Raw genomic sequence first — 57,119 nt, forward strand, 5'->3', positions numbered from 1 at the left:
CGTTCGCGCCAGGCATCGCTCTGCTCCGGGAAGCACAGCTTCAGGTTCACCTCGGCGGCGTGGCGACGGGTGCCGGCCAGGCGCAGCGCCAGCCAGCCGATGCCGCGGCCCAGGGCGCGCTGCAACAGCCAGGGCAGGCGCGCGGCGATCACCGCCAGGCCGAGCAGCAGCCAGGTGGGCCAGTGGCGGGGCGAGCGTGGTGGCGGTGCGGCCTGGGTGGCGGACGCGGGCGGAGTGGGGGCGGCAGACATGCGCCAAGTTTAGCCGGGCGCGCGCACGACCGCGTCGACGTGCGCTGCGGCGCGCGTGGCGATCGTCTGCCGCCGCCCGCGCGCAACCGGCTATGCTGTCCGGATGCGCAACGATTTCATCGAGCGGCTGCTGCGCGGCCTGTACTCGGCCGTCCTCTATCTGCTGCTGCCGGTCACCGTCTATCACCTGGTCTGGCGCGGTTTCCGCGTGCGCCAGTACTTCCAGCGCTGGGACGAGCGCTACGCCTCGTATTCGCAGGCGCGCGGGCGGCCGCGGGTGTGGCTGCATGCGGTCTCGGTGGGCGAGGTCAACGTCGCCGCGCCGGTGGTCAATGCGCTGCGCGCGCAGCGCCCGGACATCCGCTGGGTGATCACCACCATCACCCCGACCGGTTCGGAGCGGGTGCGCGCGCTGTGGGGCGACGCGCTCGATCATGTGTATCTGCCCTACGACGTGCCCGGCAGCGTCGGCCGTTTCCTGCAGCACTTCCGCCCCAGCCTGGCGTTGATCCTGGAAACCGAGCTGTGGCCGAACATGCTGTTCGGCTGCCGCGACCGCGGCATTCCCGTGTACGTGCTCAATGCGCGGCTGTCGGCGCGTTCGTTGCGCGGCTACCGGCTGCTGCGGCCGTTGATCGGGCGCGCGCTGCGCACCGTCACCTGCGTGGCGGCGCAGTCGCAGGAGGATGCCGAGCGCTTCGTGGCGCTGGGCGCGCGTGCCGAGCAGGTGCGCGCGTTGGGCAACCTGAAGTTCGACATCGCCGCGCCTGCGCACTTGCCGGAGGTCGTCGCCGCGTTCCGCGAACGCGTGCCGGCGACGCGTCCGGTGTGGATCGCCGCCAGTACTCATGACGGCGAGGAGGCGGCGGTGATCGAGATGCACCGGCAGCTGCGCCGGCAGTGGCCGGACCTGCTGCTGCTGTGGGCGCCGCGGCATCCGGAGCGCTTCGCCAAGGTCGAGGCGCTGGCGCGCGACCAGGGCTGGCGCGTGGCCACGCGCCGCCAGCAGCAGTGGCCCGGCACCGAGGATGCGGTGTTCGTGATCGATACGCTGGGCGAGCTGATGGGGTTCTATGCCTGCGCCCAGGTGGCCTTCGTCGGAGGCAGCCTGCAGCCGATCGGCGGCCACAACCTGTTGGAGCCGGCGGCGGTCGGCACGCCATCGGTCACCGGCCCGCACCTGCATAATTTTTCCGAGATTTCGCGGCGCATGCGCGAAGCCGGTGCGGTGGCCATCTGCGAGGATGCCGGCGCCGTGTGCGCGGCGCTGCAGAGCCTGCTGGCCGATGCCGAGGCGCGCACGCGCATGGCCGAGGCCGGCTGCGCGCTGGTCGCGAACGGCCGTGGCGCGCTGCAGCGGACTCTGCAGCTGATCGCGCCGCACCTGCCGCCGCTGGCGGGCGATGCGGGTGTGGAGGACTGACGCGTCGTAGAGGCGCGCGGGCATATCCGTCGCAGCGGGGATCGCCATGACGGGCTTTTCATGGGAAGGCCTGTCGCGGCTGAAGCCGCTCCTACGGCTCCTGCGACGGCAGCCTTTTCCGCGGTCCGGAAAGACCCGTTGTGGGCGCAATTTCAGGAAGCCTCGAACAGCGCGCTTTGCCGTGGCTCAGTGCGACACATGGTTGCCCTCGTAGGAGCGGCTTCAGCCGCGACGGGTATTCCCGGTAACGCCCGTCGCGGCTGAAGCCGCTCCTACAAATGGCCTTCGTCGTTACTCGAGGTGCCCTCCAAGTCGCGACGCATGGCACGCGCCGTCCCTCTCCTCCCATCGCGCAGCGCGTCGGGACTGAAGTCCCTCCCACAGGTGGCTGCCGCAATTTGCCCCACGCCTCCATAACAAAAACGGCGGACCCGAAGGCCCGCCGTTTCGGCGACAAGCGCGTGTGCGTGCGCTTACTGCGTGCTGTTGGCGGAGTTGAGCTTGGACTCTGCGCTCTGGGTCAGCAGCGCGTTGATCGACTGCACCTCGGCCACGTCCAGCGAGCCGAGCGCCTGGCTCAGCAGCAGGCGGTTCTGCAGGAAGTTGTAGCGCGCCTGCGCGTAGGCCAGCTGCGCCTGGTACAGGGTGCGCTGGTTCTGCACCACGTCCAGCACGGTGCGGGTACCCACTTCCAGGCCGACCTGCGAGGCGTCGAACGCGGCCTGCGCCGAGACCACCGCCAGGCGCCGCGCCTCGATCTCGCTGATCCCGGCCACCACCGTCTGGTAGGCGTTGCGGGTGTTGCGGTCGAGCGCGCGCTTCTGCAGTTCGTAGGTGTCCTGGGCGATGTCGCGCTGCGCCAGCGCCTGGCGCACCGCCGACTGGGTGGCGCCGCCGGCGAAGATCGGGATGTTCAAGGTCAGGCCGATGGTGTTGCTGTCGGCGCGCGGGGTGCTGCCGCTGCCGGAGACGCTGTCGCCCCAGTTCGCATCGCGGCCGGCGCTGGCCGACAGGTTCAGCGTCGGCAGGTGCCCGGCGCGCGCGGCCGAGACGCTGGCCTCGGCGGCCTGCACCTGGTACTGGTAGGACCGCAGCGACGGATTCTTGTCCAGCGCCGAGGCGATCAGGCTGTCGATGTCGCCGCCGGTGGCCGGCAGCTGCGGACGGAAATCCTCCGGCAGGCCGCGCAGGTCGCGCACCGGCTGGCCGGTGATCTGGGTCAGCGCCTGGTACAGATCCTGCAGCGAGTTGCGCGCGGTGATCGTGTCGGCGCGGGCCTGGTCGTACTCTGCGCGGGCTTCGTGCACGTCGGTGATCGGCGCCAGGCCCACTTCCAGGCGCTTGTCGGCATAGTCGAACTGCTTCTTGGCGGCGGCTTCGTTGGTCTCGGCGGCGACCAGCGATTCGATCGCCACCAGCACGTTGAAGTAGGCCGCCGAGGTGCGCACGATCAGGTCGTCGTTGGCCGAATCCAGGGTGTAGTCGGCGGCCAGGCTGCGCGCCTTCTGCGCGCGCAGGTTGGAGAACTGCGCGAAGTTGACCAGGGTCTGCTGGCCCTGCACGGCGTAGCTGCGGCTCTTGCCGGTGCCGGCCAGTTCGCCGCCGCCGCGCTCGACTTCGCTATGGTTGCGCTGCAGCGACGCGCTGCCGTTGATCTGCGGCAGCAGGGCGGCGCGCGCCTGCACTTCGCCTTCCTTGTCGTACAGCCGGGTCGATTCCGCGGAGGCCAACTGCGGGTCGCTGTTGCGGGCCATTTCGTAGACTTGCAGCAGGTCCGTGGCGTTGGCGGCCAACGGAAACAGCGCGGCGGCCAGCGCCAGGACGAGGGATCGGCGGATCATTGCGGCTTCCTTGATGGATCAGAATGTGAACTGGGGGACTGGCGCTGCGCCTCGCAGGTAGTACGCCAGGTCGGTTTCGAACAGCGATTCCGTGCGCGGCGCGCCGGCTTCGGCATGCACCAGCACCGCTTCCATGACCGGCGCGCGGCCGCGGATCGCGAACAGGCGGCCGCCGGGGCGCAGCCAGGCCAGGAACTGGGCCGGGATCTCGGTGACCGCGGCGGTGACGCAGACCACGTCGAAGCGGCGCTCGCTGTTCCAGGCGAAGGCGTCGGCGGTCTCGATGCGGACGTTGCTGCCCAGGCCGGCGGCGTCCAGGTTGGCGCGCGCGGCGGCGGCCAGGGCCGGCTCGATCTCCAGGCTGACCACTTCGCGGCCGAGCTCGCCCAGGCAGGCGCTGACGAAGCCGCTGCCGGTGCCGATCTCCAGCACGTCCTCGCCCGGCTGCAGGTCCAGGGCCTGCAGCATGCGGCCTTCGATGACCGGCTTCATCATGAACTGGCCGTGGCCCAGCGGAATCTCCAGGTCGGCGTACGCCACGGCGCGGTGGGCCGGCGGCACGAAGGTCTCGCGCGGCAGCCGCGACAGCACGTCGAGCACGCGCAGGTCCAGCACGTCCCAGGGACGGACCTGCTGTTCCACCATCTTTTCGCGGGCTTGGGAGTAGTCGATCGTCATTTCGGGCATCCAACGCGGAGGGCCGGGCATTTTAGCCGGCACGGAGGCCGGGCGTATGCCGCAGCATCGCCGCCGGACGGTCCGGCGCGCAGTGCCGGAAGTCATCGGCCGTCGCGGACAGCCCCACGGCCGGGCTAGCGCGCCGCATAGGCACGCAGGAAGAAGTCGATGCTGGCCTCGACATGGGCGCGGATCCGCTCCTGGCTGGCGTCGCGGCACAGCCCGCACATCATCAGCGAGTACAGCTCGCCCTTGACCAGGCAGAAGAACTGCGAGGCGGCCAGGTCGAGGTCGGCGATGTCCAGCGCGCCGGCGGCGACGTGGGCCTGCAGCAGCTGCGCCAGGTGCTGCTGGGTGCGCTTGGGACCGGCATTCCAGAACATCTCGCGGACGTGGTCGTCGCCGGTGCCCGGGGTCAGCATCATGCGGTGGGTGGCCATCGCCGCCTCGCTGCTGATCATGGCGAAGAAGGCCTGGCCGATGTCCAGCAACTGGGTGCGCAGCGGCCCTTTCAGGGCGTGCCCGAACAGGTCGTCGGGCAGCAGCGCCTGGCATTGCGCGCGCACCGCCTCGGCGAACAGGGTCTCCTTGTCGCCATAGTGGCTGTAGACGGTGAGCTTGGAGACGCCGGCGCGGGCGGCGATGCCGTCCATGCTGACCCCGCCGAAGCCCAGTTCGGTGAACATCTCCCGTGCCGCTTCCAGGATCGCGGCGCGTTTGCCCATGTCCTTGGGACGACCGGGCCCGGCGGGACGCGAGGAGGATTTGGCGGAGGCGGCGGACGATTTGCTGACCATGGGTGGCAATACTAGACCAGTCGGTTCGATATTTATACTAGACCCGTTGGTTCATTATTGTGACGCTGCGTTCGGCGGGCGTGGCGGCCGGGCCGGGCAGCGCGCCGGCGGGTACGGGCGGGCAGGGGCCGCGGCATCCAATGCTTTGCTTATGCGCGGCTTACATTTGCCTAACATCGGGCTCATGGTCGCCTAATCGACTGCCCCGACGATGCCGCCATGGCCATCGTCCCCCTCTCCGCTGCTTCCGGTTTCCGCTTCGCCGATCCTGTGCTGGTCGATGCCCTGCATCCCGATCGCGCGCAGGTGGAAGCCTTCATCGCCCGGGTCTACCGCGAGCGCTACGGCGCGGTCCTGCGCGGCTTTCTCCCGCATCTGCTCGCCTACCACGGCGCCGACGGTCGCCTGCAGGCCGCGCTGGGGCTGCGCTGCGCCAGCGAGGGTCCGCTGTTCGTCGAGCAATACCTGGCGCAGCCGGCCGAACTGGCGATCGCCGAGCGGATGCCGCGGCGGGTGGTGCGCACGGAGTTGGTGGAGGTGGGCAATTTCGCCGCCGAGCACGCCGGCGATGCGCGGGCGATGATCCGCGCGCTGACCGGCACCCTGCATGCCGCCGGCCTGCGCTGGGTGTTGTTCGTGGCGACCCGGCAACTGCGCAACGCCTTCGACCGCCTGCACCTGGCCACCGTGGAGCTGGGCGAGGCGCGCGGCCAGGACCTGCGCGACGATCCCAGCGACTGGGGCGACTACTACGCGGCGCAGCCGCGGCTGATGTTCGGCGACATTGCCGCCGGGCACGCTTTCCTGCAGCGCGAGACGGGGACACGCCAAGGCGTGCTGCCGGCATTCCGCGCCTGTCTGGCGGGGGCGCCGTGAGCGCGCCTGGCTTCGCCGAGCTGCTGGCCGGCCTGCGCGGCGACGACGCGCGCGTGCTTTATGCCAATGGGGCGCTGCGCGAGCGCGATCTGGTCGAGCGCGCACAGCGCCTGGCCGATGCGCTGCAGCGGCATGGGCTGCACTGCGTGGCCAGTCGCCTGGACAACGGCCCCGAGTGGCTGCTGCTGGATCTGGCGATCCGCCTGAACGGCGGCGTGCACGTGCCGCTGCCGACCTTCTTCAGCCCGGCGCAGGCGCAGTACGCGCTGGCCAGCAGCGGTGCACAGGGGCTGATCGCGGCGCCGGGCCCGGCCCTGGCCGACCTCGACGGCGAGGCGCTGCGCCTGCCGGAGCCGGGACTGGCGGGCCTGCGTCTGGCGCAGGCGCCGGTGGCGCTGCCCGCGGACACCGGCTGCATCACCTACACCTCCGGCACCACCGGCCAGCCCAAGGGCGTGTGCCTGAGCGCCGACGCGTTGCTGCAGGTCGCCGGCTCGCTGGCCGACGCCGCCTCGGCGCTGGCGCCGCGCCGGCACCTGTGCCTGATGCCGCTGTCGACGCTGCTGGAGAACGTCGCCGGTCTCTATGCGCCGCTGCTGTCCGGCGCGCAGATCGCGCTGCCGTCGCTGGCCGAGATCGGCTACAGCGGTGCCGCCGGCCTGGACATCCCAACCCTGATCGCCTGCCTGCACCGCTACCAGCCGCACAGCGTGATCCTGGTGCCGCAGCTGCTGCTGGCGCTGGTCATGGCCGCCGAGCGCGGCGTGCCGCTGCCCGCCTCGCTGCGCTACCTGGCGGTCGGCGGCGGTCGCGTCGGTCCGGGCCTGCTGCGCCGCGCGGCGGCGCTGCAACTGCCGGTGTTCGAAGGCTATGGCCTGACCGAGTGCGCCTCGGTGGTGGCCTTGAACCGGCCCGAGGCGCAGCGCCTGGGCAGCGTCGGACGGCCGCTGCCGCATGCGCGGGTGCAGGTGGTCGACGGCGAACTGCAGGTCGAGGGCGTGCGCTGCCTGGGCTACCTGGGCGCGCCCGGCCCGGCACCGGGGCCGATCGCCACCGGCGACCTGGGCCATGTCGACGCCGACGGCTTCGTGCACATCACCGGCCGCCGCAAGCATGTGTTCATCACCGCGTTCGGCCGCAATGTCTCGCCGGAGTGGGTGGAAAGCGAACTGCTGCAGCATCCGCTGATCGCCCAGGCCGTCGTGTGCGGCGAGGCGCGTGCGCACAACCTGGCGGTGCTGTGGCCGCGCCGCGCCGGCGAAGACGACGCCGCGCTGCACGGCGCGCTGGCCGAGGTCAACGCCGGCCTGCCCGATTACGCCCGCGTCGCCGGCTTCGTACGCGCCGCCGCGCCATTCAGCGCCGCCGACGGCCTGCTCACCGGCAACGGCCGCCCGCGCCGCGACGCCATCCTGCAGCGCTACGCCGACGCCGTGGCGCAGCGCTATGCCGAACTCGAACCCGATCCCGCCCCAGGAGCCTTCCAATGAGTTTCCATGCCCGGCTGCTCGCCGAGACCCAGGCCGAACGCGCCGACCTGATCGCCATCCCGATCATCCAGACCGCCCTGGCCGGGCAGATCGCCGGTGCCGACTACGTCGCCTTCCTCGGCCAGGCGTATCACCACGTGCGCCATACCGTGCCCCTGCTGATGGCCTGCGGCGCGCGCCTGCCGGCACGGCTGGAGTGGCTGCGCAGCGCGGTGGCCGAGTACATCGAGGAAGAACTGGGCCACCAGGAGTGGATCCTCGACGACCTGGCCGCCTGCGGCGCCGACCGCGCCGCCGCCGCCGCATCGATGCCATCGGCGGCGACCGAACTGATGGTGGCCTACGCCTACGACACCATCGCCCGCGGCAATCCGGTCGGTTTCTTCGGCATGGTGCTGGTGCTGGAAGGCACCAGCGTGGCGCTGGCCACGCGCGCGGCCGAGAGCATCGAGACCTCGCTGGGCCTGCCGCGCAACGCCTTCAGCTACCTGCGCTCGCACGGCGACCTGGACATCGAGCATGCCGGGTTCTTCGAAGGTCTGATGGACCGGCTCGACGACGCCGACGACCAGCGCGCCGTGGTGCATGCGGCCAAGCGCTTCTACGGCCTGTACGGCGACATTTTCCGCAGCCTGCGCGCACAGCCGGCGCTGCCCATGGCGGAGGCCGCATGATGGATCTCAACGGACGCAGTGTGATTCTCACCGGCGCCAGCGGCGGCATCGGCGCTGCCCTGTGCGACGAACTGGTGGCCGCCGGCGCCTGCGTGCTGGCGGTCGGCCGCGACCCGGTGCGCCTGGCGCAGGTCGCCGGCCGGCATCCGCAGGGGCGAGTGCTGCCGCTGCCGCTGGACCTGTCCACGCCGGCCGGGCGCGCGCAGTTGCTCGACGCTGCCGGGGCCTTGCCGATCCGGCCCTCGCTGCTGCTGATCGCGCATGCGCAGAGCGGCTTCGGCCTGTTCGCCGAGCAGTCCGAGCAGGATCTGCGGCAATTGCTCGACACCAACCTGATGGCGCCCATGTTGCTGGTGCGCGCGCTGCTGCCGCTGTTGCAGGCGCAGCCGCAGGCCACGGTGGTGGCGGTGGGCTCGACCTTCGGCAGCCTGGGTTTCCCCGGCTTTGCCGGCTACAGCGCCAGCAAGTTCGGCCTGCGCGGGCTGTTCGAGGCACTGGCGCGTGAGTACGCCGACAGCCATGTGCGCTTCCAGTACCTGGCGCCGCGTGCCACCCGCACCGCGTTCAACACCGCGCAGGTGGATGCGATGAACCAGGAGCTGAAGGTCGGCGCCGACACCCCGGAGCGGGTGGCGCGCGCGCTGCGCCAGGCGATCGAACGCGGCGACCGCCGCCTGCAGATCGGTTGGCCGGAAAAACTCTTCGCCCGTCTCAACGGCGCTTTGCCGGGACTGGTGGACCGCAGCCTGAAAGCGCAGTTGCCGGTGGTACGCCGGCATGCCACACGCCTTCCTTCCCGACTTGGAGATGCCCGATGAAGCTGCGTCCGTGTGTGTTGTTGCTGTTGCTTGCGCTGTCGCCGCTGGGTGCGGCCGCCGCTGCCGCGCCGCTGACCCCGGCGGTGGTCGCGGTGCGCGACCAGTGGGCGCAGGTCGCCTACCAGACGCCGAAGCCGCAGCGCCTGCAGGCCTACGCCCGCCTCGCCACGCAGGCGGGCGTGGCCCGGCAGGCGGCGCCGCGGGATCCGGCGGCGCTGATCTGGGAGGGCATCGTGCTGTCCAGCGAGGCCAATGAACGCGGCGGGCTCGGCGCGCTCGCCCTGGTCAAGCGCGCCCGCAGCGATTTCGAGCAGGCGCTGGCGCTGGACCCGGCCGCCCTGAACGGCGCCGGCTGCACCAGCCTGGGCGCGCTGTACTACCAGGTGCCGGGCTGGCCGGTCGGCTTCGGCGACGACGCCAAGGCGCGCGCGCTGCTGCAGCAAGGCCTGCAGTACGACCCGGACGGCATCGACGCCAATTACTTCTACGGCGATTTCCTGCGCGCGCAGAAGGACTGGAGCGGCGCCGCGGCAGCGCTGCGCAAGGCCCTGGCGGCACCGCCGCGGCCCGGCCGCGAGGTGGCCGACCACGGCCGTCGCCAGCAGATCCAGGCGGCGCTGCACGAGGTCGAAACGCATCTTGCCAGCCGCTGAGCGGCCGCCCACACTGCGGCCATGCGCATCCTGCTGGTGGAAGACGATCTGTCGCTGGGAGAGGGCATCCGCACCGCCCTGCGCCGCGCCGCCTATTCGGTGGACTGGGTGCAGGACGGTGCCGCTGCGCTGGCCGCGATCGGCGATGGCGACATCGACCTGGTGCTGCTGGACCTGGGGCTGCCGCGGATGGACGGGCTGGAGGTGATCCGGCGCACCCGCCAGCTCGGTGCCGACGTGCCGATCCTGGTGCTCAGCGCGCGCGAGCGGCCGGCCGACCGTGCGCTGGGCCTGGACGTGGGCGCCGACGATTACCTGGGCAAGCCCTTCGATACGACCGAACTGCTGGCGCGCACGCGTGCGCTGCTGCGGCGCAGCGCCGGCCGCGCCACGCCGCAGTTGGAGATCGGCGCGCTGCACCTGGACCCGGAACGCCTGGCGGTGCGCTGGCGCGGCCGTGCCCTGGACCTGACCCGGCGCGAGTTCGCCCTGCTGTGGCTGCTGGCCGAGCGCCACGGCCGCGCCATCGCCCGCGATTCGATCCAGCAGCGGCTGTACGGCTGGGACGAGGACGTGGCCAGCAACGCAGTGGACGTGCACGTGCACCAGTTGCGGCGCAAGCTCGATCCGGCGCTGATCCGCACCGTGCGCGGGGTCGGCTACGCGCTCGACACCCAGGCCGCGACGGCGGCGCCATGAGTTCGATGCGGCGACGCTTGCTGGGCGGCCTGCTCGGCGTGGTGGTGCCGGTGTTCGCGCTGACCGCGCTGCTGAGCTACCGCGCCGGCCTGCAGGAGGCCGGCGAGATGTTCGATGCCAAGCTGGTGCAGTCCTCGCGCGTGTTGCTGAGCCTGGTCGACGAGCCGCTGGACGATCTGTCGCGGTTGGGCCCGGCCGGCGACGCCATCGTGATCCGCGGCTGGCATGGCCAGGCGCAGGGCGTGGGCGAGGCGCTGGCGTTCCGCACCGGGCACGCCTACGAAAGCAAGCTCGCGTTCCAGGTGCGCGACCGCAATGGCCATCTGCTGCTGCGCTCGGACAGCGGACCGACCCGGCAACTGGCGCCGCTGCGCGCCGGCTTCGCCGACGTCACCCTGGACGGCGACCGCTGGCGCACCTTCAGCCTGCGCTCGCCGGGCGGGCGCTGGTTCCAGACCGGCGAACAGGCCGATATCCGCGAGGAATTGGCCGAGGACATCGCGCTGGGCACGGCCTTGCCGTTGCTGCTGGCCCTGCCGGTGCTGGTGGTGCTAGTGTGGCTGGTGGTGAGTTGGGCCAGCGGCGCCCTGAGCCGGGTGTCGCAGGCGATCGGCGAGCGCGACCCGCAGCGGCTGGAACCGCTGCCGCTGCAGGGCGTGCCGCGCGAGATCCTTGGCCTGGTCACCGCGGTCAACGGGCTGATGCGGCGCCTGCAGACCGCGCTGGAGCGCGAACGCCGCTTCATCGCCGATGCCGCGCACGAACTGCGCACCCCCATCGCCGCGCTGAAGGTGCACGCCGACAACCTGCGCCAGGCCCGCGACGCCGACGAGCGCAGTGAATCGCAGCGACACCTGGACGCCAGCGTGCGCCGGGTGGAGCGGCTGGTCGCGCAGTTGCTGACCCTGAGCCGGGTCGAGCCGGGCGCCGCCGCCGCGGCGCTGTCGCCGCTGGCGCTGGACGCGCTGGTGGCATTGCAGGTGGAGGAGGCGCGCGACCAGGCGGCGCGCCGCGGCCAGCACCTGCACCTGCGCCGCAACGACCCGGCGCGGCTGCCGGCCAACGAGGCGGCGCTGTCGGCGCTGGTGCGCAACCTGATCGACAACGCGCTGCGCTATGCGCCGCCGCAGGGCCAGGTCGAGGTGGCGCTGTGCGCCGGCCGTGACGGCGTCTGCTTCAGCGTCGAGGATTCCGGCCCCGGCATCCCGGCCGAGGCGCGCGAGCGGGTGTTCGCGCGCTTCCACCGCGAACTGGGCAGTGGCGTGGAAGGCAGCGGCCTGGGCCTGGCGATCGTGCGCGAGGTGGTGACCGCGCACGGCGGCGAGGTCACCCTGGACGCCTCGCCGACCCTGGGTGGCCTGCGCGTCTGCGTGACCCTGCCGCTACCTGTGTGAGTCCGGCCTGGGCGTCAGGAACACCCTGACATCGGCGCCGAACAGGCAGTGATAGATTAGCCATCTGCCCACAGGGGGTACCCGCGCGCCGTTGCAGGTGTGATTCGGAAAGGGATGGAACAGGGGGATCGGCGTCACGATAGTCGCGACGGCGCGCACGCGCTGTGTCGCCGCCTGGGCGTGGTGATATGCCTGCTGCTGGCGCTGTGCTGCGCCAGTGCCGCCGCGCGCGCCGAACCGGCCGCGCCGCTGACCGAGCGCACGGTGCTCGACCGCCCGGTGATCGCGCGCTGGACCATGGAAGAGGGGCTGCCGCATAACCTGGTGCACGCCCTGGCCCAGGACCGCGACGGCATGATCTGGGTGGGAACCTGGGAAGGCGTGGCCCGCTTCGACGGCCGCGCCTTCACCGTCTTCGATCGGCAGAACACGCCGGGCATGGAACTGTCGGGGGTGTTCGCGCTGCTCGCCGAAACCGATGGCGGCATGCTGGTCGGCACCGCCTACGACGGTGTGTTCCGCTACGCCGCCGGGCGCTGGGAACATCTGGGCGATGCGCGCGCGCAGCGCCTGCGGGTCACCGCGATGCTGCGCGATGCCGACGGCGCGCTGTGGGTAGGCAGCGAGGACGGCCTGTTCCGGATCGAGGCCGACGGCCGCCTGGTCGATGTCGGCTCCGCCGCGGGGCTGCGCCGGACCCGCATCGCCGCGCTGCTGCGCTACCGCGATGCGGTGCTGGTGGGCACCTCGCAGGGGCTGTTCCGCCTGACCGCGCACGGCACGCAGGCGCAACGCTGGGGCACGGCGGCGATGCGTACCGCCTCGATCCGGCGGCTGAGCCCCGACCGTCACGGCGGCCTGCTGGTGGCCAGCGACGAGGGCGTGTTCTGGCTCGGCGGCAACGGCGCGCTGCAATGGCTGCGGCGCGGCCAGCGCGTCGATGCCGCGCTGCAGGACCAGGACGGCCAGCTGTGGATGAGCCTGTCCAGCGGGCAACTGTTGCGGCGCACCGCCAACGGTGCCAGCGACGAAGTCCTGTCGATCTCCGGCGTGGTCAGCCCTGCGTTGATCGAGGACCACGAGGGCCTGGTGTGGGCCGGCAGCACCGACGGGCTGTTCCGTGTCGCCAAGGGCGACGCCGGCGGCCTGACCCGCCAGGACGGGCTCGGCAGCGACTACGTGCGCGTGGTCGAGCAGAACGCCGATGGCACGATCTGGATCGGCCATGCCGCCGGCCTGGACCGCTGGGAGGGCGGCCGCATCCGCGCGATTCGGCTGAGCGAGCGGCCGGGCCGCGATCCGTCGGTGCTGGCGCTGGCCGCTGCCCGCGACGGCGGCATGTGGGTGGGCACCTACGACCAGGGCGTGCTGCTGCTGTCGGCCGACGGCGCGATCCGGCAGCGCCTGGGCGTGGCCGCGGGCGTGCCGCGAACCATGGTGCGCGCGCTGCTGGCCGATGCCGACGGCGGCCTGTGGATCGGCGGCAACGAGGGGCTGCTGTACCGCAAGGGCGATCGCACGCGGGCCTACGGCAGCGCCGACGGTCTGCCCGGGCGGCAGGTACAGGCGCTGTACCGCGACCACGCCGGCGTGCTGTGGATCGGCACCAATCAGGGCATCGCCACGCTCGCGGGCAACGGCACGCTGCAGGCGCGGCCAAGCGGACACGGCTTCCCGGCACAGAACGCCTTCGACTTCCTCGAAGATGCCGACGGCACCCTGTGGGTCGCCAGCGACCGCGGCCTGCTGCGGCTGCGCGGCGGGCAGTGGCGCATCTACGACCACGGCGTCGGTCTGCCGCGGGACAAGCTGTTCCGGCTGCTCGACGACGGCAACGGCAACCTGTGGGCGAACAGCAACCGCGGCGTGCTGCGCATCGCGCGTGCGCGGCTGGCGGAGCTGGACGCGGGCCAGCGCAGCACCCTGGCGGTGGACGTGGTCGACCGCAGCGACGGCATGCCCGGCGGGCAGGGCAACGGCAGCAGCGCGCCGGCCGGCTGGCGCAGCCGCGACGGTGTGCTGCTGATCCCGACCTCGGCCGGGCTGGCGCTGATCGATCCGGCCCTGCCGAGCCGGCGCAACGTGCGTGCGCCGCCGCTGGTGATCGCGCATGTGCAGGTGGATGGCGTGGCGCAGCCGCTGCGTGGCGATTACCGCCTGCACGGCGGTGTCGCCCGGCTCGCGGTCGGCTATGCCGGGCTGAGCTTCCGCTCGCCGGACAAGGTGCGCTACCGCTACCGCCTGCAGGGATTCGACCGGCAGTGGGTCGATGCCGGCAGCAACGAGGAAGCCGTCTACACCAACCTGCCGTCGGGCAGCTATCGCCTGGACGTGCAGGCGATGACCAGTCCGCTGGACTGGTCGCGCAGCGAACGCATCGGCAGCGCCTCGCTGCAACTGCAGCTGGTGCCGCCGTTCTGGGAGCGCTGGCCGTTCGTGGTGCTGGCGGCGCTGTGCGCGACCGGCCTGATCCTGTGGTGGTACCGCGGCCGCAGCCATCGCTACCGGCGCCGCCAGCGCCGGCTCAACACCATCATCGCCGAGCGCACCCACGAGCTGAAGGCCAAGAACCTGGCGTTGAAGCTGGCCAACCTCGAACGCGAGGACCTGGTGCGCAAGCTCGCCTACCAGGCCGGGCACGATGCGCTGACCGGCCTGCCCAACCGGCGCACCGGCGATCCCTATCTCAACACGGCGCTGGAGCGGGCGCTGGGCACGCGCACGCCGTTGTGCGTGGCGCTGCTGGACATCGACCACTTCAAGAAGATCAACGACGCCTACGGCCACGAGATCGGCGACGAGGTGCTGCGCCGGGTCGGCGAGGCGCTGCGCGACAGCCTCGGCGAGCAGGCGTTCGCCGCGCGCCATGGCGGCGAGGAATTCCTGCTGGTGCTGCCCGGCCTGGACCAGGAGCCGGCGCGCGCGCGCCTGGACGCGCTGCGCCTGCGCGTGGCCGACCTGGTGCTGTACGCCGACGACGGCCGCGCGGTGCGCTTCACCGCCAGCATCGGCTTCGCCTGCCTGTCGCCGGCCCTGCGCACCCGCCGCGACCTGCTGGTGAAGGCCGACAAGCACCTGTACCAGGCCAAGCGCGAAGGCCGCGATCGGGTGGTCGGCTAGGCCGCTGCCGCACCGCGGACGCAGCGCGTCGGTGGTGCGGCGACGCAGCTTGCGTGGGAAGCGCGCGCAGGCGCCAGGCTGGCGCCGCGAAAAACGTGGAGCGTTCCAGTGGGGCGGTCCGCACCGCCGCATCGCTGCGGCGGGCGGGAGACGGCCGCCGCGGATCAGGCCTGCAGGCGCTGCAGTACCGCCTGCGTGGCGGCGTCGGTGGAGATGCCCTGGCCGGGCGCGGCGAGATCGGCGGTGAACGCCTGCGCGTCGAGCGCGGCATCCACCGCCCGCTCGATCGCCGCCGCCTCGGCTTCCAGGCCCAGCGAGTGGCGCAGCAGCAGTGCCGCGCTGAGGATGGTCGCGTAGGGGTTGGCGATGCCCTTGCCGGCGATGTCCGGCGCCGACCCGTGGATCGGCTCGTACAGGCCGATGCGGCCATCGCCCAGCGAGGCCGACGGCAGCAGCCCCAGCGAGCCGGCCAGCATCGAGGCTTCGTCGGTGAGGATGTCGCCGAACATGTTCTCGGTGACGATCACGTCGTACTCGCGCGGCTTGGCCAGCAGGTGCATGGCCATCGAATCGACCAACTGGTGTTCCAGGCGCACGTCCGGGAATTCCTCGCGGCCGATGCGGGCGGCGACGTCGCGCCACAGCCGCGAGGTTTCCAGCACGTTGGCCTTGTCCACCGAGACCACGTGGTTGCGGCGCTGCCGGGCCAGACGGAACGCGCTGCGCAGCACCCGTTCGATTTCCGCGACGGTGTAGCGGCACAGGTCGCTGGCGTCGCTGGCGCTGCGGGTCTTGTCGCCGAAGTAGATGCCGCCGGTCAGTTCGCGCACCACCACGATGTCCACGCCCTGCAGCAGGTGCGGCTTGATCGGCGAGGCGTCCAGCGCCGCCGGGTGCGGCTTGACCGGGCGCAGGTTGGCGAACAGGCCCAGGCCGCGGCGGATCGCCAGCAGGCCCTGTTCGGGGCGCACCTTGGCGTTGGGGTCGGACCACTTCGGTCCGCCGACCGCGCCCAGCAGCACCGCGTCGGCGCCCTGGCAGGCGGTCAGCGTCGCCGCCGGCAGCGGCTCGCCGTGGCGGTCGATGGCGATGCCGCCGATGTCGTGTTCGTGGAACTGGAAGTCGTGGCCGTGGCGTGCGGCGACGGCGCGCAGCACCGCGACCGCGGCGGCGGCGACTTCCGGACCGATGCCGTCGCCGGGCAGGACGACGATGTCAGCGTGCATGGGTGGCCTCGTAGCGTTCGATGTCGGGTTGGCGCAGCAACAGGTAGCCCATCTCGTCCACGCCCTCGAGCAGGCAGGTCTGCGAGAACGCATCGAGCGGGAAGGCGTAGACGCGGCCGTCGGGCGTGCGCAGTTCGCGCGCGGCCACGTCCACGGTCAGTGCGTCGTCCGGGCGCTGCATCAGCGTCTGCACGTCGTCCTCGGCCAGCACGATCGGCAGCAGGCCGTTCTTGAGGCTGTTGTTGCGGAAGATGTCGGCGATCTCGCTGCTGACGATGGCGCGCAGGCCCAGGTCGGTCAGTGCCCACGGCGCATGCTCGCGCGAGGAGCCGCAGCCGAAGTTGCGCCCGGCCAGCAGGATCTGGCGGCCGGCGTTGTGCGCCTGGTTGAAGGCGAACTCCGGGTTCGGCGTGCCGTCGGCCTGCCAGCGCCAGTCGTTGAAGGCGTGGCGGCCGAGGCCGGCGCGTTCGGTGGTGGACAGGAACCGCGCCGGGATGATCTGGTCGGTGTCGATGTTGGTCTGGCGCAGCACCACGCTGCGCGAGGTGAGGGTGGCGAAGCCGGCCATCACGGGGTCTCCTGGGAAGCGACGGAGTCGGGGGCGGGCGCCGCGGCGTCGGCCACCGGCGGCAGCGCCGCGGGCGGCACGTGCGGCGGCAGCAGCGGCTGGTGGCGGTGCGCGAAGGCGCGGGTGGTGGTGGCGACGAAGGTCAGCGTGGCCGCGAACGCGGCGATGTGCGGCGCCATCACGCGACCTCCGCGAACAGCGCGCGCGGATCGCTGACCTGGCCGTTCACCGCGGCCCAGGCCGCGGTCAGCGGCGAGGCCAGCAGGGTGCGCGAGCCCGGGCCCTGGCGGCCTTCGAAATTGCGGTTGCTGGTGCTCACCGCCAGTTGCCCCGGCGCCACCAGGTCGCCGTTCATGGCGATGCACATCGAGCAGCCGGATTCGCGCCATTCCGCACCGGCCGCGCGCACCACCTCGTGGATGCCCTCGGCCTCGGCCTGGCGCTTGACGATCTCCGAGCCCGGCACCACCAGCATGCGCACGTGCGGCGCCACCTTGCGCCCGCGCAGCACCTGCGCCACCTCGCGCATGTCGCTGAGCCGGCCGTTGGTGCAGGAGCCAACGAACACCACGTCCACCGGCGTGCCGATCAGCGCGTGCCCGGCTTCCAGGTGCATGTAGTGCAGGCCCTTCTGCGCCGCCGGATCCTGCGCGGCCGGGATCGGCACGTCCACCGCGATCGCGGTGCCGGGGTGGGTGCCCCAGGTCAAGGTCGGGCGGATGTCGCGCGCGTCGATGCGCACCTCGGCGTCGAAGCGCGCGCCGGGATCGCTGCGCAGCTGCGACCAGCGCTGCACGGCGGCGTCGAAGTCGGCGCCCTTGGGGCTGCGCGGGGTGTTGGCGACCCAGTCGAAGGTGACCTGGTCCGGCGCGACCATGCCGGCGCGCGCGCCGGCCTCGATCGACATGTTGCACAGGGTCATGCGCTGCTCCATGTCCATCGCGGCGATGGTGGAGCCACGGTATTCCAGCACGTGGCCGGTGCCGCCGTTGACCCCGATCACGCCGATGATGTGCAGGATCACGTCCTTGGCGCCGACGCCCGGCGCCAGCGGCCCGTCGACGGTGATCGCCATGGTCCTGGCCTTGCGCTGCAGCAGGCACTGCGTGGCCAGCACGTGGCCGACCTCGCTGGTGCCGATGCCGAACGCCAGCGCGCCGAACGCGCCGTGCGTGGAGGTGTGGCTGTCGCCGCAGACGATGGTCATGCCGGGCTGGGTGAAGCCCTGCTCCGGTGCGATCACGTGGACGATGCCGCGGTTGTCCGAGCCCATGTCGAACAGTTCGATGCCGTAGTCGGCGCAGTTGCGCGCGAGCATGTCCACCTGCGCCTCGGACGCCGGGGTGTAGTACGGCAGCTTGCCGTCGGCGCCGCGCGGCAGGGTCGGCGTGGAGTGGTCCATCGTCGCCTTGGTGCGGTCGGGCCGGCGCGGCGCCAGGCCGCGCGTCTTGAGTTCGGTGAAGGCCTGCGGCGAGGTCACTTCGTGGATCAGGTGCAGGTCGATGTACAGCACCGCCGGGGCGGCGGCGCTTTCGGGGACGACGACGTGCGCGTCCCACAGCTTGTCGTACAGGGTGCGGGGAGTGGCGGACATTGCGGAACTACCTGGCAGGAAAGCTGGGCGGGGAAGGGGAGCGAAGGCGAGCGTGCACGAGGACGATGACCGCGCTGTGGCCGCTCAGGCCAGCGCGTCGGCCGCGGCCGGCGCGCCCTGGCGCTGGCGCAGCACGCGGTTGGCCACGTCCAGCCAGGCAAGCGCGCTGGCCTCGATGATGTCGCGGCTGGTGCCGGTGCCGTCGTACTCGACCTCGCCGTGGCGCACGCTGAGGTTGGCCTCGCCGCGCGCGTCGGCGCCGATGCCGACGCTATGCACCTGGTAGCTGTCCAGCACCAGCTGCACGCCGGTGGCGGCCGACAGTGCGGCGAACAGGGCGTCCACCGGGCCGTCGCCCTCGGCGCGCTCGCTGACCCGCTGGCCGTCCGGATCGGACAGCTCGACCTGCGCGCTGGCGCGCTGGCCGCGGTCGCTGACGGTCATCGACGACAGGCGGTAGCCCTGGCTCTCCGGCGCGTCCTGCATCATCGCCTGCAGGTCGGCGTCGTTGACCACGCGCTGTTGTTCGCACAGCGCCTTGAACGCGTCGAAGGCGATGTTCAGTTCGGCCTCGTCCAGCACGTAGCCCAGCGCACGCAGGCGCTGCTCGACCGCGGCGCGGCCGCTGTGGCGGCCCAGCACCATCTGCGAGGACTCCCAGCCCACGTCTTCCGGGCGCATGATCTCGTAGGTGCCGCGGTGGCGCAGCATGCCGTGCTGGTGGATGCCAGACTCGTGGGCGAAGGCGTTGCCGCCGACGATCGCCTTGTTGCGCTGCACCGGCATGCCGACCAGGCGCTGCAGCAACTGCGAGGTGGCGACGATGCGCGGGGTGTGGATCGCGGTGTCCAGTTCGTAGAACGCGTTGCGCACCTTCAGCGCCATCGCGATTTCTTCCAGCGCGCAGTTGCCGGCGCGCTCGCCGATGCCGTTGATGGCGCATTCCACCTGCCGCGCGCCGCCTTCCACCGCGGCCAGCGAGTTGGCCACGGCCAGGCCCAGGTCGTTGTGGCAGTGCGCGCTGAACACCACCCGGTCGGCGCCGGGGACGCTGGCGATGATCCGCGCGAACATGCCGCGGATCTCTTCCGGGGTGGTGAAGCCGACCGTGTCGGGCAGGTTGATGGTGGTGGCGCCGGCGGCGATCGCCACGCTGGCGACCTCGGCCAGGAAATCCTCCTCGGTGCGGGTGGCGTCCTCGGCCGAGAACTCCACGTCGTCCACGTACTGGCGCGCCAGCGCGACGTGCTTGCGCACCGACTCCAGTACCTGCTCGCGGGTCATGCGCAGCTTGTGCTCGCGGTGCAGCGGGCTGGTCGACAGGAACACGTGCAGGCGCGGATTGGCCGCCGCTTCCAGCGCCCGCGCCGAGGTCTCGATGTCGGCGGCCAGGCAGCGCGACAGCACCGCCAGGGTCGGGCCGCGCACTTCGCGGCCGATCAGCGCCATCGCCTCGCGGTCGGACTGCGAGCTGGCCGGGAAGCCGGTCTCGATGATGTCCACGCCCAGCTCGGCCAGGGCGCGCGCCATCACCAGCTTCTGCGGCGGGGTCATGCTGCAGCCTGGGGATTGCTCGCCGTCGCGCAGGGTGGTGTCGAAAATGCGGATGCGGGGGGTCTGGGAAGAAACGGAAGTGTTCACCAGATGGGTTCCTCTACGGCGGCGTTGGCTTGCGGATGGGGATGCGGGGACGCGGCGATGCGGGCAGGAGCGGGCGGGGCGGGACGTTGGCTGCGAAGTCGCTCGGCGCTGCGGCGGCGCGGCTTGCGCGGCGGGCGCGGGCGCACCTCCGACAGCAGCGTCGCCAGCACGCCGGCGTCGATGTTGCCGCCGGACACCACCGCGCATTTGCGCTTGCCGGCGACGCGGCGCCCGGCCGCCAGGGCCAGCGCGCCGGCGCCCTCGGCGATGACGTGCTCCTCCAGCGCCAGGCGGACCAGCGTTTCGCGCAGTTCCGCCTCGCGCACGATCACCACGTCGTCGAGCAGGCTGGCGCACAGCCGGCGGGTGATGAACCCGGGGATTTTAACCTTGACGCCGTCGGCCAGGGTGGGCACCGGATCCACGGCGCGGACGTCGCCGCGGATCGCCCGCGCCATCGAGTCCACGCCTTCTACCTGCGCGCCGACCACGCGCACGCCCTGCGAGCGCAGCGCCAGCGCCACGCCGGAGGCCAGGCCGCCGCCGCCGATCGGCACGATCACCACGTCCGGGGCGTGCGCGGCCAGCTCGATGCCGACCGTGCCCTGGCCGGCGATCACGTCCGGGTCGTCGAAGGCGGACAGGAAGCGGTAGCCGTTCTGCTCGGCCAGTTCGCGGGCGAAGGCGAAGGCCTCGTCGTAACTGTTGCCGTGCTGGCGCACGGTGGCGCCCCAGTGGGCGACGCCGGCGATCTTGGTCTGCGGCGCGCCATGCGGCATCACCGTGATCGCCTGCACGCCCAGGCGGTGCGCGGCCCAGGCCACGCCCTGCGCGTGGTTGCCGGCGGAGGCGCAGATCACCGCGCGCTCGTCGCCGCGTTCCAGCCCGGCCAGCAGCGCATTGAGCGCGCCGCGGACCTTGTAGGAACCGGTGCGCTGCAGGTTTTCCAGTTTCAGCCAGACGCCGAAGCGCTCGGCGTAATGCACCGGCGTCGGCGGCAGATAGCGGCGCAGCCGCGCCTGCGCGGCCAGGACGTCGGCCACGCTGACCGCGACGTGGCCTACGTCCGGCTCCTGCGGGGCGGGGATGTTAGACATGCGGTCGGGACCCGGGGCCCGGGACCTGGGACCCGGGAAAGGCGGGTTCCCGAAGAAGAGACCTCCATGGAAGAAGACACCTCCGCGCAGTCCTGGCTTTCGCGCATCTCGCGCTGCGCCTGACGCCCGCGGCGACCGCCACGGGTCCCGGGTCCCGGGCTCCGGGTCCCGACCGCCTCATACCACCCCATCCAGCGCGGTCACGCGCACCGATTCGCAGTCGTACACCTTCTCCATCTGCAGGCGCAGGGTCTCGCCGGGACGGTTGCCGTCCACCACCAGTTGCAGGTGCCAGCGGCCGGCGTCCTCGGCCACCGGCGCGCCGCTGATCGAGATCGGCGCGAAGCCGCGGCGTTCGGCCATGCCGATCGCGCGCAGCAGGGCGCCGTCGATCGGTTTCAGCACCAGGTCAAGCTGGTAACGCATGTGTCGTCTCCTGGCGCTGGGCAGCGGGATTGCTTTCCAGCATGGTGCTGTTGGCGGTGTTCGGCGGCACCAGCGGCCACACGTTGGCGCGGGCGTCGATGGCCACGTGCAGCAGCGCCGGGCCCGGCTGCGCCAGCAGCTCGGCCAGCGCGTCGTCGACCTGGCCGCGCGCGGTGATGCGCTTCGCCGGGATGCCGAAGACCTGCGCCAGCGCGGCGAAATCCGGGTTGTCGGACAGGTCGATCTCGCTGTAGCGCTCGGCGAAGAACAGTTCCTGCCATTGCCGCACCATGCCCAGCGAGCTGTTGTCCAGCAGCACGATCTTCACCGGCAGCTTGCAGCGGGCGATGGTGACCAGTTCCTGCACGTTCATCATGAAACTGCCGTCGCCGCTGACCAGCACCACGGTGCGGTCCGGGCAGGCGAACTGCGCGCCCATCGCCGCCGGCAGGCCGAAGCCCATGGTGCCCAGCGCGCCGCTGGTCAGGTGGTTGCGCGGGTGGTTGAAGCGACAGTGCTGGGCGACCCACATCTGGTGCTGGCCGACGTCGCAGGCGATCACGGTGTCGGCCGGGGCCAGTTCGCTCAGCCGCTTCAGCAGGCCGGGCGCATAGATGTCCTGGCCGGGCGCGTCGTAGCGCGCGCCGAACTTCTCGCGATGGCCGACGCAGCGCGCGTGCCAGGCCTCGCAGGTGCTGGTCGCCGCGGCCAGCGCACGCAGCGCCTGCGCCACGTCGCCGGGCACGGCGATGTCGGCCTGGCGCAGCTTGGAGATCTCGCAGGCGTCGGCGTCCAGGTGGATGACCCGCGCGAACGGCGCGAACTCGGCCAGCTTGCCGGTGGCGCGGTCGTCGAAGCGGGCGCCGACCACGATCAGCAGGTCCGACTCCTGCACCGCCATGTTGGCGGCGCGGGTGCCGTGCATGCCGAGCATGCCCAGGTAATGCGGATGCGCGTGCGGCAACGCGCCCAGGCCGCGCAGGGTCAGCACGGTGGGGATGCGGGTGGCGTCGACGAACGCGCGGAACGCGTCCACCGCATCGCCCAGGGCGATGCCGCCGCCGCCGTAGATCACCGGCTTCTCGGCGCCGGCGATCGCCGCCAGCGCCTCGGCCAGCACCGCGTCCTGCGGCGCCGGCGGGGTCGGCACCGCCGCCGGCACGTGCGCCGGCAGATGCGAGGCATCGGCCAGCTGCACGTCCTTGGGCAGGTCGATCAGCACCGGGCCCGGGCGGCCTTCGCGGGCGATGCGGAACGCGTCGCGCAGCACCTGCGGCAGGTCGTCCACGTGCCGCACCAGGAAGCTGTGCTTGACGATCGGCAGGGTCAGCCCGAACACGTCCAGTTCCTGGAACGCGTCGGTGCCCAGCAGCGGCGTGGCGACCTGCCCGGTCAGGCAGATCATCGGCACCGAGTCGAGCATCGCATCGGCGATGCCGGTGACCAAGTTGGACGCGCCCGGACCGGACGTGGCGACGCACACGCCGACCCGCCCGCTGGCGCGGGCGTAGCCGTTGGCGGCCAGCGCCGCGCCCTGCTCGTGGCGGACCAGGATGTGCTTGAGCTGGCTGTCTACCAGCGCGTCGTAGAACGGCATGATGGTGCCGCCCGGATAGCCGAACAGCGTGTCCACGCCTTCGGCTTCCAGGGCCTGCGTCAGCCAGCGCGCGCCGTTGCGGGGCGTGCCGTGAGCGGAGGTGTTCATACGGTGGCGACCTTTCGGTGGAAGCGGGTGGGGGAGCCGCGGATTACGCGGCCTTGGTGCCGCCGGCGGCCGGTGCGGCAGCGGCGTCGCCGTTGAGCCACACCATCTTGGCGCGCAGCTGCTTGCCGACCGTTTCGATGGGGTGGTCCAGGTCGGCCTGCTTGAACTTCTTGTAGTTCGGCAGGCCGGCGTCGTATTCGGCCACCCAGTTCTTGGTGAAGGTGCCGTTCTGGATGTCGGTCAGCACGTCGCGCATGCGCTCCTTGGTCGCCGCGTCGATCACCCGCGGGCCGCTGACGTAGTCGCCGTACTGCGCGGTCTCGGAGACGAACTCGAGCATGCGGGTGATGCCGCCTTCGTAGAACAGGTCGACGATCAGCTTCAGTTCGTGCAGCACTTCGTAGTAGGCGATTTCCGGCTGGTAGCCGGCTTCCACCAGCACTTCGAAGCCGGCCTGCACCAGCGACGAGGCGCCGCCGCACAGCACCGCCTGCTCGCCGAACAGGTCGGTCTCGGTCTCTTCCTTGAAGGTGGTCTTGATCAGGTTGGCGCGCGCACCGCCCAGGCCGGCGGCGTACTCCAGCGCGAACTGCTCGGCCTTGCCGCTCTTGTCCTGGTACACCGCCCAGATGCACGGCACGCCGCGGCCGATCTCGTACTCGCGACGCACCAGCGCGCCCGGGCCTTTCGGCGCGACCAGCACCACGTCCAGGTCGGCGCGCGGCTTGATCATGTCGAAGTGCACGTTCAGGCCGTGCGCGAACAGCAGGCACGCGCCCTGCTTCATGTTGGGCGCCAGCACTTCTTCGTACAGCTTCTTCTGCACCATGTCCGGGGTCAGCACCGCGACCAGGTCGGCGTCCTTCACCGCCTCGGCGGGGCTCTTCACCACGAAGCCGTCGGCCTGCGCCTTGGCTTCGGTCGGGCCGCCGGCACGCAGGCCGATGGTGACGTCGAAGCCGGACTCGCGCAGGTTCAGCGCGTGCGCGCGGCCCTGGCTGCCGTAACCGACGATGGCGATCTTGGTGGTGGGCTGGGCGGAACTGGTCATGGGGCGGATGTCCTTGAACGGTGTTGGAGTGGAGAGGGGTCTTGCATTCGTGGTCACTGAAACGAAAAACCCCGCGCCGTTGCCGGTGCGGGGTCTGATCGAATCCTGGCTGCTTGTCGCTTACACGCCGGTTCGTCCCGCACTTGTGGGCGAGGTAATAAGCACGAGTACGAGGAGCGACGCAGCAGCGTCCGCGCGCAACGCGGCGGGCTGGCGGGTCGACTTCGGGCGGGTGTGGCGCTGCAACATGCAGCGAGATAACCATGGGCTTTGCGCGACTGTCAACTGTGTTGCGGGCCTCCGCGGGCGAATGTGCCGAAAGCCGCGCCAGCGCTGCATGGTTACGCATGAAACGGAGGTGGCGCAGGCGACGAATGGCGCCAATTGCGCGGAAATCCGGCCTTTGCGATGGCGCGATGTGAGCGCCTGCGCGGCGGCACCGGCCGCACTCGGGTACGGTGGACGTCCCCTGTTCTCCGGAGAGCCGCGCATGTCCGTTTCGCTTCCTTCCCTGGCGCGCCTGGCGCTCGCGCTGGCACTGGCGACGTCGGTGCCGGCGCAGGCCGCCGACCGCATCACCGGCCAGCCGTTCGCGACCCGCTCGGAAGTGATCGCCCCGCACGCCATGGCCGCCACCTCGCAGCCGCTGGCCACGCAGATCGCACTGGAGACCATGCGCGAGGGCGGCTCGGCGGTGGATGCGGCGATCGCCGCCAACGCCGCGCTGGGGCTGATGGAGCCGACCGGCAACGGCGTCGGCGGCGACCTGTTCGCCATCGTCTGGGATCCGAAGACGCAGAAGCTCTACGGCTACAACGGCTCCGGCCGCTCGCCGAAGGCGCTGACCCTGGCCGAGTTCCAGCGCCGCGGGTTGAAGGAGATCCCGGCCACCGGTCCGCTGCCGGTCTCGGTGCCCGGTGCGGTCGACGGCTGGTTCGCGCTGCACGAACGTTTCGGGCGCAGGACCATGGCGCAGAACCTGGCGCCGGCGATCCGCTACGCCCGCGACGGCCATCCGGTGGCCGAGACCATCGCCTACTACTGGGATCGCTCGGTGCCGCGGCTGTCGCAATACCCCGGCTTCAAGGAGCAGTTCACCATCGACGGCCACGCCCCGCGCAAGGGCGAGCTGTGGAAGAACCCGAACCTGGCCAACACCCTGCAGCAGATCGCCGACGGCGGCCGCGACGCGTTCTACAAGGGCCCGATCGCGCGCACCATCGATGCCTACTTCAAGGCCAACGGCGGCTTCCTGCGTTACGAGGACCTGGCCAGCCACCACGGCGAATGGGTCGAGCCGGTGTCCACCAACTATCGCGGCTACGACGTGTGGGAACTGCCGCCCAACAGCCAGGGCATCGCCGCGCTGCAGATGCTCAACATCCTGGAGGGCTACGACTTCTCCAAGATCCCGTTCGGCTCGGCCGAGCACGTGCACCTGTTCACCGAAGCGAAGAAGCTGGCCTTCGCCGATCGTGCGCGTTTCTACGCCGACCCGGCATTCCAGCCGGCGCCGCTGGCGCGGCTGATCTCCAAGGATTACGCCGCGCAGCGGCGCGCGCTGATCTCGATGGACCGCGCGCTCAAGGAAGTGCAGCCGGGCACGCCGAAGCAGTTGGAAGAGGGCGACACGATTTACCTGACCGTCGCCGATGCCGACGGCATGATGGTGTCGCTGATCCAGTCCAACTATCGCGGCATGGGCAGCGGCATGGCCCCGCCGGGGCTGGGCTTCATCCTGCAGGACCGCGGCGAGATGTTCGTGCTGCAGAAGGACCACCCCAACGGCTATGCGCCGGGCAAGCGTCCGTTCCAGACCATCATCCCCGCGTTCGTGACCAAGGACGGCAAGCCGTGGTTGAGCTTCGGGGTGATGGGCGGGGCGATGCAGCCGCAGGGCCACGTGCAGATCCTGATGAACCTGATCGACTTCCACATGAACCTGCAGGAGGCCGGCGACGCGCCGCGTATCCAGCACGATGGTTCCACCGAGCCGACCGGGCAGTCCACGGCGATGCGCGACGGCGGCGAACTGAACCTGGAAACCGGCTTCGCCTACGACACCATCCGCGAACTGATGCGCAAGGGCCATCGGGTGATCTTCGCCGACGGGCCGTACGGCGGTTACCAGGCGATCGCGCGCGATCCGGACAGCGGCGTGTACTACGGCGCCTCGGAAAGCCGCAAGGACGGGCAGGCCGCCGGTTACTGAGGTACGCCGCGCGCGGGGGCGTTCATTCCTGTGCGCGGGGCGCCGCCGCGTCCGCGTCGTCCCGCGCCGCCTGTTCGCGCGCGATCCAGGCCTCGATCATGTGCCGGGCGCGTTGCGCCTGGCGGCGTTGGCGGTTGGACTCGGCATCGAGCACGCGGTACAGCGACACGATCACCAGCACCATCAGCAAGGCGAACGGCAGCGCCGCGATGGTGATCACGCCCTGCAGCGCATCCAGGCCGCCGGCCAGCAACAGCACCGCGGCGATCAGCGCCACCGCCACGCCCCACACCAGCTTGCGCGCCAGCGGCGGGTCGCCGGCCTCGTCGGTGGACATGCTGGCCAGCACCAGCACCGCCGAATCGGCGGAACTGACGAAGAAGATCAGCAGCAGCAACAACGCCACGCTCGACAGCAGCAGCGACCCCGGCAGGCTGTCGAACAGGGTGAACAGCACCGTCTCGTAGCCGTTGTGCAGCGCCTGCAGCATGTCGACATGGCCGAACAGCTGCGACCACAGCGCGGTGCCGCCGAACACCGAGAACCACAGGAAGCCGAGCAGGGTCGGCGCCAGCACCACGCCGACGACGAATTCGCGCACGCTGCGGCCGCGTGAGACGCGGGCGATGAACGCGCCGACGAACGGCGCCCAGGCGATCCACCAGGCCCAGTAGAAGATGGTCCAGTCGGCCACCCAGCGGTCGCCGGAGAACGGCGACATGCGCAGGCTCATCGTCACCAGCTGATTGAGGTAGGCGCCCAGCGTGGTGGTGAAGGTGTCGAAGATGAAGCCGGTGGGGCCGAGCACCAGCACCGTGGCCAGCAGCAGCGCGGCCAGCGCCAGGTTGATGTTGGACAGCCACTTGATGCCGCGTTCCACGCCGGTGCTGGTGGACAGCATGTACAGCACGAAGGCCACGGCGATCACCGTCAGCTGCAACGGCACCCCGGCGTGCACGCCGAACACCCGCTGCACGCCGGCGGCGATCTGGATGGTGCCGAAGCCCAGCGTGGTCGCCACGCCGACCGCGGTGGCGACCACCGCGGCGATGTTCACGCTCTGCCCGATCCAGCCGCGGTGATGGCGGCCGATGACCGGCTGCAGGATGTCGCTGATCAGTCCGCGGCCGTTGCGGTTGTACTGGAACCAGGCCATCGCCAGCCCGATCAGCGCATACACCGCCCAGGGATGCAGGCCCCAGTGGAAGAAGGCGTAGCGCATCGATGCGCGTGCCGCCTGCATGCTCTCCGGCGCCAGCCCTTCCGGCGGTTTGAGGAAATGCGAGATCGGCTCGGCCGCACCCCAGAACACCAGGCCGATGCCCATGCCGGCGGCGAACAACATCGACAGCCAGCTCCCGCGCGAGAAATCAGGCTCGGCGTCTTCGCCGCCGATGCGCAGGTTGCCGAAGCGGCCGAACGCCAGGTACAGCAGGAAGCTCAGGGTCAGGAACACGATCAGCAGGTACAGCCAGCCGGCACTGCGGATCACGTCGGTCAGCGCGGTCTGCACCACGCCATTGAAGGGGCCGGGGGCAACGCCGGCGATCAGGACCAGCAGCGCCACCAAGGCGATGGAAATGCGGAACACCATGGTGGAGCGTCTCCAGTCGTGGAACGGATGGGGGCGTCGCCGCTGGCGACACGTACGCAGGGCAAGCGGCGGCGAGACAGCGTGCCGCGCCGGCGCCGGGTGCCCGCACTGTCGCCTGGCGCATCGCGCTGTCACTGCGAGGCCAGGTCGCGCCACAGCGTGCGCTTGGCGTGCAAGGCAGGCATCTTCGCGAAGACGACGTCATCGCCGCGTCGTGGCGGTGTCGGTCGCTGTACGCCGCCGGGCATGATGGTGATCCCGGTTGCGGCGTTCGTCGCTGCGAGGGCGCGGCGGGAGCCGATACCATGGCCGCAGCACCGAGGGAGACGCCGATGGCCTTGTTCTCACGCAGTCCCGATGCCGACGCCGCGCCCGTTGCCGGTTTGCCGGATGCCCCGATCGCCCTGTTGCGGCTGGAGTCCGATGGTCGCGTGAGCGCCGCCAACCGCGCCGCCCTGGACCTGCTGGGGATGCCGGCCGAGACCTTGCTCGGCGCCACCAGCGAGGCGATCTGGGGCCTGCCGCTGACCGCCCTGGTGGACGCCGAAGGCAGTTGGCAGGCACCGGGAGCCGATCCCACGCGCCGCGTGCGCTACCAGCGCGACCGCGACCGTGGTGGCCAGGGCTGGCTGCTGTCGCTGCCGCATCCGGAAACCGCGGCCCTGTTGCGCGACGTCGCCCTGCTCGGTGCCGGCCAGGCACAGGGCGCGATCAGCCCGGCGCTGCAGGCATTGGCGCAGCGGATCCAGGAGGGCGTGGCGGCGCAGGCGCTGCTCGACCGGATCGGCGAGCGGCTGACCGGCTGCGATCTGGATCTGGGGCTGCACACGCCGCTGTCGGCGCAGGAGGCCGAGGCGATGCCGGGGCGGCGCCTGTCGGCCGGTTTCGGCAACCTGGCCGAGGCGATCCGCCAGGCGGTGGCGCTGTCGCTGCAGATCGCCGCCGACGTGCCGCACGTGGTCGCCGAGAACGACGAACTGGCGCGGCAATCGCAGACCCAACTGGATGCCCTGCAGACGGTGCTCGCCACCACCCGGCAATTGCTGCAGAGCCTGCACGAGATGGATCGCGACCTGCGCGCGGTGATCGCGGTGGCGGCCAGCGCAGACGACAGCGCCCGCCAGGGTGTGGAGGCGGCGCGCATCCTCGGCCAAGCGATGCAGGAGGTGGCGCGGCGTTCGGCACGCGCCAACCAGGTCATCGAGGTGATCGATGCGGTCGCGTTCCAGACCAACATCCTCTCGATCAACGCCAGCATCGAAGCGGTACATGCCGGCCCGGCCGGGCGTGGTTTTGCGGTGGTCGCCACCGAAATCCGGCAGCTGGCCGAACGCGCCGCCACCGCGGCACGCGACGTGCGCAGCATCATCGGCGAGACAGGCGCTGCCCTGCAGGACAGTGCGGCCTCGGCGCAGCGCACCGAGCAGGTGCTGGGCGGCATCGGCGAATTGCTCGGTCGCGCCAGTGCGGCGATGGAGGCGGTGGCCGGCCGCATCGCCACGCAGAGCGGGGAGATCGGCGGCATCGACCGTGCCATCGAGCACGTGGTCGGGCTCAGCCGCAGCAATCTGCAGCACGCCGCGCAGGTGGTGCAGCGCAGCGCCGACCTGGCCGCCGGCAGCGACACCCTGCACGACTGCGTGAACCTGTTCCGCCTGCCCGCCGATCCGATGCGCCAGCCACGGCATGCGCGCGTGCGCGATCTGGCCCAGGCCGCTGCGGTCAGCGTCGGCCAGGCCTTCGAGGCAGCGCTGCTACGCGGGCGCATCGGCGAGGAGGCGCTGTTCTCCACCGAGTACGTGCCGATCCCCGGCATCGACCCGCCCAAGTACCGCACCGCGTTCGATGCGCTGTGCGACGAACTGTTGCCGCCGCTGCAGGAGCCGCTGCTGGCCGCGCATCCGTGGATCGTGTTCGCGATCTGCGCGAACGTCGACGGTTACGTGCCGACCCACAATCTGCGCTTCAGCCAGCCGCTCAGTGGCGACCGCGCGCGCGACCTGGTCGGCAACCGCAGCAAGCGCATCTTCGCCGACCGGGTCGGCCGCAATGTCGGCCGCCACACCGAGCCCTATCTGCTGCAGGTGTATCGGCGCGATACCGGCCAGATCCTGTTCGACCTGTCGGTGCCGGTGCACGTCCGCGGGCGCCACTGGGGCGGCCTGCGCGTGGCCTACATGCTGGAATGAGCCGACGCACGCGCGGGCAAAAAAATGCCGCCGGCAGTGCCGGCGGCGATGAGAGAGAGCTCTGATTCTTGTGCGCGCAGGCTAGGCCGGCCACGTGGCCGCGGTTTGTCGCCGGCGCCGCCGCGTGTGGCGGTGCTGACACATGCGCGCGGCGGCTGTGCCGGCGTTCAGCCGCAGCGGTTGGCGGCGAGTGGCGGAAACGGGTCTAATAGCCGCAGAAGCGGGGGTACCGCCGGCGCAGGCCGCGGTTGAGACAGTCCCTTCGAACCTGATCCGGTTGATACCGGCGTAGGGAAGCTTCGCAAGTCCGCTGCGGGCGCGTGCGCGTCCGTGGCGGGCCCGCGCCGCCGCTTCGTCCGAGATGCGAGTCCGCTCGCACCCGTCCCGCTTCCCCTGCGGGTCACTTGAACCAGGACGAACGCCGATGAACGCCGTACCCAATCCGCTGCAGCAGCAGACCGACACCTTGTCCGCGGCGGTGACCCGCCCGATCCCCGGTTCGCGCAAGATCTTAGTGCAGGGCTCGCGCGCCGATCTGCAGGTGCCGATGCGCGAGATCGCGCTGACCCGCACGCCCACCGTGTTCGGCGGCGAGGAAAATGCCCCGATCACCGTCTACGACACGTCCGGGCCGTACACCGACCCGCAGGCGCGGATCGATCTCGGCGCCGGCCTGGTGCCGCTGCGCGCCGCCTGGATCGCCGAGCGCGGCGACAGCGTGGCGCTGGCCGGGCTCAGTTCGCAGTTCGGGCGTGCGCGCGAGGACGATGCGCGCCTGCAGGCGGTGCGCTTCCCGGCGCGGCGGCTGCCGCGACGCGCCCGCGACGGCGCCAACGTCACCCAGATGCATTACGCACGGCGCGGCATCGTCACCCCGGAAATGGAGTTCGTGGCGATCCGCGAGAACCAGCGCCTGCAGGACCTGCGCGATGCGCAACTGCGCGTGCAGCACCCCGGCGAAGCGTTCGGTGCCGCCATCCCGCAGCAGGTCACGCCCGAGTTCGTGCGCGACGAGATCGCCCGCGGCCGGGCCATCCTGCCGTGCAACATCAACCATCCGGAAAGCGAGCCGATGATCATCGGCCGCAACTTCCTGACCAAGATCAACGCCAACATCGGCAACAGCGCAGTCAGCTCCGGCATCGCCGAGGAAGTGGAGAAGCTGGTGTGGGCGATCCGCTGGGGCGGGGACACGGTGATGGACCTGTCCACCGGCAAGCACATCCACGAGACCCGCGAATGGATCGTGCGCAACTCGCCGGTGCCGATCGGCACCGTGCCGATCTACCAGGCGCTGGAGAAGGTGGATGGCCGCGCCGAGGAACTGACCTGGGAGATCTTCCGCGACACCCTCATCGAGCAGGCCGAACAGGGCGTGGACTACTTCACCATCCATGCCGGCGTATTGCTGCGCTACGTCCCGCTCACCGCCAAGCGCGTCACCGGCATCGTCTCGCGCGGCGGCTCGATCCTGGCCAAGTGGTGCCTGGCGCATCATCGCGAGAACTTCCTCTACACCCACTTCGAGGACATCTGCGAGATCATGAAGGCCTACGACGTGGCCTTTTCGCTGGGCGACGGCTTGCGCCCGGGTTGCATCGCCGACGCCAACGACGCCGCCCAGTTCGGCGAACTGGAGACGTTGGGCGAGTTGACCAAGGTCGCCTGGAAGCACGACGTGCAGACCATGATCGAGGGCCCCGGCCACGTGCCGATGCAATTGATCAAGGAGAACATGGACAAGCAACTGCGCGAGTGCGGCGAGGCGCCGTTCTACACGCTGGGGCCGCTGACCACCGACATCGCGCCCGGCTACGACCACATCACCTCGGCGATCGGCGCGGCGATGATCGGCTGGTTCGGCACCGCGATGCTGTGCTACGTCACGCCGAAGGAGCATCTGGGCCTGCCCAACCGCGCCGACGTGCGCGACGGCATCATGGCCTACAAGATCGCCGCGCACGTCGCGGACCTGGCCAAGGGCCACCCCGGCGCGCAGGTACGCGACAACGCCTTGTCCAAGGCGCGCTTCGAGTTCCGCTGGGACGACCAGTTCCATCTCGGCCTGGATCCGGAGAAGGCGCGCGAGTTCCACGACGAGACCCTGCCCAAGGACGCGCACAAGCTGGCGCATTTCTGTTCGATGTGCGGGCCGCACTTCTGTTCGATGAAGATCACCCAGGACGTGCGCGACTACGCCGCCGAACACGGGGTCGACGCGGAAGCGGCGCTGCAGGCCGGCATGGCCGAGAAGTCGGCGCAGTTCCTGGCGGCTGGCGCGCAGGTGTACCGCGCCGAGTGAGCGCACGGCGGTCGGCGCCGCAGGGCGCCGCCGCCGCTGTCGACATGGACCTGGCTGTGCGTGGGGGTGCGGTGTGCGCCGCGATCATGACGACGGCGTCCTCCACGCGCGCGTCTATGATGCGCGCTGGTCGCCACAGGGAATGTCTCATGCTGCGCTATGCGTTCGCGCTGCGTCGCCATCCGTCCGCGCTGTTGCTCGCGGTGCAACTGCTGGGCGTGCTGCTGTATCCCTGGATGGAGGACACCGCGGCCGGGCGCGCGCTGTTCGGCGCCTTCGGCATCGTGGTGCTGGCGCTGGCCTTGTGGGTGGTCAACCGCGGACCCTCGGCGCTGTGGATCGCCTGTTGCCTGGCGCTGCCGTCGGTGGCGCTGTCGATCGCCGCGGCGCTGCTCGGCAATCCGGCGATGACCGCCTGGGCGCAACTGCTGGAGAGCCTGCTGTACTTCTATACCGCCGGCAGCCTGATCGCCTACATGCTGCAGGACCACGTGGTCACCCGCGACGAACTCTATGCGGCCGGCGCCACCTTCACGCTGCTGGCCTGGGCTTTCGCGTTCGTCTTCGCGGTCTGCCAGCAATGGCTGCCGGGCAGCTTCACCGCGGCCGTGGACGCGGCCTCGCCGCGGACCTGGATGGAACTGCTGTATCTGAGCTTCAGCGTGCTTTCTGGCGTGGGCCTGAGCGACGTCGTGCCGGTGCAGCCGTTCGCCCGCGCGCTGGTGATGATCGAACAGTTCGCCGGCGTGATGTACATCGCCTTGGTGGTGTCGCGACTGATTGGGCTCAGCGTCACACGCCACATGAAGACGTGAACGTGGCGTAAAAAAAGCGCGCCCAGGGGCGCGCAGTCATGGAGCGATTATGTGAATTTCGTCGGCGGAGAGAGAGCCTGAATGCGTCGTCGCGGTTGGCGGCGGCGATGACTAGAGTAGAATTCAGTGACAAGCCGCGCTTGGCGGCATCCGCTGCCTCGTTTTGCCGAGTTTGCTCGTTGGCTCTCGCTGCGAGCCGTACGTGGCTGCGTCGCCGCCGCATCTGCGACACTTCCGTCACGGCGCTTTTTTTCGTTGTCCAACACCATGTCTTCTTCATCGTCCGCCACATCGACGCTTCCGCAACGGATGCAGGTCGGCGATTGCGTGGTGCTGCTGTCCTTGCGCGAGGTGCACGCCCCGCGCGCGCGCCGGCCGCAACGGCTCACGCCCAAGGCGATGGGCGTGCTGCGGGTGTTGCTGGGGCAGCCGGGTCAGGTGGTGGAGCGCGAGGCGCTGTTGGCGCAGGTCTGGCCGGACACGCAGCCGACCAACGACGTGGTGACCCAGGCCATCACCCAGTTGCGCAAGGCCTTCGCGGCCGGCATGCGCGGCGAGGCGTCGGTGTACATCGAGACCCTGGCCAAGACCGGCTACCGCCTGGTGGCGCCGGTGCAGGCCTTGCCGGATGTCGAGGCCGAGGCGGGCGCGGCGGCCGCTCCATTGCCGGACACGGACGACGCCGCGGAGACGGCTGCAGCGGGTGTTCCGGCCATCGCCCCCGCAGCGCGGCGGCGTGCGCCGTCATGGCTCGCTGCCGCCGCCGGTGCGGCGTCGATGCTGGTGCTGGCGCTGGCCTGCTGGTGGTGGTTCGCGCGCCCTGAGGCCGTGCCCGCCGACAGCGCCGAGCAGGAACGCGTGCTGGGCAGCCCCAAGCGGCCGTACCGGCTGATCACCGCCATGTCCGGGTTCAAGCTGGAGCCGGCGCTGTCTCCGGATGGCGCGCAGGTGGCCTATGCCGCACGCACCACCGGCAGCGATGGCACCCAGTTGCTCATCCAGCCGACCAGCGGCGCCGCCGGCAGTACGCCCCCGCGTTCGCTGGGCGTCCCGGCCCGCGGCGCCTCCGACCGCCTGCCCGCCTGGTCGCCCGACGGCACGCACATCGCCTTTGCCCGGCTCGGCGCCGATCGCCAGTGCCGGGTGATGCTGGTGCAGGCCGACGGGCGTACGCCCGCGCGCGAGGTCGCGCGCTGCGACGACAGCGAATTGCTCAGCTTCGACTGGACGCCGGATGGCCGCGGTCTGGTGTTCGGCAGCATGAACGGGCGCCAGCCGGCGCGCGGCATCCGCGTGCTGGATCTGGGCAGCGGGCGCTGGACGGCGCTGGATTATCCGGTCGCCGCCGGCGATTTCGATTACGCGCCGCGCTACTCGCCGGACGGCAAATGGATCGCCTTCGTGCGCAATCCGCAGATGGGCGGGCTGTGGCGGATGCCGGCTTCCGGCGGCACCGCCGAACCGTTGACCCACGAATTCGCCGAGATCCGTGGCTGGGACTGGGCGCGAGACGGGCAGGGCATCGTGTTCGGGCGCCGCGTCGATGGCGAGACCCGGCTGTACCGGCTGGACACGCAGACCCGGCGCCTGCGCGACCTGGGGTTGAGCGATGCGCAGGCGCCGCGGCTGGCGCGCGACGGCGGCAGCCTGGCGTTCGTGCACCGGCGTCCGCAGTTCGCCGTGTACCGCATCCGGGCGGGAGCGGCGGATGTGCCGCGCGAGCGTCAGCGGCTGTTCGCGTCCACCGGCCGCGACGGCCAGCCGAGCATCGCGCCCGACGGGCGCCAACTCGCCTTCACCTCCGATCGCGACGGCAGCTATGCACTGTGGTGGGGCGATGTGCGCCAGCCGACCTCGTTGCGGCTGATCGAGGGCGTGCGGCCGGAGACCCGGCAGCCCCTGGCGTGGTCGGCCGACAGCCAGGCGCTGCTGGTCAGCGGCCGCGATGCGCAGGGGCGTTCGGCGATCTATGAGGTCCGGCCCCAGTCCGGCAGTGTGGCGGCCTTGCCGGTGCCGGCCGGCGAGCCGCTGCAGGCGTTGTACACCGCCGAACCCGGGCAATTGCTGGTCCTGCTGGGCGAGAACGGCCGCACCCGCCTGCAGTTGTACGACCGGCGCGCGGTGCCCTGGCGGCCCTTGGCGAGCTTGCCGGATGTTTCCCAGGTCCGCGCCGATCCCGCCACTGGGGAAATCCTGTTCACCCGGCTCGCGCGCAGTGGCCTGTGGCGCGTCGATGCCAGCCTGGACCTGGCCAGCGTGCGTGTCGTGGACGACAGTCTGCCGTCGCTGTGGCGCTACCGCAGTTGGGCGCTGGGCCCCGAGGGTGCGGTGCATTACCTGTTCCAGACCGGCGAATGCGCCAGCCGCATGGCGCGGATCGACGGTGGCCTCGCCGCCAGCGTGTGCCTGGACCGCGACCACTTCAGTGCGGTCAACGGCTTCAGCATCGATCCGCGCAATGGCGACGCCTATGTGGCACTGGCGGTCGAGGACGGCAGCGAGATCGGCTTCATGCGCATGCACGAGCAGCCGGAATTGTTCTCGACCATCTCGCACAACTGGTTGATCCGGAAGAAAAAATAGGCTTCGTAAGTTGTTCGTAAGGGCATCGTGGCGATTTCGGACAACTATCGCCAAGACGTCCTGACCTGCCGCCACATTCGGCAAAGACTGCGCACCGGTTTACGTCAAGCAGGTGCTCGGATGCGGCAATCTTTCCTGGTCGATCATGGACAACAACTGGTGGTGGACGCGGACGACGCGCCGGCGGGTCCGGCCTGCCTGGGCGCGGCGCGCCTGGCCAGCGTGCAGGCGTCGGCGAATGCCTTCACGGTCTGGCTGCAGTTGCGTGGCAGCGCCTGGATCGAGGCCAAGGAGGGGCGTTTCGCCCTGCGCCGCGGCCAGTGGCTGGCCTTCGAACGCGACTCGCGGCCGATGCTGCAGACCGATCGCGACGGCCTATGCATCGGCCTGAGCCTGGACGGCGAGGCGCTGAAGGCCTTGGGGCGGATGGCCGACGAGACCTTGTATGCGGGGCGCGGCGAGTTGTCGCTGCGCGAGACGCGGACCGCCTTGCGCCTGTGGCGGCAGGCGGCGGCGCGGCCCGGCGATGCGTTGGCGATGCGGCCGGTGCTGCTGCATCTGGCCTCCATGCAGGGCGAATTGTCGCGCCGCGTGCAGCGCTGTCCCGGGCGCTCGCGGATGCGCAAGCGCCAGGTGTTCGGGCGCATGCAGCGTGCGCGGCTGTATCTGGACGGCCATCGCGACCGCGTGGTGCGGATCAGCGAACTGGCCGAGCTGACCAACTTCTCCGGCTGGTACCTATCCAAGACGTTCCAGAGTCTGTACGAGGAAAGCCCGCAGGCGTTGTCGGCGCGCCTGCGCCTGGAGCGCGCGGCGGACCTGTTGCGCGACACCACGATGATGATCGGCGAGGTGGCCGCCGCCAGCGGATTCGACAACTGCTGCAGCTTCGCGCGGGCGTTCCGCGCACGCTTCGGTGTCTCCGCCTCGCAATATCGCCATGGCAGCACCGTGCCGCCAGAATCGGCAAAGTCTGCAGGCGACAGCGGCAAAGCAGCCGCGCTCACCGGAACGTAACGTGCCGAGGGCGTCTTAACACGCCCCTAACGTTACCCTGGAGAGATTGATGAACCTTCGCACTCCCGCAGTGCGGCTGGGCTTGCTGCCCGCCAGCATCGCGATCGCGTTGACGCCGGCGATTGCCGGCGCGCAAGAAGCCGCCGCCTCGTCCACCACCACGCTGGACCGGATCGAAATCACCGGTTCGCGCATCCGTAGCGCCGACGTCGAAACCCAGCAGCCGATCCTGACCCTGGACCGCCAGGCGCTGGAGCGCCAGGGCTACACCTCGGTCGCCGACGTGCTGCAGAACCTGACCTCGGCCGGTTCCCCGGCGATCTCGCGCGCCGATGCGCTGGCGTCCGGCGAAAACGTCGGCGGCTACTACGTCGACCTGCGCAATCTCGGTGCCGAGCGTACCCTGGTGCTGTTGAACGGCAAGCGCCTGGGCGCGACCACCTCCGGCCTGCAGGACCTGAGCCAGGTCCCGATGGCGGCGATCGAGCGCATCGAAGTGCTGAAGGACGGCGCCTCGTCGATCTACGGTTCCGACGCCATTGCCGGCGTGGTCAACGTCATCACCCGCAAGCGTTTCGACGGCGCCGAAGTCTCGGCCGAATTCGGCCAGTTCGGCGAAGGCGACGGCAAGACCTCGCAGTACTCCTTCACCATCGGCACCCAGGGCGAGCGCGGTGGCGTGGCGCTGACCGCCGAGTACTCCAAGCAGGATCCGGTGTTCGCCAAGAACCGTTGGTTCAGCCGCGACGGCAGCCGTGGTCCGAACTCCACGCCGAGCGGCTGGAGCCCGATCAGCCAGAACGGCAGCTGGTGCAACCCGCTGACCGTGGATTGCTCGGATCCGGAAGTCGCCGTGTGGCAGACGCTGAACCAGGGCGGCAACCCGAACAACCCGGCCGACTACCATCCGCTGACCCCGGCCGAGTACGCCAACTCCAACCAGCAGATGATGGTGCAGACCGGCATCGAGCGGAAGTCGGTGTTCGCCAACGCCAACTACGACCTGACCGACTCCATCGTCTTCAACGCCGACGTGCTCTACAACGAGCGCACCACCGATCAGCAGATCGCCGGCTATCCGTACCAGTCCGCCGCGTTCGGCACCCCGCTGGCCGGCGACAGCGCGTTCAACCCGATCGGCCAGGACATCGACTTCCGCCGCCGCCTGTGGGAAGTGCCGCGCACCACCGAGAGCAAGCTGAAGACCACGCGCTTCGCGCCGACCATCAGCGGCTCCTTCGAGTTCGCCGACAAGAGCTGGGACTGGGACCTCGGTGCGCTATGGAACCGCAACGAGAGCACCAAGACCGGTCACGGCGACATGAGCCTGATCGCCGCGCGCCAGGCGCTGGGTTCGTCCTTCATCAACGCCAACGGCGTCGCCCAGTGCGGCACCGCCGCCGCGCCGGTGTCGCTGAGCGCCTGCCGCCCGTGGAACCCGCTGCTGCCGTTCGGCGTGGCCGGCCCGGGCTCGCTGGCCGATGCGGACACCCAGGCCTTCCTGTTCCCGTACTTCACCGATACCGGCCTGACCAAGACCACCAGCTACACCGCCAACCTGAGCGGCACGCTGGCGACGCTGCCGGCGGGCGACCTCGGCATCGCGGTCGGCTACGAGCACCGCAAGGAAGAAGGCCGCTTCTCGCCGGACGCCTTCGCGCAGTCGGGTGAGAGCACCGGCCTGGGCGCCAAGACCACCTCCGGCAACTACGATCTGGACGAGTTCTACCTCGAGTTGAACGTGCCGATCCTGGCCGACATGGCGTTCGCCAAGCAGCTGACCCTGAACCTGGCCAGCCGCTATTCGGACTACAGCAACTTCGGCGACACGGTGAACTCCAAGTTCGGCTTCACCTGGAAGCCGATCGACGAGCTGCTGGTCCGCGGCACCTACGCCGAGGGCTTCCGCGCCCCGACGATCAGCGATCTGTACGGCGGCCTGAACAGCAGCTTCGAGTCCTACATCGATCCGTGCGGCGTGGGCGCGCCCAACAGCGTCAACGGCAATGCGGCGTGCAGCGCGGCCGGCGTGCCGGTCGGCTACACCCAGCTGGGCCAGGGCTACGTGCCGTGTTCGACCCTTCCTTGCCAGACCCCGGACGAGTTCATCAGCGGCTCCAACCCGAACCTGAAGCCGGAAACCTCCACCAGCAAGACCGCCGGTCTGGTGTGGAGCCCGCGCTGGGTGCAGGGCCTGGACATCTCGCTGGATTGGTACCGCTACGAGATCAAGGACATGATCATCGCCGATAGCGTCGACCGCATCCTGCGCGACTGCTACGTGCTGGGCAATGCCGAGCGCTGCGCCGGCGTGACCCGTGCCGCCGACGGCCATATCTCGGCGATGACCTACGGCGTGGCCAACCTCGGCCAGATGGAGACCGAAGGCTACGATCTGGGCATCCGCTACCGTCTGCCGGAAATGGCGTTCGGCAAGATCATGATCGACTGGCAGACCAGCTACGTCAGCAAGTACGACGAAGCCGGCCAGAATCAGGCGGGCGACAACATCACGATCGGCAGCGTCGGCGAGCCGGGCATTTTCCGCGTGCGTTCCAACCTGGGCGTGAACTGGACGATGGGCGACTTCGGTGTGAACTACACCTTGCGCTACTACTCGGGCATGAAGGAAAAGTGCATTTCGCGTGCCGCCGATTACTGCGATGCGCCGGACCACTTCGCCAACGGCGAGGCCGACCCGCTGCGTCACACCGGCTCCAACACCTTCCACGATCTGCAGGTCAACTGGAAGGCGCCGTGGGACGCGACGATCGCCATCGGTGCGAACAATGTGTTCGATCACCGCGGTCCGCTGATGTACTCGGCCCCGGACAGCAGCTTCGCCTACTACGGCGGCTTCGACATCGGTCGCTATGTGTACATGAAGTACACCCAGCGGTTCTGATTTGATTGAACTAGCGCATGGCGGGCCATGGCCCGCCATGTTTTTTCTTGAAAAGGACTTTATCGTGATTAGAAATTTTCTGATTGGCGTGGTTGCTGTTGGTGCTGGAACTTTCTATGGCTCTTCAGCCGAAGCTGCTGCGATTCGATGTGAAAGCTGTCAGGATGACGGCGATTTTCGCGCGGAAGCCGTAAATCGCGGCACGGGTACGCATATCGTGTACAGCGTGAGCGGAAACAAGATCCAGCAGTGGTACGTGGGATCTGGTGGCGGCGGTGGTGGCGTTCCGCTGCGCACGACAACTGCGGCGAATCCGGTCGTTCGTAAACAGACGCCGCCGCCGGGTGCGTCCGAGGAAGTGAGGCGTGCTCACGAACTTTATGTTAGCGGTGGTGGAACGATACGCCCAACTTACAATGTTCCGGTCAGCATGCTTGGACTCAACCCCGATGCTGCTGGCAAGACCGCATACGAATTCGTTCGGGATGCCAATTTGAGGGCGATGATCGAATCGGCGACCGGCAACGTGAATGTCATATCCTCGGTTGTCGGCGCCAATGTGCTTACCGCAATGACTGACTTGTTGCAGTTGGCATCCAACTACACCGGTCTGCGTGATCAGGCGAGGATAATGTACAAGGTGGTTTTCAAGGATGGGTCTTATGTGACAATCATTGTCAATCTTGAAAATCAGAATGGAAATACGGAGCCCGGCAGTGCGCGCACCGGCGCTGGGCAGCTTATTCCCAGTGATATCCAGGAGGTTCAGGGGGATTGGACGGATTATGGTGGTGAAAATTTAAACCGCATGGCCGAGCACATGCAGAGTTTAGGCGCCACAATCAAAGTCGTCGGCTCCCAAGGTGGCTCGGTTCGCGCCATCAGTTGCAGTGGATCCGGGGTGCAGCAAGTTTGCCTCGTTCAGTATAGAACGCAGTAAGTCTTGTCCTCTGTTAAAAAAACGGGCCTTGTGGCCCGTTTTTTTGCGTTTATTTTCCGCGGAGATCAAATTTTTCGTGCATAGGATGGCGGTTCCTACGCCGAGGTCAGGCCCATCAGGTTCTCGGCGTGCTCGCGCCAGGTCGGCAGCTTGTTGAGCATGCCGGTCTTGGACAGGTACTCCTCGTCGACCTCCGAGCCGCTGGCCAGCGCCATCGCCACGTGCACCGCGCCGGTGACCCAGAAGCTGCGGGTGCTGGAACGCTGCGGCTGGCGATGGAAGGCCACCGCCTCGATGATCGGCATCGGCAGGCCCCACAGGCCCAGCAGGTAGGCGCCGGCTTCGGCGTGGCCCGGCCGGGTGTCGTTGGCATCGGTGGGCGGCTCGCGCTCATCGCGCACGCCCGGCAGCAGCAGGCCGATGTCGGCCAGCAGCGCCGCGGTCGAACCCAGTTCGACGCTGGAGGCCGGCAGCATCTTCGCGGCCAGCTTGGACGCCAGCAGCGAACGCTGCTGCAGCGCGTTGCGCTCGGCGTTGGACAGCGCCTGCACCGAGAACACTTCGCTGGCCAGGACCAGGTCGCGCAGGGTGGCGGTGCCCAGCCGGGTCACGGCGGTGCGCAGGTCGGAAATGGTGCGGCCGTTGGAGAAGAACGCCGAATTGCACAGCTGCAGCACCTTGGCCGCGATCGCCGGGTCGGCCGAGACCAGCTTGGCCAGGTCGGCGGCGTTGCTGCCTTCGTCCTGCTCCAGCGCGTGCATCAGGCTCAGGTACAGATGCGGCGGCGAGGGCAGCTTCTCGATGCGGCCGATGCTGGAACGCAGGCGCGGGTTGCCCAGCAGTTCCTGCAGTTCCTCCAGGCTGGTGACCGCCTCCAGCAGCATTTCCGGGGACAGCGGCAGCGGCAGGAACCGGTGGGCCACGCCGATGATCCGCGCCGGCGGCGCGCGATTGCTCTGTTCGGCCTCGATCAGCGCGATGCGGATGGTTTCCGGACTCAGCGTGCGGATCTGGCCGAGCAGGGTGGCGGTGGTCAGGTCCGGCAGCGTCGGCGCGGCGATCACCGCATCCAGGCGCACCGTGGCCGCCGCGGCGATCGCGGCATTGCCGTCGGCAACGCTCTGGACCTCCCAGTCGTCGCCAAGATCGCGAATGTATTCAGTGACTTCGGACGGAAGGCTGGCTTCGTCGCCGACGAACAGGATGCGCAAGAGACTGTCCCCCAAGAAGAGCCGGGTCGCGGACGGACCGGGCTCGGTGATGCCATGGCGCAATGTACCGCAAACCCCGAAGGGCGGCGCCCCGGCAACGGCAAAACGTGAAACGGATCAGCCGCGGCGGGGCGGCAGCGCCCCGCCGTGGCGGCGGCTCAGGCGCCGGCTTCGTAACGGGTCACGGACTCGCGCAGGATGCGCTTGGCTTCCTCGGCGTTGCCCCAGCCGTCGAGCTTGACCCACTTGCCCTTCTCCAGGTCCTTGTAGTGCTCGAAGAAGTGGCCGATGCGTTCCATCCAGTGGCCGGACACCTGGGTGATGTCCTCGATGTGCGCATAGCCCTGGAACACCTTGGCCACCGGCACCGCCAGGATCTTCTCGTCGCTGCCGGCCTCGTCGCTCATCTTCAGCACGCCGACCGGGCGGCAGCGCACCACGCAGCCGGGCACCAGCGGCAGCGGCAGCACCACCAGCACGTCGGCCGGGTCGCCGTCGCCGCACAGGGTGTTGGGCACGTAACCGTAGTTGCAGGGGTAGCGCATCGGGGTGGAGAGGATGCGGTCGACGAAGATGGCGCCGCTGGCCTTGTCCACTTCGTACTTGACCGGCTCGGAATCCTTGGGGATTTCGATGACGACGTTGATTTCTTCCGGCAGGTTCTTGCCGGAGGTGACCAGTTCCAGACCCATGCGCTAGCTCCAGTGGAGTGGCTTCTAAAGAGGCAGGCATTCTAGTCGGTTGGCTGTTGCAATGCAGCGCACGGCGGTTCGGAGGATTCCTACAGCGGTTTCGGACTCCATACCGGCCCGCATGGGGCGCATTCCGATGGTGCCGGAATCGGGTGGCGGCGACCCTGTGGCCACTGTCCCCACCCAAGGAGCAAGACGATGAACGGAATCCGGCAATCGATGCTGCCGCTGCTGGCGGTGCTGGTCCTGGCCTGCGGCGCTGCGCAGGCGCAACAGGCGCAACCGGCCTACGTGGATGCGATGGACTATCCCGCCCCGGGCGAGGGCTGGGAGGCGTTCGCCGACCTGGAGCGACGGCTGGCGCACGACTTCGACCAGCTCTGCGGCGACACCTTCTGCGAAGGCGACTACAGCGACTACCGGCCGCTGCGCTATCGCTGCTCGGTGCGCCAGCGCGACGGGGTGATCGGGGAGTGCATCTGGAGCTTCGGCGCCAGCGAGGCCAGTATCGATGCGGACACCGGCCGGGTCGTGGTCGATGCGCGGCTGTGGCATTGCCGGACCCCGCTGCAGCCGCAGACCCGGCTGCACGCGCTGTACGCGGCGCTGTCGGGTGAGCGGCCGCTGTTCGCGCCGCTGCCGCGCAGCGAGCACAGCATCAACGATGGCCTGATCGACTGCCTGTAGCGGCAGAGGACGCGCAGCAGGCGCCGGCATGTCGCCGACGCCTGCTGCGCGTGTGGTTACAGCAGCGGCACCAGCAGCAACGCCACGATGTTGATGATCTTGATCAGCGGATTGATCGCCGGGCCGGCGGTGTCCTTGTACGGGTCGCCGACGGTGTCGCCGGTCACCGCGGCCTTGTGCGCCTCGCTGCCCTTGCCGCCGAAATGGCCGTCCTCGATGTACTTCTTGGCGTTGTCCCAGGCGCCGCCGCCGGTGGTCATGGAAATGGCCACGAACAGCCCGGTGACGATGGTGCCGATCAGCAGGCCGCCGAGCGCGCGCGGGCCCAGCAGCAGGCCGACCACGATCGGCACCGCCACCGGCAGCAGCGAGGGCACGATCATTTCGCGGATCGCCGAGCGGGTCAGCATGTCGACTGCGCGGTCGTATTGCGGCTTGCCGGTGCCCTGCATGATGCCGGCGATCTCGCGGAACTGCCGCCGCACTTCCTCCACCACCGCGCCGGCGGCGCGGCCGACCGCCTCCATCGCCATCGCGCCGAACAGGTAGGGGATCAGGCCGCCGATCAGCAGGCCGATGATCACCGTGTGGTCGGACAGGTCGAAGGCGAAGGTTTCGGTGGGGTGCGCGGCGCGCAGGTTGTGGGTGTAGTCGGCGAACAGCACCAGCGCCGCCAGCGCCGCCGAACCGATCGCATAGCCCTTGGTCACGGCCTTGGTGGTGTTGCCGACCGCGTCCAGCGGATCGGTGACCGCGCGCACCTCCGGTGGCAGTTCCGCCATTTCGGCGATGCCGCCGGCGTTGTCGGTGATCGGGCCGTACGCATCCAGCGCCACGATCATGCCGGCCATCGACAGCATCGCGGTGGCGGCGATGGCGATGCCGTACAGGCCGGACAACGCGAACGCGCCCCAGATCGCCGCGCACACCGCGATCACCGGCAGCGCGGTGGACTTCATCGAGATGCCCAGGCCGGCGATGATGTTGGTGCCGTGGCCGGTGGTCGAGGCTTGCGCCACGTGCTGCACCGGCTTGTACTGGGTGCCGGTGTAGTACTCGGTGATCCACACGATCAGCCCGGTCAACGCCAGGCCGATCAGCGCGCAGCCGTAGAGCTTGCCGGCACCGGCGGCGGTGTCGCCCATCAGTTGCTGGGTCACCGGCCAGAACGCCAGCGCCGCCAGCACCGCCGAGACCACCACGCCCTTGTACAGCGCGCCCATGATCGAGCCGCCCGGGCGCACGCGCACGAAGAAGGTGCCGACGATCGAGGCGACGATCGACACCCCGCCCAGCACCAGCGGATACAGCACCGCGTTGCGCCCGGCCTCGGCGGCCATCAGCCCGCCCAGCAGCATCGTCGCGATCACGGTGACCGCGTAGGTCTCGAACAGGTCGGCGGCCATGCCGGCGCAGTCGCCGACGTTGTCGCCGACGTTGTCGGCGATCACCGCCGGATTGCGCGGGTCGTCCTCGGGGATGCCGGCCTCGACCTTGCCGACCAGGTCCGCGCCGACGTCGGCGCCCTTGGTGAAGATGCCGCCGCCCAGGCGCGCGAAGATCGAGATCAGCGAACTGCCGAAGGCCAGGCCGACCAGCGCATGCAGGCTGTCGCCCACGCTGTGTCCCAGCCATTGCAGCAGGCCGTAGTAGCCGGCCACGCCGATCAGGCCCAGCCCGACCACCAGCATGCCGGTGATCGCGCCGCCGCGGAACGCCACCGCCATGGCCGGCGCCAGCCCGCGCCGCGCCGCTTCGGCGGTACGCACGTTGGCGCGCACCGACAGGTTCATGCCGATGTAGCCGGCGACCCCGGACAGCACCGCGCCGATCGCGAAGCCGCCGGCGGTGTACCAGCTCAGGAACACCCCGACCAGCATCAGCAGGACCGCGCCGGCGATGGCGATGGTCAGGTACTGTCGGTTGAGGTAGGCGCGGGCGCCTTCCTGGATCGCATCGGCGATCTGCCGCATGCGCTCGTTGCCGGCGGGCTGCGCCAGGATCCAGCGCGTGGAGACGATGCCGTAGAGCACCGCCAGAGCCGCGCACGCCAGTGCCACGGTGACCGCATATCGTTCCAGCATGACCCCTCCCAAGGATGTGGATGGCGCCCAAGCGCTGGACATACCGGGGGATCACACCGTAGGAGCTGAAGCATGCAACGACTCCGCGGCCACAACGCGCGCCGCTGGTGCGTATCGCAATGTCATCTGGCCTGAACGTGGGCGAGTATGCGCCTGCCTCCGTGATGCCGCCAGCGACCAGGCAGGGCGTCTCACTTTTGGCGTGCGGTTCAGTCTGTGCGTGGCAGCGTGGCGCATCGCTTCCCAGGAGCCCTCCGATGCAATCGACGATTTCCCCACGGCTGCGCGCACGCGCCTCGATCCTGGCCCTCGGCCTGTGTGCGCTGGTGCCGCTGGCCGCTGCGGCCGCCGACCCGACCCCGGAACTGCAGCGTCCGGCCAGCGCGCCGCAGGCGGTGGGCGTGGTGCACACCATCCGCCAGATCCCCGAGGCCTGCGTGCGCTTCGAGGGCGAGTACACCGGCGATGCGGCGCAGCCCTACCGCTTCTCCGCGGTACGCAGCAGCCCGACCTGCCAGCCGCGCGCCAGGCTGGTCGAGTTCGATCAGGCCAAGCCCAGCGAGGCCATCGGTTGGAAGTTCAACGATCTGATCCGCGTGCCCAGCGCCGCCTGTCCGTCGCAGCAGGCGGTGGTGCGGGTGTGGCGCAAGCCGGTGGCGCTGAACACCGAGCGCGATGGCCAGGGCCAGTCGCGGATCTATCTGGAAGAGGCCAAGCAGCAGGCGGCCGCCGGCAAGGTCCCACAGGTGCCGCAGTTCACCGCGCAGATGACGGTGGAAGGCAAGGCCTGCCGCTGAGCGGGAAAATTGCCGAGCCGTCTCGGTCGTCATGCCTGCATCGCGCGGGCAGGGCGGCCGCGACCGGCGGTACGGATGCGCGACGGTGATGTGGCTGTCGTGAGGTCGCACAGCCACGGCGCATGCGATCCCTGGGCGCCTGCGTAAACCAGGATCTAGGCCAGGCTTGGCGGCGTTGCGCTTTGCGTTGCTGTCGCACATCTTGACCGTTGCCGATCCGGCGCATGTGGCGCGCGGGCGGTGTTTCAGGTCGGCACGGTACCGGTGCGCCGTCGCCGCCATTCGTCGGCGACGTCGCCCATGGTCTTGGCGACGCCGTTCCTGATCCAGGCGATGAACGCGCGATCGAACGCGAAGCCGTCGCCGCACATGGTCACGAGGAAGCGGCGCACGTTCTGCGTGTTGCGATAGTGCTCGTCCACCGGCGTCGCACGGGTGATGGGGGCGCTGTGCCAATCGAAGCGCATGTGGCCGGACGCGCTGCTTGGCTCTTCGTGCGTGTCGCGCATCCTGGTGGCCTTGTCTTCTCTGAAGGTGCAGGCAGTCCGACATCCGTGGTGGATGCGCCAGGACCCGTGCAGCATCCTGTCGCGTCCCCCGATTGTCCGGCGCAGCCTGCAGAGGCTGGCGCCAACGGCGACATCCCGCGCGCGACGGCATGCGCCGATGACGTCATGCCGATCGTGCGCCCGCGCTGTCAGCCCTCCCAGGCCGGCAGCTTCTTCTTCACCGCCACGTTCTTCAGCGCCACGTACTTGGGCAGGCCATCCGTGCCGTATGGCAGCGGCGCCTCGCCGCGGATCAGCGGCTGCAGGTAGCGGCGCGCCTTCTCGGTGATGCCGAAGCCGTCCTTGCGCAGGAACCCGGCCGGCATCTTCTTCTCGTGGTTGGCGACCTTGGCCAGCGGCGCAGCCTCGATCTTCCAGCGGTACGGCGCATCGCTGCTGCGCACGATGGCCGGCATCACCGCGTTCATGCCCTTCAGCGCGAACTGCACCGCGGCCTTGCCGACCGCCTGCGCCTGTTCCCAGTCGGTACGCGAAGCCAGGTGGCGGGCCGAACGCTGCAGGTAGTCGGGCAGGGTCCAGTGCACCTTGTAGCCCAGTTCGGCCTTGACCTTGCCGGCCAGGTAGGACGCCACGCCGCCGAGCTGGCTGTGCCCGAACGCATCGGTGCCGCCGCCGGCATCGGCGACGAAGCGCCCGTCGGCAGTCTGGATGCCTTCGCTGGCCACCACCACGCACCAGCCGACCTTGTCCACCACCTTGCGCACCTGCGCGAGGAAGGCGGCCTCGTCGTAGGCGCGTTCGGGGAACAGGATGATCTGCGGCGCGTCGTCCGGCGACTGCGCGGCCAGTCCGGCGGCGGCGGCCAGCCAGCCGGCATGGCGGCCCATGGCCTCGTAGACAAATACCTTGGTCGAGGTCTCGGCCATCGCCGCCACGTCCAGCGCCGCCTCGCGCACCGACACCGCGGTGTACTTGGCCGCCGAGCCGAAGCCCGGGCAGGTGTCGGTGACCGCCAGATCGTTGTCGATGGTCTTGGGCACGCCGATGCAGTGCAGCGGGTAGCCGAACGCCTGCGCCAACTGCGAGACCTTCCACGCGGTGTCGGCCGAATCGTTGCCGCCGTTGTAGAGGAAGTAGCGCACGTCGTGCGCCTGCAGCACTTGCAGCAGCCGCTCGTACTTGGCGCGGTCGGCCTCCAGCGACTTGAGCTTGTAGCGGCACGAGCCGAACGCGCCGCCGGGCGTGTGGGCCAGCGCGGCGATCGTCGCCGCCGACTCCTTGGAGGTGTCGATCAGGTCCTCGCGCAGCGCGCCAAGGATGCCGTTGCGCGCGGCCAGCACCTTGACCTTGCGCGCCCGCGCCTCGCCGATGACGGCGGCGGCGCTGGCGTTGATGACGGCGGTGACGCCGCCGGACTGGGCGTACAGCAGGGTGCCTTGGGCCATGGTCGGGGTTCGCTCCTGGGGTGGGGACATTGCCGGGACATTGCCTGGATGCGGTAAGCTGGGGCTCTTGCGGTGCAGCGCAGGCGTGGCCCCCGAGTCTAACGCCGCCGGCCGCGCACGGTACTTTCCTCGAGGAGTCAGGTTGATGCGATTGGTTCTGTTGGGACCGCCCGGATCGGGCAAGGGCACGCAGGCGGCCCGCCTGAAGGACAAGCTGCAGATCCCGCACATCTCCACCGGCGATCTGTTGCGCGCCGAAGTCGCCGCCGGCACCCCGCTGGGCGTGCAGGCCAAGGAAGTGATGGCGCGCGGCGACCTGGTCTCCGACGACATCCTGCTCGGCATGCTCGAATCGCGCCTCGGCCGCGACGACGTGCGCAACGGTTTCATCCTCGACGGCTACCCGCGCAACCTGGCCCAGGCCGGCGCGCTGGACGAACTGCTGGCCAAGCTCGGCCAGCCGCTGGACGCGGTGGTGCAGCTGGACGTGGCCAACGAACTGCTGGTCGAGCGCATCGCCGGCCGCGCCAAGGCCGAAGGCCGCGAGGACGACAACCCCGAGTCGGTGCGCAAGCGCCTGCAGGTCTATACCGATTCCACCGCGCCGGTGATCGGCTTCTACGACAAGCGCGGCACGCTCGCGCGCGTTGACGGCGTCGGCTCGCAGGACGACGTGCTCGCCCGCATCCTGGCGGCGATCGGCCGCTGAGGCGGCACGGCATGCCGGCGCCCGCAGCGGGTGCCGGTCGTGCAGACGGCGCCGTCTCGGCGGCGGCGCGCCTCCCGTCACGATGCGCAACGCCCGCCCGTAGGAATGGTTTCAGCCGCGACGCGCATTCCCGGTAAGGCCCGTCGCGGCTCAAGCCGCTCCTACGACGATAACGACACGTGGGGCATGTCCCGCTGCGCTGCGCGCAGCGAGTGGCGGCCGTGGGCGCGTATCCCGCTTGCCAATGGAGGGCCGGGATCGGGGAAAGAAGGTGCCAGCGAACGAGCTTGCTCAGAGCCCCACGACATGAGCTCCCTTGGGGATGGTCTCTTGGGGAGTAGAACCACAGGGTGTCGAGGCCGGCGCGTTCATTTTCGGCGTCCGCTCCCGACTTGCCTATCGGGAACTTTACCCAGCCGATGTGGGGGATTCCCTACTTGACTGCGCGGCGAGACGGTTTCCCCGGATCGGCCCCGCGGCACACCCGCTACGGCCAACGGCTGCTGCCTCGCAGGTTTGCGTGCGCCGGGGGATCGGCGACAATCCGGCCATGAGCAAGATCCATATTCTCGGCATCGCCGGTACGTTCATGGGCGGTGTCGCCGCGCTGGCGCGCGAACTCGGCCATGCGGTCGAGGGCAGCGACCAGGCGATCTACCCGCCGATGTCCACGCAACTGGAGCGCCTGGGCATCGCGCTGAAGCAGGGCTACCTGCCCGAACACATCGCCGCGGATTGCGACCAGGTGATCGTCGGCAACGCGCTGTCGCGCGGCAATGCCGCGGTCGAGGCGGTGCTCGACGCCGGGCGCGCCTACACCTCCGGCGCGCAATGGCTGAGCGAGCAGGTGCTGCCGGGGCGCGATACCCTGGCGGTGGCCGGCACCCACGGCAAGACCACCACCACCAGCATCCTGACCTGGCTGCTGCAGGCGGCGGGGCGCGAACCGGGCTTCCTGATCGGCGGGGTGGCCGAGGATTTCGGCGTCTCCGCGCGGCTGGGGCGTGCGGTTGCCGAACCCGCATCCGGCGCTGCGCGCCACCTTCTCCCGGAGGGAGAAGGACATCAGGGGCCGGCCCTGGCGGGCCGGCCGCTGTTTGTGGTCGAGGCCGACGAGTACGACACCGCGTTCTTCGACAAGCGCAGCAAGTTCGTGCACTACCGGCCGCTGGTGGCGATCCTCAACAACCTCGAATACGACCACGCCGACATCTTCCCGGACGTCGCCGCGATCCAGCGCCAGTTCCACCATCTGGTGCGGACCGTGCCGCGCCGCGGCCGGCTGATCGTCAACGGCGAGGACGCGCACCTGCGCGAGGTGCTGGCGATGGGCTGCTGGACCCCGGTGGAGCGCTTCGGCTTCGATCCGGCGTTCGAGTGGAGCGCACGCCTGCTCGCCGCCGACGGCAGCCGCTTCGCGGTGCTGCACCAGGGCCGCGAACTCGGCGAGGTGGAATGGCCGCTGCTCGGTCGCCACAACGTGATGAACGCGCTGGCCGCACTGGCCGCCGCCCATGCGGTTGGCGTGGTGCCGGCGCAGGTGATGCCGGCGCTGGCGCGCTTCCGCAGCGTCAAGCGGCGCCTGGAAGTGCTCGGCCAGGTGCAGGGCATCACCGTGTACGACGACTTCGCCCACCATCCCACCGCCATCCGCACCACGCTCGAAGGCCTGCGCGCCAAGGTCGGTACGGCGCGCATCGTGGTGGCGATGGAGCCGCGCAGCAATTCGATGCGGCTGGGCGCGCATGCCGAGGCGCTGGCGCCGTCGCTGGAGGCCGCCGACGCGGTGGTGTTCCTGCAGCGGCCGGAACTGGCCTGGGACGCGGGCAAGGTGATCGCCGCGGTGCGCGGCGATGCCTGCGCGGCGCCCGACGTGGACGCTCTGCTGGCCGCGTTGCAGGCGCAGGCGCGCGCCGGCGACCATGTGGTGTTCATGTCCAACGGCGGCTTCGACGGCGCACCGCGACGCTTCCTGGCGGCGCTGCAATGAGGTTCGCCGCGTACGGCGGAGCCGGCGCGTGAGCGCGCAGCGGACCACGCTGCCGCTGTTCCCGCTGCATGCGGTGCTGCTGCCCGGCGCCTCGATCAAGCTGCGGGTGTTCGAGCGTCGCTACCTGGACCTGGTCCGCGAATGCGGACGCACCGACAGCGGCTTCGGCGTCTGCCTGATCCTGGACGGCAGCGAGACCGGCGCCCCGGCGGTGCCGGCGGCGTTCGGCACCGAGGCGCGCATCGTCGATTTCGATGTCGGCGCCGACGGCGTGCTGGTGCTGAGCCTGCGCGGCGCGCGGCGCTTCCACGTGCTGCGCAGCCGGGTCCGCGACAACGGCTTGGTGGTCGGCGACGTGGAATGGCGCGAGGCCGATGGCGACGACGAACTGCGTCCGCAGCATGCGCTGTTGGCGACCGTGCTCGACAGCATCCTCGACCAGGCCGCCGCGGTGTATCCGCTTGCCGGCCCGCGCCAGCTCGACCAGGCCGCCTGGGTCGGCTGGCGCATGGCCGAACTGCTGCCGCTGGACGAACGCCAGCGCCTGTCGCTGCTGCAGGAAGACGACCCGCACGCGCGGCTGGACCAGTTGCTGGCCTGGATTCCCTGAGCGAGGCAGGCGAGGGCGGTGTCGCCGTCCTGGCCTGACGTAGAGCACGGCGGCCAATATCCGTGCGGCGCTGCGCCATCATCAGCCCCGATCGCCACGCGTTGTTCTCGATGGATCACGCCCCAGGCGGCCCTCGTGCGCGCCGCAGACGGCATTCAGCGCGCCGCTAGCAGGCGCGGGCCACGCTTGGCAGCGATCGGCGGCCGCGCCCGGCCGCCGGCAACGGCATCCCGCCCTGGCGGCCTGACGTCCTATCCACGCACGATCGAGGACTTCGTATGAGGCGTTCCTTCCTGCTGTTGTTGCTGTCCGCCGGCGGCTGTCCGAGCCTGCCCGCCATCGCCGCCGAGACGGCCCCCGCGCCCGCTGCCGCAGCCAGTCAGGCCGACTGCCCGCGCGGCTCTATCGCCCTGGTCACCGGCAATGCCGATCAAGTGTCGCCCAAGACCTGCCTGGCGCCGTCGATGAAGCCGTTCGCCCTGCAGCGCGGGCAACTGTTCGCGGTCACCCTCTCCGAAAACGGGTCGACCGGCAGCGCCTGGGCCTTGCGCAGCTTGCCCGCGCCGCTGGCGCTGCTCGACATCGAGCATGCACCCGGTACGGCCTGCGCCACCGGTCGCATGGGTTGCCCCAGCACTGTCACCTACACCTTCAAGGCCACCGGTCACGGCAGCGGCGCGATCGAACTCGTCTACTCGCGGCATTGGGAGGATCGTGCCACCGACTCGCGTTCGATCCGGGTCGAGGTGAAGTAGCCGCCATCGCCACCCGCCGGCGGCTGCAGAGCAGCGCAACGCCGGCGCGGCGCCGATCGGTCAGAAGCTGAGGTGTGTACCGCCGCCGCTCAGGGCGAAGGCGGCGCTTCGCCTTCGCTGCGTACCAGCAGCACCGGGATTTCGCTGCGGCGGTGCATGTCCTTGCGCGTGGGCAGCGCGTGCAGCGCCTCGGTTACGGCGTTGAGCGCCGGATCGGCGCCGCGCAGCGGCCGCCACAACCCGATGAGGTTGAAGTGGCGTTCGTAGCGCAGGCTCTGCGCGCTGCCCAGCCACAGCGGCACGTTGCCCGGCTGCAGGCGCGCCGGCGCCGGCCACAGCCGCAGCGCGTACAGCTCGTCCGGATTAGGGCCGGGGCGCAGCATCAGCAGCGATTCGACGCGTGTGTCCAGCGTGGCCGGCAGCACCGGCACCTGCGCCGGCGTGGCCTTGTAGTCGAGCAACTGCAGCGCCTGCTGCCAGCCGGCCTGCGGCTGCACGCGCCAGCCGGCCGCTTCGAGCTGGCGCTGCAGCGGCGCCAGCGGCCCGGCCACCTGGATGTCCAGTGGCCAGCGCTGGTCGTCGTCGAACTCGTTGCGCCGCGACGGCAGGGTGTGCCAGTCGTGCTGCCACCAGGCCGCGTCGGCCAGCTGGGTCACCTGCGGCGGCGGCGGTTCGAACTTGGCCAGCTTGCGTTCCAGTTGGCGCGGCGCGTACCACAGCGCGGCGATCGCGAAGCCGCCGTAGAACAGCCAGGCCAGCGGCTTCATCCAGAAGCCGCGGTTGAAGCGGCGGCGGTAGGCGATGCCCAGCACCAGCAGCCAGAAGATGCCGAACAGCATGCCGCCGACCACGTCGCTGAGCCAGTGCGCGCCCAGGTACAGGCGGGCGAAGCCGATCAGGGTCACCACGGCGCCGGACAGCAGGTACGGCCATACCCGCGAGCGCCCGGGCAACTCGCGTGCGATCAGCACCGCGAAGAAGCCGAAGCTGATGGTGGCCATGGTCACCGCCACCGAGGGGAAGCCGAAACCGCTGCTGGCCGCCGGCGGCCGCACCACGTGCACCGTGGTGCCGAGCAGCTTGGTCAGGGCCAGGCCGAACGCCAGCGCCGCCAGCCAGTGCGCCGCGGCCATCCAGCGCCGGCGCCAGGCCAGGTAGAGCAGGCCCAGCGCGGTCGGCGGCAGCAGCACCTGCCAGTCGCCGAGCGAGGCCAGTGCGGTCATCGGATAGTCGGCCAGCGGGTTGCGCAGGGCCAGCATCAGGTCGTGCACGGCCAGGTCCAGGCGCAGCGGCTCGCCGTGCGCCACCACCACCATCAGCAGCGCGAACCAGCCCCAGCCCAGCGCCAGCAGCATCACCGCCAGCATCGCCAGCGGCACCGATTCGCGCCGCTGCGGATCGAACACCGCGATCGAGTAGCGGCCCAGCACCGGATGCCGGCGCGACCAGTCCAGGCCGCGCGCCAGCAGTGCGTCCATGTGCCCGGCCGACCAGCGGTAGCCGTACAGCACGATCGCCCACACCAGGCCCAGCGCCAGCGCCAGCAGGCCCAGGACCAGGAACAGTCTCCCTGCGACCGCGGCCACCGCGTCGTAGGCCTGGCCCAGCAGCCAGCCCGGTCCCAGGAACAGCAGCGACCAGGTCACCGCGGCCACGCTGCTGGGCAGCAGATAGCGCCGCAGCGGCATCTTCATCATGCCCGCCACCGCCGGCACGAACGGACGGATGGCGCCGACGTAGCGCGCCACCAGGATGCTCTTGAAGGCGTTGCGGCGGAACATCGCCTCGCCGCGGTCGAGCAACTGCGGGTAGCGCTTGAACGGCCAGTAGGTGCGCAACCGGTCGCCCCAGCGGTAGCCGACCCAATAGCTGAGCGCATCGCCGATCAGCGCGCCTAGCGCGGCGCTGACCACCGCATACGGGCCGGAGATCTGGCCCAGGCCGATCAGCACGCCGATCGCGAACAGCAGCGGCAGCGCCGGCACCAGGGTGCCGAGGATGATGACCGCATCGCAGAACGCGATGGCGAAGATGACCGCGCCGGCCAGGATGGGGTGTGCTGCGATCCACTCCAGCGTGGCATCGGTCCATGAGGCATTCATCGGGCAAGTATAGAGGGAGCACGATGACGGTCCGTTAGCGCCGGGGTGCCGTGTCGGGCGACCGGCCTTGCGCAACCGGGCCGCCCGGCAGACTTGGTCAGCCGTCGGGCACGTCGTGATCGCCGTTCCGTGCCGGTGATGGCAGCGCCGCCGCGCCGGGGCCGGTGCGTGACGCCGCCGCTTCGCAGGGCGGCGGCCGATCCGCCGATGCGGCGTGCGGTGGCGCCTGGCACGCCGCCCAGGTGACCAGCCCCGGACCAGGTGCCTGTCTGGCGTGACGGGCGACCGTGCAGACCCGTCAAAGCGCGGCGCACGCTCTACACTGGCCGGATGCCTGCCCCCGCTTCCCGCACCGTCCAGATCCTCAAGGCCGACAGCTTCGGCCGCATCCTGCTGCTGGGCGAGGGCGACGCGCGCTTCGTCCGCCGCGACCTCACCGCCTCGCCGTGGTGGCTGCGGCTGCCCGCATGGTGGCTGGCACGGCGCGAGGCGCTCGCCTTGCGGCAGCTGAACGGCATGGCGGCGACGCCGCAGTTGCGCGGCTGGGACGGTACCTTCCTGGATCGCAGCTACCTGGACGGCGCGGCGATGTACCAGCGGCCGCCGCGCGGCGACCTGGCCTATTTCCGCGCTGCGCGGCGCCTGCTGCAGCAGGTGCATCGGCGCGGGGTGGCGCACAACGACCTGGCCAAGGAGGCCAACTGGCTGGTGCTGGCCGACGGCAGCCCGGCGCTGATCGATTTCCAGCTCGCCGTGCGCGGCGCGCCGCGTTCGCGCTGGATGCGCCTGCTGGCGCGCGAAGACCTGCGCCATCTGCTCAAGCACAAGCGCATGTACTGCGCGCACGCCCTGACCCCGGTCGAGCGGCGCCTGCTCAAGCGCCATTCCTGGGTGCGCGAACTGTGGTTCGCCAGCGGCAAGCCGGTGTACCGCTTCGTGACCCGGCGCCTGCTCAAGTGGGAAGACAACGAGGGGCAGGGGCCGAAGCCCTGAAGGGCCGGGAGTGGGGATTCGGGATTGGGGATTGGTAACGGCGGATCGCTGCGTCTGCGAGTGCGCTGGCTGGGACGGCGAGGCGCTAAGCTTTGGCGAATCTCCAATCCCGACTCCCCAATCCCGTGACCTTACAAGGTAAAACCCTCCTAATCACCGGCGCCTCGCGCGGCATCGGGCTGGCGATCGCGCTGCGGGCGGCGCGCGATGGTGCCAATGTGGCGATCGCGGCGAAGTCGGCGGTGCCCAATCCCAAGTTGCCCGGCACCATCCACACCGCCGCGGCGGCGGTGGAGGCGGCCGGTGGGCGCGCGCTGGCGCTGAAGTGCGATATCCGCGAGGAGGAGCAGGTGCGTGCGGCGGTGGCGGCGACGGTCGAGGTCTTCGGCGGCATCGACATCCTGGTCAACAACGCCAGTGCGATCTGGCTGCGCGGGACGCTGGAGACGCCGATGAAGCGTTTCGACCTGATGCAGCAGGTCAATGCGCGCGGCAGCTTCCTGTGCGCACAGGCCTGCCTGCCGCACCTGCTGCGCAGCGCCAACCCGCACATCCTGACCCTGGCGCCGCCGCCGTCGCTGGATCCCAAGTGGTGGGCGCCGCATACCGGCTACACCCTGGCCAAGATGGGCATGAGCTTCGTCACCCTCGGCCTGGCCGGCGAGTTCGGCCCGCAGGGCGTGGCCGTCAATGCGCTGTGGCCGCGCACGCTGATCGCCACCGAGGCGCTGAACATGATTCCCGGTGTCGATGCCGGCAACGGCCGCCGCCCGGAGATCATGGCCGACGCCGCGCACGCCGTGCTGACCCGGCCGGCGGCCGGCTTCTACGGCCAGTTCCTGATCGACGACGCGGTGCTGGCCGAGGCCGGGGTGCACGAGCTGTCCGGCTATGCGCTGGATCCGTCGCAGCCGCTGCTGCCGGACCTGTTCCTCGACTGAGACCCGGCGTGGCCGTGCGTGCCGTGGCCGCGCGTCCGGGCGTTGCGAGCCGCGATCGCAAGGGCGGCGACGCGTTGCAAAAACGCTCTGTTCCATCCGATCGCGTTCGCTGCCGCGATGACCACGCGCGGCGAGGCTATGCTGCCGGGGTCTTCACGCCACCGCCGCCCATGCCCGCTCCAGTCGCCGTCGCCCTGCCGCGTCTTCCCGAGTCCCGCCACGCCATCCACGCCGATCTCAGCGACAACGAGCGGCACATGCTCGATCGCCTGCGCCTGGCCGGCACCGCCACCCGCGCCGATCTCAGCCGCAGCACCGGGCTGACCGTGCAGTCGGCGGTGCGTCTGGTCGACGCGCTGGCCGAGCGCGGCCTGGTCGCGATCGGCGCCTCGCTGGCGCACGCGGGCCGCGGCAAGCCGGGCGCGGGCATCGCGCTCAATCCCGGCTACGGCCATACCGTCGGCTATGCGATCGCGACCGATGCGCTGTCGCTGGCGTTGCTGGATTTCAGCGGGCAGATCCGCGGCACCGCCGAGCATGCGCTGCGCTCGACCGAGCCGGCCGCACTGCTGGCGCAACTGCGCGAGGCCGACGCGGCGCTGACCGCGGCGGCCGGCGCCGGGCTGGGTCCGCGCCTGGGCGCGGGGGTGGCGATGACCGGCTTCTTCGTCGAGGACGGTGTGCACATGAATCCGCCCGAGCCGCTGCGCGCGCTGGGCGAGCTGTCGATCGGCGACTGGCTGGCCGAGGCGCTGCGCCTGCCGGTGTGGGTGGACAACGACGGCACGGTGGCGGCGGCGGGCGAGAGCCTGCTCGGCATCGGCCGCCAATACCGCGACTTCGCCTATCTGCACTTCAATTACGGCCTGGGCGGCGGCGTGGTGATCGACGGCACCTGCCTGCGCGGCGCGCACGGCAACGCCGGCGAATTTGCCGGCATGCTGCCGCAGCAGGGGCTGGAGCGCGGCACGCTGGAGCTGTTGCGGCAACTGCTGGCCGAGGACGGCATCGCGCT

At 70.2% G+C, this 57,119-nt stretch carries 46 protein-coding genes and 1 riboswitch (2 of these 47 only partly in view); of the genes, 26 read left to right on the forward strand and 20 right to left on the reverse strand.

Annotation, left to right across the window (positions count from 1 at the left end; genetic code table 11):
• Positions 1-251, reverse strand: partial view of an LpxL/LpxP family Kdo(2)-lipid IV(A) lauroyl/palmitoleoyl acyltransferase gene (locus tag AC1PMG_RS04585; RefSeq protein ID WP_481110815.1) — the beginning only. The gene continues 691 nt to the left of window position 1, outside the view; 251 of the gene's 942 nt are visible here — the first part of the coding sequence; the start codon lies at positions 249-251; its stop codon lies beyond the left edge, outside the window.
• 103 nt (positions 252-354) lie between these two features.
• Here AC1PMG_RS04585 and waaA point away from each other — a divergent pair, with 103 nt between their 5' ends.
• A complete protein-coding gene (gene waaA, locus AC1PMG_RS04590; protein ID WP_481110816.1) occupies positions 355-1,674 on the forward strand; it encodes a lipid IV(A) 3-deoxy-D-manno-octulosonic acid transferase in 1,320 nt (439 codons plus the stop codon).
• 473 nt (positions 1,675-2,147) lie between these two features.
• Here the strand turns inward: waaA and AC1PMG_RS04595 are convergent, their stop codons facing one another.
• From AC1PMG_RS04595 to AC1PMG_RS04605, 3 genes are all read right to left on the reverse strand, one after another.
• Positions 2,148-3,515: a TolC family outer membrane protein gene (locus tag AC1PMG_RS04595; protein WP_342072885.1), complete on the reverse strand. Its 1,368-nt coding sequence runs from the start codon at positions 3,513-3,515 to the stop codon at positions 2,148-2,150.
• Positions 3,516-3,533: 18 nt separating this feature from the next.
• A complete protein-coding gene (locus AC1PMG_RS04600) occupies positions 3,534-4,193 on the reverse strand; it encodes a protein-L-isoaspartate O-methyltransferase family protein (protein WP_010344493.1) in 660 nt (219 codons plus the stop codon).
• Positions 4,194-4,327: 134 nt separating this feature from the next.
• Complete coding sequence (locus tag AC1PMG_RS04605; protein ID WP_026143842.1) at positions 4,328-4,990, reverse strand: TetR/AcrR family transcriptional regulator; 663 nt, start codon at positions 4,988-4,990, stop codon at positions 4,328-4,330.
• A gap of 219 nt (positions 4,991-5,209) precedes the next feature.
• Between AC1PMG_RS04605 and AC1PMG_RS04610 the strand changes: the two genes are divergently transcribed.
• From AC1PMG_RS04610 to AC1PMG_RS04645, 8 genes are all read left to right on the forward strand, one after another.
• On the forward strand, positions 5,210-5,866 hold the full coding sequence (locus AC1PMG_RS04610) for a thermostable hemolysin (RefSeq protein WP_481110817.1): 657 nt from the start codon (positions 5,210-5,212) through the stop codon (positions 5,864-5,866).
• Positions 5,863-7,356, forward strand: a complete 1,494-nt coding sequence (locus tag AC1PMG_RS04615) for an AMP-binding protein (RefSeq protein ID WP_481110818.1) — start codon at positions 5,863-5,865, stop codon at positions 7,354-7,356. Before AC1PMG_RS04610 ends, AC1PMG_RS04615 begins: the two co-directional genes overlap by 4 nt.
• Complete coding sequence (locus AC1PMG_RS04620; protein WP_043094824.1) at positions 7,353-8,030, forward strand: iron-containing redox enzyme family protein; 678 nt, start codon at positions 7,353-7,355, stop codon at positions 8,028-8,030. The genes AC1PMG_RS04615 and AC1PMG_RS04620 overlap by 4 nt, the downstream gene beginning before the upstream one ends.
• On the forward strand, positions 8,030-8,848 hold the full coding sequence (locus AC1PMG_RS04625) for an SDR family oxidoreductase (RefSeq protein WP_481111608.1): 819 nt from the start codon (positions 8,030-8,032) through the stop codon (positions 8,846-8,848). The genes AC1PMG_RS04620 and AC1PMG_RS04625 overlap by 1 nt, the downstream gene beginning before the upstream one ends.
• Positions 8,845-9,501, forward strand: coding sequence for a tetratricopeptide repeat protein (locus tag AC1PMG_RS04630; protein ID WP_342072882.1), 657 nt, complete (start codon positions 8,845-8,847; stop codon positions 9,499-9,501). Before AC1PMG_RS04625 ends, AC1PMG_RS04630 begins: the two co-directional genes overlap by 4 nt.
• Before the next feature lie 21 nt (positions 9,502-9,522).
• The gene (locus AC1PMG_RS04635; protein WP_209030847.1) at positions 9,523-10,200 is read left to right on the forward strand and encodes a response regulator transcription factor; all 678 of its coding nucleotides are present in this window, start codon (positions 9,523-9,525) and stop codon (positions 10,198-10,200) included.
• Positions 10,201-10,217: 17 nt separating this feature from the next.
• Complete coding sequence (locus AC1PMG_RS04640) at positions 10,218-11,594, forward strand: ATP-binding protein (protein ID WP_481111609.1); 1,377 nt, start codon at positions 10,218-10,220, stop codon at positions 11,592-11,594.
• 114 nt (positions 11,595-11,708) lie between these two features.
• On the forward strand, positions 11,709-14,714 hold the full coding sequence (locus tag AC1PMG_RS04645) for a diguanylate cyclase (protein WP_481110819.1): 3,006 nt from the start codon (positions 11,709-11,711) through the stop codon (positions 14,712-14,714).
• A 164-nt stretch (positions 14,715-14,878) separates the two neighbouring features.
• On the opposite strand, the gene leuB is transcribed toward AC1PMG_RS04645, so the two are convergent.
• The 9 genes from leuB to ilvC all read right to left on the reverse strand — a co-directional run bounded on the left by leuB (position 14,879) and on the right by ilvC (position 24,022).
• Positions 14,879-15,940 carry a 3-isopropylmalate dehydrogenase gene (gene leuB / locus AC1PMG_RS04650; RefSeq protein ID WP_481110820.1) on the reverse strand — a complete coding sequence of 354 codons (1,062 nt, stop codon included), beginning with the start codon at positions 15,938-15,940 and terminating at the stop codon, positions 14,879-14,881.
• A complete protein-coding gene (leuD, locus tag AC1PMG_RS04655; protein WP_148828555.1) occupies positions 15,930-16,508 on the reverse strand; it encodes a 3-isopropylmalate dehydratase small subunit in 579 nt (192 codons plus the stop codon). Before leuD ends, leuB begins: the two co-directional genes overlap by 11 nt.
• Complete coding sequence (locus AC1PMG_RS04660; RefSeq protein WP_048492492.1) at positions 16,508-16,687, reverse strand: hypothetical protein; 180 nt, start codon at positions 16,685-16,687, stop codon at positions 16,508-16,510. The genes leuD and AC1PMG_RS04660 overlap by 1 nt, the downstream gene beginning before the upstream one ends.
• The gene (gene leuC, locus AC1PMG_RS04665) at positions 16,687-18,102 is read right to left on the reverse strand and encodes a 3-isopropylmalate dehydratase large subunit (protein WP_481110821.1); all 1,416 of its coding nucleotides are present in this window, start codon (positions 18,100-18,102) and stop codon (positions 16,687-16,689) included. The genes AC1PMG_RS04660 and leuC overlap by 1 nt, the downstream gene beginning before the upstream one ends.
• Before the next feature lie 84 nt (positions 18,103-18,186).
• Complete coding sequence (locus tag AC1PMG_RS04670; RefSeq protein WP_026144683.1) at positions 18,187-19,743, reverse strand: 2-isopropylmalate synthase; 1,557 nt, start codon at positions 19,741-19,743, stop codon at positions 18,187-18,189.
• Positions 19,740-20,840: a threonine dehydratase gene (locus AC1PMG_RS04675; protein WP_043094831.1), complete on the reverse strand. Its 1,101-nt coding sequence runs from the start codon at positions 20,838-20,840 to the stop codon at positions 19,740-19,742. The genes AC1PMG_RS04670 and AC1PMG_RS04675 overlap by 4 nt, the downstream gene beginning before the upstream one ends.
• A gap of 177 nt (positions 20,841-21,017) precedes the next feature.
• Positions 21,018-21,266 (reverse strand): ACT domain-containing protein, encoded by a 249-nt coding sequence (locus AC1PMG_RS04680; protein WP_017910519.1) that lies wholly within the window; start codon positions 21,264-21,266, stop codon positions 21,018-21,020.
• The gene (gene ilvG / locus AC1PMG_RS04685) at positions 21,250-22,971 is read right to left on the reverse strand and encodes an acetolactate synthase 2 catalytic subunit (protein WP_481110822.1); all 1,722 of its coding nucleotides are present in this window, start codon (positions 22,969-22,971) and stop codon (positions 21,250-21,252) included. Before ilvG ends, AC1PMG_RS04680 begins: the two co-directional genes overlap by 17 nt.
• A 43-nt stretch (positions 22,972-23,014) precedes the next feature.
• A complete protein-coding gene (gene ilvC / locus AC1PMG_RS04690) occupies positions 23,015-24,022 on the reverse strand; it encodes a ketol-acid reductoisomerase (protein ID WP_010343386.1) in 1,008 nt (335 codons plus the stop codon).
• Positions 24,023-24,512: 490 nt separating this feature from the next.
• Here ilvC and ggt point away from each other — a divergent pair, with 490 nt between their 5' ends.
• Positions 24,513-26,234 carry a gamma-glutamyltransferase gene (gene ggt / locus AC1PMG_RS04695; protein ID WP_481110823.1) on the forward strand — a complete coding sequence of 574 codons (1,722 nt, stop codon included), beginning with the start codon at positions 24,513-24,515 and terminating at the stop codon, positions 26,232-26,234.
• A gap of 22 nt (positions 26,235-26,256) precedes the next feature.
• Here the strand turns inward: ggt and AC1PMG_RS04700 are convergent, their stop codons facing one another.
• A complete protein-coding gene (locus AC1PMG_RS04700; protein WP_481110824.1) occupies positions 26,257-27,828 on the reverse strand; it encodes a BCCT family transporter in 1,572 nt (523 codons plus the stop codon).
• A 332-nt stretch (positions 27,829-28,160) separates the two neighbouring features.
• Here AC1PMG_RS04700 and AC1PMG_RS04705 point away from each other — a divergent pair, with 332 nt between their 5' ends.
• The 7 genes from AC1PMG_RS04705 (at position 28,161) to AC1PMG_RS04735 (ending at position 40,579) form a co-directional block, all read left to right on the forward strand.
• Positions 28,161-30,017 (forward strand): methyl-accepting chemotaxis protein, encoded by a 1,857-nt coding sequence (locus AC1PMG_RS04705; RefSeq protein WP_481110825.1) that lies wholly within the window; start codon positions 28,161-28,163, stop codon positions 30,015-30,017.
• Between the two features lie 212 nt (positions 30,018-30,229).
• Positions 30,230-30,330, forward strand: a riboswitch (TPP riboswitch).
• 111 nt (positions 30,331-30,441) lie between these two features.
• Entirely contained in the window at positions 30,442-32,319 is a 1,878-nt protein-coding gene (thiC, locus tag AC1PMG_RS04710) for a phosphomethylpyrimidine synthase ThiC (protein WP_481110826.1), read from the forward strand.
• A gap of 149 nt (positions 32,320-32,468) precedes the next feature.
• Positions 32,469-33,134, forward strand: coding sequence for an ion channel (locus AC1PMG_RS04715; protein ID WP_017910513.1), 666 nt, complete (start codon positions 32,469-32,471; stop codon positions 33,132-33,134).
• Positions 33,135-33,443: 309 nt separating this feature from the next.
• Positions 33,444-35,717 carry a winged helix-turn-helix domain-containing protein gene (locus AC1PMG_RS04720; RefSeq protein ID WP_481110827.1) on the forward strand — a complete coding sequence of 758 codons (2,274 nt, stop codon included), beginning with the start codon at positions 33,444-33,446 and terminating at the stop codon, positions 35,715-35,717.
• Positions 35,718-35,837: 120 nt separating this feature from the next.
• Complete coding sequence (locus AC1PMG_RS04725) at positions 35,838-36,734, forward strand: helix-turn-helix transcriptional regulator (RefSeq protein WP_481111610.1); 897 nt, start codon at positions 35,838-35,840, stop codon at positions 36,732-36,734.
• A gap of 49 nt (positions 36,735-36,783) precedes the next feature.
• Positions 36,784-39,639, forward strand: a complete 2,856-nt coding sequence (locus tag AC1PMG_RS04730; RefSeq protein WP_481110828.1) for a TonB-dependent receptor — start codon at positions 36,784-36,786, stop codon at positions 39,637-39,639.
• Between the two features lie 37 nt (positions 39,640-39,676).
• Positions 39,677-40,579 (forward strand): hypothetical protein, encoded by a 903-nt coding sequence (locus tag AC1PMG_RS04735; protein ID WP_481110829.1) that lies wholly within the window; start codon positions 39,677-39,679, stop codon positions 40,577-40,579.
• Positions 40,580-40,674: 95 nt separating this feature from the next.
• On the opposite strand, the gene AC1PMG_RS04740 is transcribed toward AC1PMG_RS04735, so the two are convergent.
• Together AC1PMG_RS04740 and ppa are read right to left on the reverse strand one after the other, a co-directional pair.
• A complete protein-coding gene (locus AC1PMG_RS04740) occupies positions 40,675-41,790 on the reverse strand; it encodes an HDOD domain-containing protein (protein WP_481110830.1) in 1,116 nt (371 codons plus the stop codon).
• A 158-nt stretch (positions 41,791-41,948) separates the two neighbouring features.
• Positions 41,949-42,482, reverse strand: coding sequence for an inorganic diphosphatase (gene ppa, locus AC1PMG_RS04745; RefSeq protein WP_010343376.1), 534 nt, complete (start codon positions 42,480-42,482; stop codon positions 41,949-41,951).
• 198 nt (positions 42,483-42,680) lie between these two features.
• Between ppa and AC1PMG_RS04750 the strand changes: the two genes are divergently transcribed.
• Complete coding sequence (locus tag AC1PMG_RS04750) at positions 42,681-43,169, forward strand: hypothetical protein (RefSeq protein WP_481110831.1); 489 nt, start codon at positions 42,681-42,683, stop codon at positions 43,167-43,169.
• Between the two features lie 56 nt (positions 43,170-43,225).
• Here the strand turns inward: AC1PMG_RS04750 and AC1PMG_RS04755 are convergent, their stop codons facing one another.
• The gene (locus tag AC1PMG_RS04755) at positions 43,226-45,253 is read right to left on the reverse strand and encodes a sodium-translocating pyrophosphatase (RefSeq protein WP_481110832.1); all 2,028 of its coding nucleotides are present in this window, start codon (positions 45,251-45,253) and stop codon (positions 43,226-43,228) included.
• Between the two features lie 257 nt (positions 45,254-45,510).
• Between AC1PMG_RS04755 and AC1PMG_RS04760 the strand changes: the two genes are divergently transcribed.
• The gene (locus tag AC1PMG_RS04760; RefSeq protein WP_481110833.1) at positions 45,511-46,050 is read left to right on the forward strand and encodes a hypothetical protein; all 540 of its coding nucleotides are present in this window, start codon (positions 45,511-45,513) and stop codon (positions 46,048-46,050) included.
• Positions 46,051-46,295: 245 nt separating this feature from the next.
• Here AC1PMG_RS04760 and AC1PMG_RS04765 read toward each other — a convergent pair whose 3' ends face one another.
• Complete coding sequence (locus AC1PMG_RS04765; protein WP_481110834.1) at positions 46,296-46,634, reverse strand: DUF6434 domain-containing protein; 339 nt, start codon at positions 46,632-46,634, stop codon at positions 46,296-46,298.
• A gap of 113 nt (positions 46,635-46,747) precedes the next feature.
• Positions 46,748-48,004 (reverse strand): 6-phosphofructokinase, encoded by a 1,257-nt coding sequence (locus AC1PMG_RS04770; RefSeq protein WP_481110835.1) that lies wholly within the window; start codon positions 48,002-48,004, stop codon positions 46,748-46,750.
• A gap of 145 nt (positions 48,005-48,149) precedes the next feature.
• Here AC1PMG_RS04770 and AC1PMG_RS04775 point away from each other — a divergent pair, with 145 nt between their 5' ends.
• The 4 genes from AC1PMG_RS04775 to AC1PMG_RS04790 all read left to right on the forward strand — a co-directional run bounded on the left by AC1PMG_RS04775 (position 48,150) and on the right by AC1PMG_RS04790 (position 52,068).
• Positions 48,150-48,713 (forward strand): adenylate kinase, encoded by a 564-nt coding sequence (locus AC1PMG_RS04775; RefSeq protein WP_160965320.1) that lies wholly within the window; start codon positions 48,150-48,152, stop codon positions 48,711-48,713.
• A gap of 550 nt (positions 48,714-49,263) precedes the next feature.
• Positions 49,264-50,703 (forward strand): UDP-N-acetylmuramate:L-alanyl-gamma-D-glutamyl-meso-diaminopimelate ligase, encoded by a 1,440-nt coding sequence (gene mpl / locus AC1PMG_RS04780; RefSeq protein WP_481110836.1) that lies wholly within the window; start codon positions 49,264-49,266, stop codon positions 50,701-50,703.
• Between the two features lie 28 nt (positions 50,704-50,731).
• On the forward strand, positions 50,732-51,313 hold the full coding sequence (locus AC1PMG_RS04785; RefSeq protein WP_048491782.1) for an LON peptidase substrate-binding domain-containing protein: 582 nt from the start codon (positions 50,732-50,734) through the stop codon (positions 51,311-51,313).
• Between the two features lie 278 nt (positions 51,314-51,591).
• On the forward strand, positions 51,592-52,068 hold the full coding sequence (locus tag AC1PMG_RS04790) for a protease inhibitor I42 family protein (protein ID WP_481110837.1): 477 nt from the start codon (positions 51,592-51,594) through the stop codon (positions 52,066-52,068).
• Between the two features lie 89 nt (positions 52,069-52,157).
• Here AC1PMG_RS04790 and AC1PMG_RS04795 read toward each other — a convergent pair whose 3' ends face one another.
• Positions 52,158-54,170: a bifunctional DedA family/phosphatase PAP2 family protein gene (locus AC1PMG_RS04795; protein ID WP_481110838.1), complete on the reverse strand. Its 2,013-nt coding sequence runs from the start codon at positions 54,168-54,170 to the stop codon at positions 52,158-52,160.
• Positions 54,171-54,500: 330 nt separating this feature from the next.
• On the opposite strand from AC1PMG_RS04795, the gene AC1PMG_RS04800 reads away from it, so the two are divergent.
• The 3 genes from AC1PMG_RS04800 to AC1PMG_RS04810 all read left to right on the forward strand — a co-directional run.
• A complete protein-coding gene (locus tag AC1PMG_RS04800) occupies positions 54,501-55,163 on the forward strand; it encodes a serine/threonine-protein kinase (protein ID WP_295841114.1) in 663 nt (220 codons plus the stop codon).
• A 125-nt stretch (positions 55,164-55,288) separates the two neighbouring features.
• Complete coding sequence (locus tag AC1PMG_RS04805; RefSeq protein WP_481110839.1) at positions 55,289-56,104, forward strand: SDR family oxidoreductase; 816 nt, start codon at positions 55,289-55,291, stop codon at positions 56,102-56,104.
• A gap of 170 nt (positions 56,105-56,274) precedes the next feature.
• Positions 56,275-57,119, forward strand: partial view of an ROK family transcriptional regulator gene (locus tag AC1PMG_RS04810; RefSeq protein ID WP_481110840.1) — the 5' portion only. 316 nt of this gene lie beyond the right edge of the window; only the first 845 of its 1,161 coding nucleotides appear in the window; its start codon is at positions 56,275-56,277; its stop codon lies beyond the right edge, outside the window.

Source organism: Xanthomonas sp. NCPPB 2250 (genome assembly GCF_056725265.1).

Excerpts from the sequence above, each read along its gene's own strand:
- waaA (WP_481110816.1), top strand. The coding sequence starts at position 355 with ATGCGCAACGATTTCATCGAGCGGCTGCTGCGCGGCCTGTACTCGGCC.
- AC1PMG_RS04595 (WP_342072885.1), bottom strand. The coding sequence starts at position 3,515 with ATGATCCGCCGATCCCTCGTCCTGGCGCTGGCCGCCGCGCTGTTTCCG.
- AC1PMG_RS04600 (WP_010344493.1), bottom strand. The coding sequence starts at position 4,193 with ATGACGATCGACTACTCCCAAGCCCGCGAAAAGATGGTGGAACAGCAG.
- AC1PMG_RS04605 (WP_026143842.1), bottom strand. The coding sequence starts at position 4,990 with ATGGTCAGCAAATCGTCCGCCGCCTCCGCCAAATCCTCCTCGCGTCCC.
- AC1PMG_RS04610 (WP_481110817.1), top strand. The coding sequence starts at position 5,210 with ATGGCCATCGTCCCCCTCTCCGCTGCTTCCGGTTTCCGCTTCGCCGAT.
- AC1PMG_RS04620 (WP_043094824.1), top strand. The coding sequence starts at position 7,353 with ATGAGTTTCCATGCCCGGCTGCTCGCCGAGACCCAGGCCGAACGCGCC.
- AC1PMG_RS04625 (WP_481111608.1), top strand. The coding sequence starts at position 8,030 with ATGGATCTCAACGGACGCAGTGTGATTCTCACCGGCGCCAGCGGCGGC.
- AC1PMG_RS04630 (WP_342072882.1), top strand. The coding sequence starts at position 8,845 with ATGAAGCTGCGTCCGTGTGTGTTGTTGCTGTTGCTTGCGCTGTCGCCG.
- AC1PMG_RS04635 (WP_209030847.1), top strand. The coding sequence starts at position 9,523 with ATGCGCATCCTGCTGGTGGAAGACGATCTGTCGCTGGGAGAGGGCATC.
- AC1PMG_RS04645 (WP_481110819.1), top strand. The coding sequence starts at position 11,709 with ATGGAACAGGGGGATCGGCGTCACGATAGTCGCGACGGCGCGCACGCG.
- leuB (WP_481110820.1), bottom strand. The coding sequence starts at position 15,940 with ATGCACGCTGACATCGTCGTCCTGCCCGGCGACGGCATCGGTCCGGAA.
- leuD (WP_148828555.1), bottom strand. The coding sequence starts at position 16,508 with ATGGCCGGCTTCGCCACCCTCACCTCGCGCAGCGTGGTGCTGCGCCAG.
- AC1PMG_RS04660 (WP_048492492.1), bottom strand. The coding sequence starts at position 16,687 with ATGGCGCCGCACATCGCCGCGTTCGCGGCCACGCTGACCTTCGTCGCC.
- leuC (WP_481110821.1), bottom strand. The coding sequence starts at position 18,102 with ATGTCCGCCACTCCCCGCACCCTGTACGACAAGCTGTGGGACGCGCAC.
- AC1PMG_RS04675 (WP_043094831.1), bottom strand. The coding sequence starts at position 20,840 with ATGTCTAACATCCCCGCCCCGCAGGAGCCGGACGTAGGCCACGTCGCG.
- AC1PMG_RS04680 (WP_017910519.1), bottom strand. The coding sequence starts at position 21,266 with ATGCGTTACCAGCTTGACCTGGTGCTGAAACCGATCGACGGCGCCCTG.
- ilvG (WP_481110822.1), bottom strand. The coding sequence starts at position 22,971 with ATGAACACCTCCGCTCACGGCACGCCCCGCAACGGCGCGCGCTGGCTG.
- ilvC (WP_010343386.1), bottom strand. The coding sequence starts at position 24,022 with ATGACCAGTTCCGCCCAGCCCACCACCAAGATCGCCATCGTCGGTTAC.
- ggt (WP_481110823.1), top strand. The coding sequence starts at position 24,513 with ATGTCCGTTTCGCTTCCTTCCCTGGCGCGCCTGGCGCTCGCGCTGGCA.
- AC1PMG_RS04700 (WP_481110824.1), bottom strand. The coding sequence starts at position 27,828 with ATGGTGTTCCGCATTTCCATCGCCTTGGTGGCGCTGCTGGTCCTGATC.
- AC1PMG_RS04705 (WP_481110825.1), top strand. The coding sequence starts at position 28,161 with ATGGCCTTGTTCTCACGCAGTCCCGATGCCGACGCCGCGCCCGTTGCC.
- thiC (WP_481110826.1), top strand. The coding sequence starts at position 30,442 with ATGAACGCCGTACCCAATCCGCTGCAGCAGCAGACCGACACCTTGTCC.
- AC1PMG_RS04715 (WP_017910513.1), top strand. The coding sequence starts at position 32,469 with ATGCTGCGCTATGCGTTCGCGCTGCGTCGCCATCCGTCCGCGCTGTTG.
- AC1PMG_RS04720 (WP_481110827.1), top strand. The coding sequence starts at position 33,444 with ATGCAGGTCGGCGATTGCGTGGTGCTGCTGTCCTTGCGCGAGGTGCAC.
- AC1PMG_RS04725 (WP_481111610.1), top strand. The coding sequence starts at position 35,838 with ATGCGGCAATCTTTCCTGGTCGATCATGGACAACAACTGGTGGTGGAC.
- AC1PMG_RS04730 (WP_481110828.1), top strand. The coding sequence starts at position 36,784 with ATGAACCTTCGCACTCCCGCAGTGCGGCTGGGCTTGCTGCCCGCCAGC.
- AC1PMG_RS04735 (WP_481110829.1), top strand. The coding sequence starts at position 39,677 with ATGTTTTTTCTTGAAAAGGACTTTATCGTGATTAGAAATTTTCTGATT.
- ppa (WP_010343376.1), bottom strand. The coding sequence starts at position 42,482 with ATGGGTCTGGAACTGGTCACCTCCGGCAAGAACCTGCCGGAAGAAATC.
- AC1PMG_RS04750 (WP_481110831.1), top strand. The coding sequence starts at position 42,681 with ATGAACGGAATCCGGCAATCGATGCTGCCGCTGCTGGCGGTGCTGGTC.
- AC1PMG_RS04755 (WP_481110832.1), bottom strand. The coding sequence starts at position 45,253 with ATGCTGGAACGATATGCGGTCACCGTGGCACTGGCGTGCGCGGCTCTG.
- AC1PMG_RS04760 (WP_481110833.1), top strand. The coding sequence starts at position 45,511 with ATGCAATCGACGATTTCCCCACGGCTGCGCGCACGCGCCTCGATCCTG.
- AC1PMG_RS04765 (WP_481110834.1), bottom strand. The coding sequence starts at position 46,634 with ATGCTGCACGGGTCCTGGCGCATCCACCACGGATGTCGGACTGCCTGC.
- AC1PMG_RS04770 (WP_481110835.1), bottom strand. The coding sequence starts at position 48,004 with ATGGCCCAAGGCACCCTGCTGTACGCCCAGTCCGGCGGCGTCACCGCC.
- AC1PMG_RS04775 (WP_160965320.1), top strand. The coding sequence starts at position 48,150 with ATGCGATTGGTTCTGTTGGGACCGCCCGGATCGGGCAAGGGCACGCAG.
- mpl (WP_481110836.1), top strand. The coding sequence starts at position 49,264 with ATGAGCAAGATCCATATTCTCGGCATCGCCGGTACGTTCATGGGCGGT.
- AC1PMG_RS04790 (WP_481110837.1), top strand. The coding sequence starts at position 51,592 with ATGAGGCGTTCCTTCCTGCTGTTGTTGCTGTCCGCCGGCGGCTGTCCG.
- AC1PMG_RS04795 (WP_481110838.1), bottom strand. The coding sequence starts at position 54,170 with ATGAATGCCTCATGGACCGATGCCACGCTGGAGTGGATCGCAGCACAC.
- AC1PMG_RS04800 (WP_295841114.1), top strand. The coding sequence starts at position 54,501 with ATGCCTGCCCCCGCTTCCCGCACCGTCCAGATCCTCAAGGCCGACAGC.